Here is a 57,671-nt window from a genome sequence, read left to right on the forward strand (position 1 = left end):
CCGTGCTGAGCAGTACCGGCAGCGATGCACGCGACTGGATGAACGGGATCTTGCGGGTGCGGATCATGTGAACGATCAGCGTCTGCGAGATCAATGACTCGATGAACCAACCCGATTGGAACAGCGCTGCATGCTCGGGAGAGTTGGCGGCGAACACGAACCACATCAGCGCGAACGTCGAGATGTCGAAGATCGAACTGATCGGGCCGATGAACACCATGAACCGGCGAAGGCTCTTGGTCTCCCACTTGCGGGGCTTCGCGAGGAAGTCGTCGTCGACACGGTCCCACGGGATCGTGAGCATCGAGAGATCGTAGATCAGGTTCTGCAACAACAGAACTACGGGAATCATGGGGATGAACGGCAGCAGGGCGCTGGCGACGAGCACCGAGAAGACGTTCCCGAAGTTCGACGACGCAGTCATCTTGATGTACTTCTGGATGTTTCCGAAGGTACGACGCCCTTCGATGACTCCTTGTTCGAGTACGCCGAGGTCCTTCTCCAGCAAGATGATGTCCGCGGATTCGCGGGCGATGTCCGCCGCTGTGTCGACGGAGATGCCGACGTCCGCCGCCCGAAGTGCGGGTGCGTCGTTGACACCGTCACCGAGGAAACCAACCGTGTGGCCGACCCGGCGCAGCGATTCGACAATGCGTGCCTTCTGCATCGGATCCGTCTTCGCGAAGACGGTTGTCCGCTGCACCAACTCGTCGAGGGCGTCGTCGTTCAACGCTTCGATCTCGGCGCCGGAGACCACGGTCCCGACATCGATACCGACTTTGCCGCAGACGGTTTCGGCGACCAGTTCGTTGTCACCCGTCACTACCTTGACCACGACTCCGTGGCTCGCGAGGGCTTCGATCGCCCCGGCCGCAGATTCCTTCGGCGGGTCGAGGAAGGCCAGCAGTCCAACCAGGGTCATGCCCTCTTCGTCGGCCGTCGAGTACTCGCGGCGCTGCTCTTCGACGACTGTCTTGGTTGCCACCGCAAGCACTCGCTTACCTTGACCGTTCAGCTCCGCGACCAGACGGTCGACTCGGGCCAGCCATCCCGGTGTCAATTGGTGGGTCACCCCGTCCAGTTCCACCGATTCACAGACCGAAAGGAGCTCTTCCACTGCACCTTTGGTTACGATCAGATCGGCGTCTCCGTGGTCGACCACCACGGAGAGTCGACGGCGCTTGAAGTCGAAGGGAATCTCGTCCACCAACCCGTGGCGACGCGAGATCTCCTCGACCACTTCGGGACCGGCGGCCTCGATCACCGCGTCGTCGAGAAGACTGCGCAATCCGGTCTGATTCACGGAATTGACCGCCGCTAGCCGCAATACGTCCTCGGACTTACGTCCGGCAGTATCGAGATGCTCACCGAGAACGATGCGGTCCTCGGTGAGAGTTCCGGTCTTGTCCGTGCACAGAACGTCCATGGCACCGAAGTTCTGAATCGCGTTGATCTGCTTGACGATCACCTTCTTGCGCGACATGTGGAGCGCACCCTTGGCCAGGTTCGCCGTCACGATGAGCGGCAACATTTCCGGAGTCAACCCCACCGCGGTGGCGACGCCGAAGAGTAGTGCTTGGCTCCAGTCCTTGGTCAGTCCGTTGATAATGAACACCGCGGGAACCATGATCAGCATGAACTTGATCAGCAGGTAGCTGACACTGCGCACCCCGACGTCGAAGCTGGTTTCGGGCCGCTTGGACGCCAATTGTGCTGTCATGGCACCGAAGTAGGTCCGCTTGCCGGTGTGTACCGCGACGGCGGTGCCACTGCCCGACACGACGGAAGTACCCATGAACCCGATGTTCTCGGCTTCGAGCAGCCGATCGACGTCGATCCCCGACGACGGGTCCGCCGACTTCTCGGCCGGCATCGATTCACCGCTGAGCATGGACTGATTGACCTGTAGATCCTTGGCCCGGATGATGCGGACATCGGCCGGGATCATGTCGCCGGCGGCAAGCTGGACTACATCCCCCGGCAGTAACTGCTCGATCGGAATCTCAGCCGTGACCACGGTGTTGTTGATCTTGCGGGTGGCCGCGACGGTCGTCGTAACCATCGCCTTGAGCGCCTCGGCGGCGCGACTCGAACGGTATTCCTGCCAGAACCTCAGTGAGACACTGACAAAGATCATCAACCCGAGAGTGATGATGCCCTCGTAGGAAGGACCGTCCTCGGGGTCCGCCCAGACCACGTCGGTCCCGACCATGATCAGGGCGAGGAATACCAGGATCAGGATGAACGGGTTCTTGAAGGCTCCCGCGAACTGCACGATTGCCGGCGCCGGGCGGTCGTGGCGGACATCGTTGCGCCCGTATTGCCGACGAAGATCGTCGATCTGATCGTCACGAAGGCCGTTGGCCGTCGTGGTCAGATCCGCGAGAACGGTGCGCGTGTCCGAGGCCGAGAAGTCGACCAATTCCTGTGCGCTTTCCTTTGCCAGGACTGTTGAATGTGTTTGTTGTGCAATGTTTCTCGTGGGCCGTGGCCGCAATGCGAGAACGGAAAATGACATGACGAATCTCCTCGGCTGCCTGAACACGCCGGACCATGCCAGTGCATGAGGGCAGCAGAATGCGCTGAGCGACAATGGAAGTCGTCAGCGGTCGCGGCAACGCCGCGCAGATGAAGCCGAGGATGCAAAGAGTCAGTGACTGACGAGCAAAAGACCGGGGTGAGCATCGTCGGCAAGAACAGAAGGATGGGTCGAATATCGACTCGGCGGGTCGTCCACGATGGTCACCTCCTGAAAGTTCGGGGCGTCCGATGACGCCACACAAGTACATGCGCACAGCACACGCCAGGAGAACCGAATATCGACGTACTCTCGCCTTCGCCGGAAGAAACCGGCATCAAGCTGCGAAAACACCTCCACGTCCGAGTTTTGGCACTGCACGACGTGTCCCGATCAAGAACGGGAAGCCACTTTGGATCACCCCTTAAGCCGGGGAGATCTGTCCTAACCTTGGGCGTCTCTCGACGTCGTGAGATCAGTGGCCTGTGTTCGTGCAGAAGCCTCACCTAACGAGGTACTGCACCCAGAGGGTAGTTCTCAAATCTGTTGCCTGTCAACCGAGCAACTCAGACGGCGGACAATCCTGCCCGTGCGACGGCGCCGGCGAAGAGTGCCGTCACGGCGGCACCCATCACGCTCTGATCAACTTCTTCCGGATCCACCGAGTGCTCAAGAACGAGCCCGGATATCAAGGCCATCAACGAGATTGCAGTGGTCCGCACATCGAAGGAATCGTCCACTCCCCATTCGCGGGCACGTTCACCGATCAACTCCACGAGTTGACTGCGCAAGTGGCGACGCTCACGTAAGTACGCCTGAGCGATCTGCGGATCACGTCCGGCGAGCACTCCGAATTCGAGGACGAGCAGTGACCACCCCGGGTCGTCGACCATCCACGTGGCAATGGCCTCGCCACCTTTGCCCGCCGCGTCGGCCGGGTTCATCCCGGCGATCTCGGCAAGCACACGGCCGGCCAGTTCGAGAGACCGTTGCGCGAACAGTTCGGCGAACAGATCTTGTTTCGACTCGAAGTTGGAGTAGACAGCCCCCTTGGTGAAGCCCGCTCGGCGAGCAACTTCAGTGAGACGTGCAGCACTGAATCCGCGCTCCGCAAACTCTTCCGCCGCAGCGTCGAGCAGTCTTTGCCGCACCACGTCACGTCCGGGGCGGGTTACCGGCGTCCAGTCCGGTTGACGAGATTCAGTCACGATACCTAGAGTATTCAATACCTCGGGTATTGACAAGCTCTTTACTTTCGACAAGATCAGGACTCTTTCGTGACCACTACGCATCCGGCACACGCCGCACCAGACAACAGCTCCACCCACGACGAACACCACCACGACAATCTGCTGGTGAAATACGGCGCACCCAAGGTGATGGCCGCGCTGTTCGTCGGCGTGCTCCTGCTGCAGATGGGCTTCATCCTCAGCTACGTCGCCGCCTTCCATCAGCCGACTCCGCGAGACATCGAAATCGCGGTCATCGCCGATCAGGGCACACCCGACGGCATGGATCAGCAGATCGCCGACAAACTCAACGCCATCGACGGCAGCCCGCTCGACGCTCAGGTGGTCGACAGCACGGCGACCGCTCGCCGCATGATCAACGACCGAGAGATCCAGGGCGCGTTTGTCGTCAACCCGGCCGGGCCGGACACCCTGATCACCGCGAGCGCGGGCGGCAGCTCCATCGCGACGTCACTCGAAGCGGTGTTCACGAAGGTCGAGGCGACACAGGACCGACAGTTCGTCGTCCGCGACGAGATCCCCGTCGGAGCCCACGACAACCGCGGCCTCTCCGGCTTCTACCTCTCGGTCGGCTGGGTCGTCGGCGGCTATCTCCTTGCGGCAGCCATCGGACTGTTCATCGGTGCGCCGAAGACCCTCCGCCAGGCAAGCGCACACACGGGCGTGATCGCCATCTACTCGATCATCTCGGGAGCCCTCGGCGCCCTCATCACCTCACACGTGCTCGGAACTTTCGCGGGCCACTGGTTCCCGCTGTGGATCCTGGGAACAGCCGTGGTGTTCGGCACCGCCATGTTCACACTCGGATTGCGCGCTGCCATCGGCGTTCTGGCAGTCCCGCTGGCTATCGCCGTCTTCGTGATTCTCGGCAATCCCAGTGCGGGAGGCGCATTCGGCTCCAACGTGATTCCCTCGTTCTATGCCGCCATCGGCCGATGGATCACACCTGGCGCCGGCACCGAAGGCGTGCGGAGCATCGTCTACTTCAACAACGTCGGCGTCGGCCAGCCTGCTCTGACGCTTTTCCTGTACGCACTGATCGGTGCGGTCATGCTGTTCGGCTTTACGATCCGTCGCAACCGAAAGTCCACCGACACGACGCCGACTCCAGCTGTGGCGAACGCCGACTAGTCCTAGTCTGAACTCATGACGAGCCTCCTCCACCCCAACGCCTCGCACGTCGCCGAAACACTGATCTCGCGGGGTCACCACGGCGTCATCGTCACGCAGCCCGACGCCACGCACACCGCGGCCGAGGCAGCGGCGGCCGTCGGGGTGGAGGTAGGCGCGATCACCAAGTCACTGGTGTTCCTTCTCGACGACGATCCGGTCCTGCTGCTGGTCTCCGGCGCACATCAGGTGAATCTGAAGGCCACCGGCGAACGCCTCGAAGGCAAGCTCACGCGGGCGACGCTGGAGATGGCGAAGTCCGCGACGGGCCAGCCGATCGGTGGGGTCGCTCCGCTCGGGCATCCCACCAACCTGCCGACGTACATCGATACCGCCCTCGAGCAGTACCCCGAGTTGTGGGCAGCCGCCGGGCACCCCAACACCGTCTTTCGCACGACGTACTCCGAACTCCTCCGAATCACCGCCGGCCTCGCCGTCGACATGGACTGAAGCACTTCAGCCAACCCGGTCCGAAACCACTCAGACGTGCGTCCACCTATAGTTGGACGCACCATGTGCACTGCAACCAGGACCCCGGCCGGCAACCACTGGCGTCGACGGCACGTAGATCTGTGCCGCACCGACGCCTGTCTGTGTATGCCGAGCGCAGTCACCTCGACCACACCGCACACCTCGAGTTCCAGCCGGAGAGTTCCCGTTGTCTGACAAGCCGAATGCCGTTTCCAGCCACACCACCCCCGACGTCCCCGAAGTAGCAGCGACGCCCGAGTTGTCCACCGGCATCTGCGCCGGTGACTACCGCGCTGCGCTTCGCCGCCACCCCGCCGGTGTCACCGTCGTGACCCTCGATTCGGGTACCGGCCCGGTGGGTTTCACCGCCACCTCGTTCTCGTCCGTCTCCCTCGAGCCGCCGCTCGTCTCGTTCAACATCGCGGAGACGTCGTCGAGCATCAATGCACTCAAGGCAGCCGAGTCCTTGGTGATCCACCTTCTCGGCGAACATCAGCAGCATCTGGCCCAGCGCTTTGCGCGTAGTGCCGATCAGCGTTTTGCAGACGAGTCACTGTGGGCAGTGCTCGACACCGGGGAACCGGTGCTGCACGGCACCCCCAGCTGGATGCGCGTCAAGGTCGACCAGTTGATCCCTGTCGGCGACCACACGCTGGTCATCGGACTCGTCACGCGGGTTCACGCCGAAGAAGACGACGAATCCGCTGCCGCACCGCTGCTCTACCACGAGGGCAAGTACTACCGCCCGACTCCGTTGGGTCAATAGACAACTGTGCGCCTTTATTAACCGCCCGCGGTTAATAAAGGCGCACAGCAAGTTAGAGCGCTACGTACTTGGTATCGAGATACTCGTCGATACCCTCGGTTCCGCCTTCACGGCCGAAGCCCGATTCCTTCACGCCACCGAACGGCGCGGCAGCATCGGAGATCGCGCCGCGATTGACGCCGACCATGCCGGTGTCCAGCTTGGCCGAGACGCGCATTGCACGGTCGATGTCGCGGGTGTAGAAGTACGCCACGAGACCGTACTCGGTGTTGTTCGCAGCCGCGATCGCTTCGTCTTCGGTGTCGAAACCGACCACTGCCGCAACGGGTCCGAAGATCTCTTCCTTCAGCAGGCGCGCATCGGCGGGCACCTGGTCGAGAACCGTCGGGGTGAAGAAGAACCCGGGGCCTTCGGGTGCCGATCCACCGGTGCGAACGCGAGCACCCTTGGACACGGCGTCGTCGACGAGTCCGGTGACGGTTGCGAGCTGCTTGGTGTTGATCAGCGGTCCGATGTTGGTGTCCTCGGCGTCACCGGCGCCCACCTTCAAGGCCGCAACCTTGGCGGTGAACTTGTCGGTGAACTCCTCGCGCACCGAGTTGGCGACGTAGATGCGGTTGGCCGCGGTGCAGGCCTCGCCGCCGTTACGCATCTTCGCGAGCATTGCGCCGTCGACAGCTGCGTCGATGTCCGCGTCGTCGAAGACGATGAACGGTGCATTGCCACCGAGTTCCATCGACGTGCGGAGCAGCTTGTCAGCAGCATTGCGCACCAACAACTTTCCGACGCCAGTGGAGCCGGTGAAGGTGACCTTGCGCAGACGCGCATCTTCCATCAGCGGTCCACTGATGGAAGCCGCGTCGGACGTCGGGAGGATCGAGAGCACACCGTCGGGCAGACCGGCATCGGCGAACACCTGACCGAGGAGCTGCATGGTCAGCGGCGTGTCCTCGGCGGGCTTGACGATGATGGTGCAACCGGCAGCCAGCGCCGGTCCGATCTTGCGTGTGCCCATGGCGAGCGGGAAGTTCCACGGGGTGATCGCGAGGACCGGTCCGACGGCTTCCTTGGTGACCAGGATGCGACCGTTGCCGGCCGGAGCCTGCGTGTAACGTCCGCCGATGCGTACTGCTTCCTCGCTGAACCAGCGCAGGAATTCGCCGCCGTAGTTGACCTCACCGCGGCTCTCTGCCAACGACTTACCCATTTCCAGGGTCATCATCAGCGCGAAGTCCTCGGCGCGGGCGTGCAGCAATTCGAAGGCGGTGCGCAGAATCTCGCCGCGTACACGTGCCGGAGTGGCCGCCCAGTCTTCCTGCGCCGCAGCGGCGAGGTCGAGCGCACGGATACCGTCGGCAGCGGTGGCGTCGGCTACCTGGGCGAGTTCCTCACCCGTTGCCGGGTTGTAGACCGCAAAGGTCTTCTCGGCCGGGACGAGCTTGCCGCCGAGCCAGAGACCCTTGGGTACCGAGTCGAGAAGATCCGAGACGTTGGACATGTCAGTTCCCCTGTGCTGCAGTGCGAATAGCGGTCTCGAGGACGGTCAACGCGTCGTCGAGCAGCTCTTCGGAGATGACCAGCGGCGGGAGCAGACGGATGACGTTGCCGTAGGTACCGCAGGTGAGGATCACGACGCCGGCAGCGAGGCATTCGGCGGCGATCTTCTTGGTGATGTCGGCGTCCGGCTCCTGCCCACCGGGCTTGACCAGCTCGATGGCGAGCATCGCGCCGCGACCGCGAACGTCACCGATGACGTCGAGTTCCTTTGCCAGTGCGTTCATTCGGCCGACGACGGTCGACTCGATGGTGCGTGCGCGGCCACAGAGGTCGAGCTCACGCATCTGGTCGATGGACGCCAATGCAGCGGCGCAGGCGACGGGGTTACCGCCGTAGGTGCCACCGAGGCCGCCGGGGTGGACAGCGTCGATGAGCTCGGCGCGGCCCGTGACAGCGGCGAGCGGCATGCCGCCTGCGATGCCCTTGGCGAGCGTGACCAGGTCGGGGACGATGCCCTCGTGATCGCTGGCGAACCAGGCGCCGGTACGAGCGAAGCCTGCCTGAACCTCGTCGGCGATGAAGACGACGCCGTTCTCCTTGGCCCACGCGACGAGCGTCGGGAGGAAGCCTTCTGCGGGAACGATGAATCCACCCTCACCCTGAATGGGCTCGATGAGGATGGCGGCGGTGTTGGCAGCGCCGACCTGCTTCTCGATCATCGTGATGGCGCGCTGTGCGGCCTGCTCACCGGTGATCTTGGAGCCGTCGACATTGAGGCCCTCGCGGTACGGGTAGGACATCGGGACGCGGTAGACCTCGGGGGCGAACGGACCGAAGCCGCTCTTGTACGGCATGGACTTCGAGGTCAGTGCCATCGTGAGGTTGGTGCGGCCGTGGTACGCGTGGTCGAAGACGACGACTGCGTCGCGACCGGTTGCGTGACGGGCGATCTTGACTGCGTTCTCGACAGCTTCTGCGCCGGAGTTGAACAGCACGGAACGCTTCTCGTGGTCACCGGGGGTGAGTTCGGCGAGACGCTCGGCGACCTCGACGTAGCCCTCGTACGGAGCGACCATGAAACAGGTGTGGGTGAAGTGCGCGACCTGATCCTGAACTGCGGACACGACGGCCGGGTTGGAGGCGCCGACGCTGGTCACCGCGATACCGGCACCGAGGTCGATCAGCGAGTTGCCGTCGACGTCGACGATGACTCCGCCGTCTGCGTCGGCGACGTAGACCGGGAGGGTGGATGCGACGCCGGCGCCGACGACCTTCTTACGGCGTTCGGCGAGCGCAGCCGAGCGCGGGCCCGGGAACTCCGTGACGATGCGACGCTCCTGCGGAAGCCGGTATTCGATTGCACTCATGTGACCACCCTCTCGGTTGTGTATTGCATTCGAGTATGCGACGCGCGAAGCATCGCAAGCACTGCCGAAATGGATACCCGGAGCTCCAGGGCTACTCCATATCGGCAACGACAGCTAGCCTTGATCAGGTGACGGTTCCGATCTCGTGGCTCTTGCGCCAGAAACACCTCTCGCTGGCTCTGCTCACCGACCGAGCAGCTGCCACCCACCCCGTCACGTTTGCGCAGGCCACAGAGCTGACGGACCCCACCCCGTGGCTTTCCGGCGGCGAATTGGTGCTCACCACCGGGCTGGCACTGGTGGGCGCGGACGCCACCGACTACAGCGAGTACATCGACCGTCTGGCCGCCGCAGAAGTATCGGCTCTGGGTTTCGGGACCGGCCTTTCCCACGAGAGTGTGCCCGCAGACCTGATTGCCGCCGCCCGCAGTCGCGGGCTCCCCCTGCTGGAAGTGCCGTTCACGACCCCGTTCGCGGCGGTCACGCGCGCGGTGATGACCCGTCTGAGCCAGCAGGAATACGAATCGGTACTCCGCGCGGCAGAAGTACAGACGCGCATCACCCGCGTTGCACTGCGCGGTGGCGTGTCGGCGATCGTGCGTGAACTGGCCACGGCCACAAAAACTTCGGTGGCGTTTGTCGGTGATCGGATCACCGCGGTGCATCCGGCAAACCAGAAGTCGTTGATCACCGAGGTTCGCGCGGTCGCGGCCACCACCCGCGATCCCAACGCTCCGGCGTCGATCTCGCAGAGCACACCCGAACGGACGCTGACACTGTCCCCCGTCGGCGTCACCGACAGTTGGCACGGCTACCTCGCCATGGCGGGCGCCGGGCCCCTGAGCAATATCGACAGAGTGTTGCTCGGGCATGCGGTCTCGCTGCTCACTCTCGAACTCGCGAAACCGGTTCGACTACGGGCCGAGCGAACTCGACTCAACGCCATGGCTTTCGGGCTCTTACTCGACGGCCGAATCCCCGAAGACAGTGTGCCGTCGTACTTGGACGAGGCAAGCGACACGCACGGCAACATTCGTGTCGTCCACGTTCGCGGATCCGGACTCGGCCCAGTTCTTCGCGAACTCGACAACGCTCTCGCGCGAGCAGGCCGGCCGTTGTTCGCGCAATCCGAGGACGGTTCGCTGACCGTCCTCCTCCGCGGAACCGACACAATCGACACCGCCAAAACACTACTGGCGCAGCTCTCCCCCACCGAAGCGAAAGCCGTGCGTGCCGGAATCAGCACCCCTCACCGTCTTCTCGACGCACCCCGCGCACTCGTCCAGGCCCGCGCCGCGGCCAACCTCACGACGGCTACGGCGCGCATTCTCGAGTTCGACGCTCTGAGTGGTTCGACGATTCTGGCATCCGAGTCTGCCCGTGAGGCATTGATCGCCATGGCTGCGGACACCATCCCGGTGTTGACGGAACACGACCAGGCACACGGAACCGCACTGGCCGCGTCTTTGCGCGCCTATCTCGAGGCAAACGGCCAATGGGAGTCGGCTGCAGCCGAACTCGGTGTTCATCGGCACACCCTCCGAGGTCGCATCGCACGCATCGAGGAACTGCTGCAATGCGACCTCGGGCAGGCCAGGGTCAGAGCCGAACTGCTGCTATCGCTACTCGCCTGGGAGGGCCGCTGAACGCTCCGCGGCGTGTACCGAAGCGAAACTGGACGCACCGCGAACGAGTAGTTCGAGTTCGGCGTCGACCGTGCAGAGACGGGCGGTGTCCAGCGCTCCACTGCGGCTCACGCTCGACATCAAAGCCGTGAACCGGCGCACCGTTTGCGGATTGGCGGCGGTCCACAACTCGACGACCTCCGGAATACCTTCACCGAGCGCACCGGACACGAGGTCCGCGAAACGCGCCGTCAACCTGGCATGGACGGCAGCGCTGCCCATGACCTCCCAATGCGAGGCACCGACGGCGACGTCGACGCCGCCGAGAACATCGCCCAGATCGAGAGCGTCGGAGAGTTCCCGATAGATCGCGGCTGCGGCCGCGGCCGTCGTATTCTCCTGCAGTGCAATGTCTGCCAGGGCGAGCGCTCCGAAAGACGCCTCGATGCGCTCGCTTGCCGACAAACCGTCGGTGAGTTCCCGCACCGGGGCTGCCCACCGATCGATGTCGGCGCGCGGGTTCACGGTGAACCGGCCGGCAGCACCCGGGCGGCGCAACACCCAGCTCATTTCGGATTCCAACAACTGCTGCAAGCGATCGAGAGCCTTCAGCTGTTCGGTGGCACTGAGATCGGAGTTCAGGATTTCACGTCGAAGGTCCTCCGTTCCAAGCACTTCGCTGACTACGGCGTAGGCCAGAGCCGCTTCCGGACTGCGAACTCCGAGGTGTTCCTCGAGCCGGAACAACACGCCGGGGCCGACGCGGTTGACCAGTTCGTCGACAACCGAGGTGATGATGATGTCGCGGCCCAACCGATGTGCGCGGACTGCGTCCGGTGCGGCCTCGACGACGGAGAGCGGGAAGTACTGCGGGAGACGATCGGCGAAGATCTGATTGTCCGGGACGGTCGACGCCCCCAATTCCGCCGTCAGCACGTTCTTCGACTGCGCCACCAGCACAGCAAGTTCCGGACGGAGTAGGCCCTGCCCGGCTCGCGCCCTGACCGCCAGCGCCTTGGCGTCCGGCAATGATTCTTCGAGGCGCTTCATCGCACCCGCCGAGACCAGGTTCTCGATCAACCGTTCGTGCTGATCGAGTAGGGCGGGAGCGCGGTGCTCGGCCAGGCTGATCGCGAGGGTCTGATCTTCGCTGGCCTCGAGTACCGATGCGGCAACCTCGTCCTGGGCCGCCGCAAGTAGTTCATTGCGCGAGGTCGAGTCCAACGCCGCGAGTGCGATCTTGATGTTGACCTCACGGTCCGAGGTAGCCACGCCGGCCGCGTTGTCGATGAAGTCGGCGTTGATTCGACCACCGCCAGCGGCATATTCGATGCGGGCACGCTGGGTGAAGCCGAGGTTGCCGCCCTCACCGACCACCGTCGCACGCAACTCGTCAGCGCTGACGCGAACTGCGTCGTTGGACGGATCGGCCGCGTCGACGTTGCTTTCGGTCGACGCTTTCACGTAGGTACCGACGCCGCCGTTCCACAACAGGTCCACCGGAGCACACAGGACCGCTCGGATCAGTTCCTGCGGGGTCAAGTTCTCCTCGGTGATTCCGAGGGCCGCACGCGCCTCGAGCGGAAGGCGGATCGACTTCGCGCTCCGCGGCCAGACGCCACCGCCCGGCGACATCACGGTGCGATCGAAGTCGTCCCAGGACGAGCGCGGCACGGTGAAGAGGCGAGCGCGTTCGGCAAAGCTCGTCTCGGTGTCGGGGTTCGGGTCGATGAAGATGTGGCGGTGATCGAATGCCGCGACCAAACGGATCTTGTGCGAGAGCAACATTCCGTTGCCGAACACGTCGCCGGACATGTCACCGATGCCCGCGACGGTGAACGGATCGGTGTCGACGTCGAGGTCACGCTCGGCGAAGTGGCGTCGTACCGCTACCCAGGCGCCGCGAGCGGTGATGCCCATCGCCTTGTGGTCGTAGCCGGCCGAACCGCCGGAAGCAAAAGCGTCGCCGAGCCAGAAACCACGCTCGACGGCGATGCCGTTCGCGACGTCGGAGAACCGCGCTGTCCCCTTGTCTGCTGCCACGACGAGATAGGAGTCTTCACCGTCGTACTCGATTACTTCTGCCGGGTGTACCGCAGCGCCGTCGACGATGTTGTCCACCACGTCCAGCAGGCCGCGAATGAAGGTGCTGTAAGACTCCTGCACCTGCGCCGGAGTCGGTGACGACGTGCCCCGAACCACGAACGCGCCCTTGGCTCCCGAAGGAACGATCGGCGAATTCTTCACGCTCTGGGTCTTCATGAGACTCAGAGCCTCGGTGCGGAAGTCCTCGTATCGATCCGACCAACGCAGGCCACCACGGGCGACGGAGGAACTACGCAGATGCACGCCTTCGACATTGGGTGCGCTGACGTAGATCTCGCGGAAGGGAACGGTCTTCTGCGGAGTGGAGAGCAACTGCGAGTCGATCTTGAACGACGCGTACGGTAGCGGTTCGCCGCTCTCACCGCGCAGGTACCAGTTGGTGCGCAGAGTCGCCTGCAGGAACGAACGCACGCCGCGCAAGACGCGATCCTCGTCGAGAGTGTCTGCACCGTCGACTGATTCGTCGATAGCTGCCGTTGCGGTAGCCACAGCTGTCTCACGCACACCCGCCACGGCGGGGTCGAAACGCGCGGTGAAAAGTTCGATCGCCTGCCGTACGAAGAGTGGCTTCGCTGCCAACACTCCGACGATGTAGCTCTCGGACAAACCGATACGAGCCTGAGCGAGGAAACGGCACGCAGCGCGCAGCAACTCTGCATCGCGCCAGGTGATGTCTGCTCGTCCGATCAGACTGGAGAACGCATCCATCCGGGTCTGTCCGGCGATGACGGCTTCGAAGGCGTCCGCCATCTTCTCCAGCGCACTGCCGTCGAAGGTGCTCGGCTCGAAGGTGAAGTAATGCGCCGAACCCAGAACGGTCGGAAGCGGGCGGTGCGTCGAAACTCGGAGTCCGAGAGACTCGAAGTTCTCGCACAGATCGGAGAGGGAGGGCTCTCCGGACGGCCACAGCACCACGCAGGTCAGATCGTCACTGTTCAGGTTGTCACCCTGACGGAAGACGAGTCGCTGGCCCGCTGCTGCCAATTCGGCGACCAGTTCGAGCGCCGGGTCACCGGATCGATCACCGCCTGCCGGTCTCGATTCTGCAGCTGCGGTCTTGGTCGCCGATGATGTGCTCGCCATTGAACACCCTCCTGGAAATTATTGGATCCGAACACTTTCCAGTGTTGCGTGGATCACCGGAAAGAGGTCGTGCCCGATAGGAGTACCAACCCCCATCGGGCACGACATTTCGGCAGTTGCGGTGAGCTCAGTCGCCCAACCTGATCGGAGCAAGCTCCTCGAACACGTCGCCGGGTCCGGGATTCTCGGCAGGCGCAGCGCCGCCGAGATGGTTGACGACGCCCCATACCGCGTTGATCGCGGTCTGGATCGCGCCCTCAGCCCAGCCGGCGGTCCACGACACGTCGTCACCGGCGAGGAAGATTCCCCGATGACGCGGTTCGAGATCATTCTGCACGAAGTGGGAGAACAGGCGCTCCTGGTAGCGGTAGTGCCCCGGAAGGTTCGCCTTGAATGCGCCCATGAAGTCGCGCTCGGTTTCCCACGACAGCGTCACCGGGCTCGAGATGATGTGGCTGCGGAAGTCAACGCCGGGGTAAATCTCTTCGAGAGAGCGCAGCATGATGTTCATGCGCTCGGTGGCGTCGAGCGCCAGCAGCTTCAGCGAATCGTCCGACCAGGTGTACGACAAGCAGATCAGGCCTGGCTTGCCCTCGCCTTGATCCAGCAGGTAGGTGCCGCGACTCATACGGTCGGTCAGTGTCATCGACACCGAATCACGGCCGGTCACGGGGTCCTTGTCCTTCCAGAACGGGCGGTCGACGAGAACGAACACCTTGGTCGAACCCATGTAGTGAGTTCGCTCGATCGCAGTCCAGTGGTCGATCGGGAACAGATCGTCGTCACACCTGATGTTGTTCAGCAGCATCCAACTCTGCACTGTCACAACGGCACTCGCATACGTGCGAATGAAACCTTCGGAGTCGGTGACCGTGATGTTGCCGGGCTCGGTACGCCGGAGTTCGGTGACGCGGGGACGCGTCTCACCGTCGTTGAGCGAAGCGACCGTAGTACCGGCAGGCCAATGCGCCATGTGCGCCGGGGCGCGGTTCCACAACCGCATCGGCAGCTGCTGCGATCCACCGACGATGCCGCGGTGGTCGTCGTCGGCGGCCGTGATGACCACACGAAGGATTTCGAGGATCGAATTGGGGTAGTCGGTATCCCAACCGCCCGTACCGAATCCGACCTGTCCGAACACTTCCCGCATGTGGAAGGACTTGAAGTGCTTCGACGCGGCGAGGAATCCGTAGAACGTCTGGTCGTCGTAGCGCACCACGAGGTCGTTCCAGATCCGCTTGATTTCTGCGGTGTCGCGGTCACGAATGGCCTGCTGCAACGGAATCAGATCGGCATGCTCTTCGAGAGTGCGCTGCCAGGCCTGCGCCACCTCGGTGTAGATCGGCGGCAGATCCTCGAGAGTGTGCGCGTAGTGACTCTCGCCCTTGAGATCGATGACGGTGCTCGGCGTGACCTCGGCAAGGGGATTGGGGAACTCTTCGGTCTGCAGACCCAGTTCGTTCAGGTAGTGGAACAACGTCGTCGACGATGGTGGGAAACGCATTGCGCCCATCTCGGCGACAACCCCGGGGTGCCCGTCGAACTCGACCGACCGCATCCGGCCACCGATCTGATCAGCTTCGTAGACAATCGGTTTGAGACCGACCTTGAGCAACTCGTAGGCCGCGATCATGCCGGAGAGTCCGCCACCGATCACGGCAACTTCTGTACCCAGTGCCAGATCGGGCACCGAGCCGAGTCCCGCCGGACTGGAAACGTAGTCGTCGTACGGGAACGGAAAATCCGGCCCGAACATCGTGAGGGGCGGCTGCTTCCCGGGTTCCGAGGAACTGTCCGGAGCTACTGGGATGGTCATCTACGGTTCTCCTTGGAGACAGTCGTGACAGAAAGGTCTGGATACAGATCGAGGCGTCGATCGTCGAGATGCGTGTTGAGGGTGCGCGATTGCGAGACGGTGGCGGCGGCGATATCCGCGAAGAGCAATTCCTGGCCGAACCCGGCCCTCGCCAACTCGGCACCGTCGGGCGCGATGGCGCACGAGAGACCGCAGTAGGTCAGCTCGGTTTCGGCGCCGCAGCGATTGACGTAGGTGACAAACATCTGACTCTCGTATGCGCGGGCCGGAACCACTTGCTGCGCAATGTGTTCGTACGGAGTCATCAACCCTGTCGGCACGATGAGCCATTCGGTACCGGCGTCGGCATGGGCCCGAACCGCTTCCGGAAATTCCACGTCGTAGCAGATCAACAACCCGCAGCGGATGCCCTCGAAATCGAACCCGACCACCAGGGTCTCACCTGGCCGGAAATGTTCGCGGTCGAGCGCGCCGAACAGGTGCGTCTTGCGGTAGTGCGCAAGCGAAGTGCCGTCGCGGTCCACCACCTGCACACTGTTGTAGACATCTCCCCCGTCGAGTTCGGGGTAGCCGTAGACGACTGCGATGCCGGCACTTCGAGCAATCGCGGCGACGGAATCGAAGATGGGGCCGTCGGCCGGTTCCGCGCGTAGCGACACCAGTTCGCCGATGTCGTAGCCGGTTGCGGACATCTCCGGCGTCAGCAGGATCTTCGCACCGGATGCTGCAGCCTCGCGGGCAGCAGTGTCGATTGCAGCGAGGTTGAACTCCACCGACGCAAAGGTGTCCGGGGTGGTGAGCGGACCTTGGAACAGGCCAACTCGAACTGAATCGACATGCATGGTGCGCTCCTTCAGGAGTTCCGTGACGCCAATTTTCGACGGTGTGTGTGACGGGGACAACTACCAGCGTGACGGGTGCCGCCAATCATGTCAACTCTTGTTTCCTAAGAATCAACATTCACGGATTCGAGTCTCACGAAGACGACGCGCGGGGCCCTTCCGGCAATGCCGGATTCAAGACCCACAGAACCTTCGCCAGAACCGAGCCTTCGGCCTGAAAACTATGGTTGTGGGTCGGCGTGAATGTGAAGGAATCGCCCGCCGCAAGTACGACGTCTTCGGCATCGACGGCCTCACCGTTCGGATCCGTCCGACCGCCCTCGAACGAGACCCGCAAGCCGCCCTCGAGCACGTGCACGAAGTTCACGTCGATCGGCAGACTGTAGAACTCCCGACCACTTCCGCCGCCTGGTTCCAGCTCGCCGAGCAGCACCTGAATTCGACGCTCGTTGGTAGGCGTGAGCAGGTACTCCGTCATCTTTTCGCCACCGAAGCTGATTTGCGGCATGGCGTCGGCGCGGACTACTTCACCGGCGGACGCATTCTCGAACAGGGATCCGACAGGGATCTCGAGCACCGCGCACACCTTGATCAGGGTCGCCACCGACGCGTTGACGTGATCGCGCTCGAGTTTCGAGAGATACCCCTTGGTCACACCACAGGCCTCGGCCAGGTCGTCGAGGGTCAACCGCTTCGATTGACGTGCCGCCTTGAGCCTCGCCCCGATGCGCGGTCCGACCGGCTCGACCGCTTCCTTCGCCTTGGCCACTGAACCCACTCCTTCACGACCGCCGTGTCCCTTTCAGGAAACAGGGGTTGACAACCGAGCCTCTTGAAGAAACCATACTTGCTCAGAGAGCTACATCACTGAAGGGCGCCCGGTGTGCGCCGAATCGAGAGCAGGGACCTCTGCACATGGCTACCAACAACCCCGGATCGTTCATCGGACCCGTCGACGCCACGCGCGTCCCCCGCTACGCCGAGCCGACCACCTTTGCGCGTCTCCCGCGCCTGGACGAGGTCTCGCGCGCCGACGTGACGATCCTCGGCATCCCCTTCGATTCGGGTGTCAGCTACCGCCCCGGTGCCCGGTTCGGTCCGGGCCACATCCGCGCTGCGTCGAAGCTGCTGCGTCCGTACAACCCGGCTCTCAAGGTCTCGCCCTTCGCCAATCAGCAGGTAGCCGATTTCGGCGACATCGGCGTCAACCCCTTCGACATTCAGGAAGCTCTCACGACGGTTCAGTCCGCCGTCACCGACCTGCGCGCCGACGGTTCCTCCGTGCTCACGCTCGGCGGCGACCACACCATCGCACTGCCGATCCTGCGTTCACTGGCCCGCGATCACGGCCCGATCGCCGTCCTGCACTTCGACGCTCATCTCGACACCTGGGACACCTACTTCGGTCAGCCTTTCACCCACGGCACCCCCTTCCGCCGCGCCAGCGAAGAGGGCCTGATCGACATGGAGCGTTCGCAGCACATCGGCATCCGTGGACCGCTCTACAGCGAGAAGGACCTCGAAGACGACCGCGTCCTCGGCTTCCAGGTGATCCGCAGTGACGACTACGAGGTCGACGGTGTCGCCAGCATCGTCGAGCGCATGCGTAAGCGCCTCGACGGTGGCCCGGTGTACGTCTCCGTCGACATCGACGTACTCGATCCCGCCCACGCTCCGGGCACCGGAACACCCGAAGCGGGCGGCATGACCTCTCGCGAATTGTTGAACACACTGCGTGGGTTGGTAGGACTCAACGTGGTCGGCGCCGACATCGTCGAGGTAGCGCCGGCGTACGACCACGCCGAGATCACCGGTATCGCAGCGGCCCACGTCGCTTACGAGTTGCTGTCGGTGCTCGCACTCAATCGCTGAAGCAGCACAACGGTATCCGTCGTGTGATGCATCTCGGGGTTCGCGGGAAGATCACGTTCCCGCGACTCCGAGACCAACACCTTCCAACCATCGGTGAACAGCGACTCCACGTATTCGGGTGTATGGAGCATGGCCCGATGGTGCTCGGTCGGCGACTCGTGAGGTGAGTGGCCCACGATCAGCAAATGCCCGCCGGGCGCGACCAGATCTCCGAGAGCACGGAACAATTCCCCGCGCGCGGGTTCGAGCATGTGGAAGAACTGCGCGGACACCAGATCGAACGAGCGCCCCTGCGGATCCCACTTCGTCAGGTCGGCTTCCAGCCATTCGATGTCGACGCCTTCGCCCTCGACGTGAGCCTGGGCGCGGCCGAGCGCAACCGACGAGATGTCGGTGCCGGTGACCTTCCACCCGCGACGCGCCAACCACAAAGCGTCGGCACCTTCGCCGCAACCGACGTCGAGTGCCGTGCCCGGTTCCAGGTCGGAGGCTTCGGCAATCAACTGTGGGTTGGGATTTCCGCTCCAGCGCGCGGGGCGTTCCTCGTACAGCGAGTTCCAGAACTGTGCGTCCGCCTTGGCGTACGGATTCTCAGTGGTATCGGAGTTTTCGTGGTGATTGTGGTGTTCGTTGCTCATGCACCCAGGATGAACGACCTTCCACAACTCACGCAACCATCTTTGCTGAAACAGCAACTTCTCCATTTCGACGCCCTGCTAACGTCACGTCGTGGCCGGTGGATTTCCCGTGTTTCGTCTCTACTGCAACTCAGCAGGCCCATACGTTTTGTGTTGTGCGCATTTCCCCGAGTTCACCGGTTCGAACTCGGACGAAGAGTTCAGCGTCCAGCAGAGCTTCGACCGCGCAGTCGAGAAGATTCTGCGCGATGCATCCTTCGAACCGACTACCTTGACTTTGGTCGGCGAGCAGCAGGGCTATCCCGTCGGAGACCGACTGTTCGATACGACAATTCCGCGTACCGGAACCGTCTCGTACGCGTTCCAAGAAGCCGGACCGCCGTGGATCGTTCTCGGCCTTGATGTTTCGGCGGACGAATTCTGGTCCGAAATCGACGACGACGCAGACCTCCACGGTCTCGGCCCCACCTCCCCGTTGAGGTCAGTTCCAGCAACCGTGCTCACGGAGACCGGGTGGCCACGACGAAGTGACCTCGACTCCCCGTGAACTGAACCAGAACTCCAACCTTCGTGAAATCGAACAAAAATCCGCCTGATTTTCGTGAGGATCGACCGAGATGCCCGTCACGTCCTACGCCAAGATTTAGCGGTCACACTCGACTGCGCCCTCACGATTCACTCCCGGGCCCCGGCTCCTTCACGGAGGCACAATGAAACACCGCTCCTATTCGACGCTTGCCGCGACCGCGGGGCTCGCGCTCGTATTGTCGGCTTGCAGCTCGGGAGGCACGTCCTCGGGCTCCGGCGGCGGTGAGCCTCTGACTGACGGAACCTTCCGGTACGCGTTGCAAGGCGATCCGGGTGCACTCAACCCGATCATGTCCGGCTCTGCGGCAACCGCGGAAATTTCGAAGCTGGCGTACGACTCCCTGGTCTACCAGGATCCTGAAACCAGTGAATTCAAACCATGGTTGGCCGAGAAGTGGGAAGAAACGCCGACCTCCGCGTCCTTCACCATTCGTGAAGGCGTGACCTGTACCGACGGGTCGACGCTGACTGCGCAGACCGTCGCGAACAACATCAACTTCGTAGCCGATCCAGCCAAGGGTTCACAACAACGCGGCACCACAGTTCCCGTCGGCGCTTCGGCCACTGCCGATCTCGCCACCCGCACCATCACGGTAACCACTCCGGCGCCGACCCCGTTCCTCCTCCTCACCATCCAGTCGCCTCCCGATCATGTGCGATGCCGGTCTCGAAGATCCGACCGCCTCGAACAACAAGTCGCTGGGCTCCGGCATGTTCGAAGTCACCGAAGTCTCGGCCAATGACCACTACACGTTCGAGCGTCGTGACGGTTACAGCTGGGGGCCCGACGACACCACCTCCGACACACCGGGTGTCCCCAAGACAGTCATTGCTGTCATGGCACCCAATGTCAGCACCGCAGCAAACCAGCTGCTCTCAGGCGAACTGAGCGCATCTCCGATCGCCGGTCCGGACAAGGATCGCATCGATGCCGCCAATTTCGACTCGGTCCAGCGCCCACTTCCCGCCGGTCAGATGTACTTCAATCAGATTGCGGACAATCCGACCAGTGATCCCGCCGTTCGAAAAGCTCTCGTCCAGGCTGTCAATCTCGACGATCTCGCTGAAGTCATCACCGGCGGCCAGGGCACCCGTGCAACAAGTCTTGTCTCCGTCGAGCCCCGAGCCTGTGTGTACGACTCTGTCGCAGGCAACATTCCGGACTTCGACCTCAGCGCAGCAAAGGCAACACTGGACGCTGCAGGTTGGACCGCCGGCTCCGACGGCAAACGAAGCAAGGACGGAAAGCCGCTGACCCTCCGCCTCTTCTACGCTGCCGGCGAAGATGCGCGCAGCGCGGCAGCCGAGCTCACCCAGTCGGCATGGTCCGACCTCGGTGCGACCGTCGAGGTGACAGGAGCCGACCAGACCAAGGTTGTCGACGTCATGCTCAGTGGCAAGGACAACAACCAGTGGGACATCGCGTGGATCCAGATCAACAATTCGGTTCCCAGCGGGTTCGTCCCGTTCTTCTCCGGTCCGGCTCCGGCAGCAGGTAAGAACTTCTCTTCGATCAACAACCCCGCCTACGAAGCAGCCGTTGCCAAGGCCTCCGGTTTGACCGGCGACGCAGCATGCGCGGAGTGGGCAGACGCCGAGTCACAGATCACCAAAACGGTGTCCGCAGTCCCGTTTGCAGATACGGTCTTGAGCTTCTACTTCAACAAGGCCGGACTCGCATTCGGTAAGACCTTCATCGGTTCTGCGTTGCGCCTCTACCAGTAGGCCGGTCGACCGAACGCGGTGCGTCAACGAGATACGTCAGATCATTGTGATCTGACGTATCTTGTTGCCACACCGATCGTCTCGTTGTCGAGTTCGACGTAGGTCAGCTGAGGAATGCTGGACGCAAGTTCAGTGAAAGCCCACTTCGCAACGTTCTCGAATGACGGACTCGTCCAGAGCGTCCGTGTCGACAAACCATCCACGTTCTCCGAGTTGGTCGTCCTCGAACGAGAACGCCACTCGCATCGTCACGCGAAATCCGTCGGCAGGCATCAGCGGCGGCAAGTTCTTCGCGTCCCGCACCGGTGCCGGAAGCCCCTGCCTCACAGCGAATGTACGACGGATCTCGATACTGAACATGCGCACCAAGGTATCAATGTTCATCACAATTCTATGAGCGGACCAATCGCGCAATCGCGTCGTTCGCTTCTTTGATCTTCGCGTCCGCCTCGGGCCCACCGGCAACAGCGGCTTTGACGACGCAGTGGCCGATGTGGTCCTCGAGCAGGCCCATGGCCACCGCCTGGAGGCCTTTGGTCATCGCCGACACCTGCGTCAGGATGTCGATACAGTACTTGTCCTCGTCGACCATGCGCTGCAGGCCGCGAGCTTGACCTTCTATGCGACGCAGACGCGCCAGGTAGTCGCCCTTGGCGGTGATGTAGCCGTGCGAATCACTCGTGCAGCATGCATCGCCGGTCGCATCACTGCCTTGGGCACTGTTTGGAGCACTGCTTGGCGCACTGCCCACTTCTGTCGCTTCCGACATTCGATGTCCTCCTGTTCGTCAACGCGTGACTTCGCAACAATTCTCGTTACCGGGGCGATGTGCGGAGACTCTTCGACTTCCGTTGTCTTGCAGAGCAATCACTGCGCACATCGCCACGCATTTCGCTACGGCACGAACAGATGGATGCATGGCGATTGCCCATGCCCGTTTTCCCGTTGCTGCGAAACGCATTCGGTTTCAGTGCCCGTGGTGCGCGTGGCTCGAGTGTTCGGCCCCAGGCGTGGTCGCATTGTCGGCCGTCAGCGTGAATTCCGCCGTACGCACCACTCCGCCGTGCTTGAAGTCCAAAAACAACCGGTAATCCTCGGCGCTCGGCATGTTGGCGTAGAAGGTGATTGCCGGTCCAGCCGGCGTGACACCGTCACCGGGGTAGCCGTCCGGATGGACATGGAGATAGGCGAGGTCGGAGGCACGCAACGCGACCAGATGCCCGTATGCGGCAAGGTAGGGCTGCAAGTCCGTGACCGGGATTCCGTCACGACTGACCGAGAGCGTGAGCTTCGATGTCTGGCCGGCATGGGCCGCGCCTTCGAGGGAGACGGTATAGCCGTCGACCGTCGTGGCGGCAGCAGCAGCGGGCAACGGCCGAGGATCATAGGGTCCGGCGACGCGCACATCCGCACTGAGCGTGATTCCGTCACCACCGTCCGGAGTGAGATCAGCGAACACTCGATAGTCTCCCGCATGATCGAAATCGACTGACACATGCCAGTTTCCGTTCTCGTCCAATTCGGGATGCACGTGCTGGAATCCGGTCAGGTCCAGACCGACCACGATCAGATGCAACTGCTTGTCGTGGGTGTCCGTGTACCGGATCAAGGGAGTTCCAACCGGATCCAGGATCCGGAACTGCAAGGGGACATGGTTGCCGACGGTCGCCTCCGACGTTGCCAATTCCAGTGTGTAGCCGTTGTCGCTGAACATCTTGCCCTCCAAAGTTTGGGTCGGCAGCACTTTCGTTGCCGTCTGCGTCAGGTTCTGCACTCCTTGACATCGAACCTGTTGCAATTTGTACCATACCCCCCTAGGGTATCCAACGAACTACTCGAACACCCTGAATTCACTCGAAGGAGATCCGATGCGCATCCACGCAGAGCGCCGGCCGAATGAGTTCCAAGAGCAGCATTTCCCCGTGCACCCCAACGAAGCGCTGCGCCGATGTCACCCAGGCCCGCTTACGACACCCCTTGACCACACAAGCATCACCTATACCCCGTACAGGTAAGGAACTCAGAATGTCCACACAACCGAAATCCACCCGTAAGTGGTGGGCGTTGGCGTTGATCGCCGCCGCTCAGTTCATGGTCATCATGGACACCTCCATCATCGGCGTCGCTCTCCCCCAGATGCAGAGCGATCTCGGCTTCTCCCAAGAAGGCCTGACCTGGGTCTTCAATGCGTACGTCATCGCGTTCGGCGGGCTACTCCTCCTCGGCGGCCGCCTGTCCGACCTGTTCGGCGCCCGCAGAGTGTTCTCCGCTGGTTGGCTGATCCTGCTGATCGGTTCCGTTGTCGCCGGTGCCGCCGGTAACGTCGCCGTCGAACTTGCGGGCCGCGCAGTTCAGGGTGCCGGTGCCGCACTCATCGCGCCGTCGGCGCTCACCTTGCTGATGATGCTGTTCGGCAGCACGCAGAAAGAGATGACCAAGGCGCTGTCCATCTACGGCGCTGCCGCCCCGGCCGGCGGTACGGCCGGCGTGTTCCTCGGCGGCGTCATCACCGAATACACCAGCTGGCCTTGGGTGTTTTACCTCAACATTCCCATCGCTGTCATCGCGCTGATCGCTACTCCCCTCCTGATGCCGAACGCACCGGCACGTACCGGGTCGATCGACTTCCTCGGCGCACTCGCTGTCACCGCAGGTCTTGCTGTCGGAGTCTTCGGCATCGTCAGAGCACCTGATGTCGGATGGGGATCCGGGCAGACGTGGCTGGCGCTCGCCGTTTCGGCCGCTCTGTTGGGTGCATTCGTGTTGATCCAGTCCAAGCGTCGGGAACCTCTGGTGCGTCTGGGAATCTTCAAGGCGCCCAACCTCGGTGCCGCGAACATCGCTCAGCTCGTCCTCGGCGCTGCCTGGATACCGATGTGGTTCTTCCTGAACCTGTACCTGCAGCAAGTGCTCGGATACAGCGCCTTCCCGGCCGGTGCGGCGCTGCTGCCGATGACGATCTTCGTCATGCTCGGCATGGTCGTCGTGGCACCACGGGCCATGGCACGCTTCGGTGCAAAAGCGATGATCGTGACCGGATTGCTTGTACTGGGAATCGGTTTGGGTTGGATGTCGTTGATCCGGCCCACCGGCAACTTCTGGGTCGACGTACTGCCGGCATCGCTCGTGGCTGCGGCAGGTATGACGCTGGCGTTCATTCCCTCACTCGGTACGGCGATTTCGGCTGCGCGCCCGGAAGAGGGCGGATTGGCTTCCGGCATCGTCAACGTCAGCTACCAGGTCGGCTCGGCTGTCGGCCTCGCGGTGATGACCGCGATCGCAGCAGTGTTCGGCGCTGATCAACTCGGTGACCTGACGGAGTTGACGAACGGTTTCTCCGCCGTGTTCCTCGGAGCAGCCGCCATCGCAGTGGTTGGCGCAGCAATCACCGCGATCGTGATGCGGTCGACCAAGGTCGACGATCCTCGACCCGTTCAATCCACCGTCAATTCTTGACCAACTCCGGTGGTGGGTTCGGCCGGCTGTCACCAGCCGAACCCACCACCGGCGGAACCACTTAGGACTCGTTATGTCGCGCCTTGCTTCTCTCACGCCCACCACCGCTGTCGGTGCATCGAAAGACCTTCTCGCCGAACTCGTCAACCGTCACGGACAGGTCGGTGACATGGTCGCGGCGATGGCTCATTCGCCCGCTGTGCTGGGCGGCTATCTGCAACTCAGCCGAGCAATGAAGCGAGCGAAACTGAGCCGCAAGATCACCGAGCGAATCTCTATCGCTGTGCAGGTCCAGCAAGGTTGCGCTGTTTGCCTCGAAGCCCACGTGGCCGCCGCGCACGCCAACGGCGTCGAGGCGGACGAGATCGAGCGTGCCCGCGCGGGCACCTCGGCCGATCCCGCCATCGCGGCAATGATCGACCTCGGACTTCGCGTCTATCGGGAGCCTGCCTCGATTTCAGACGAACACATCACGGGCCTTCGAGCGCACGGCTACGGTGATCGCGAGATCGCCGACGTAGTCGGAATCGTCGCCCTCAATGTCCTGACCGGAGCTTTCAATCTTGTCGCGGGAGTGAAACCAGATGAACCGGATCGCTAAGTCCGCACCGGAACGGAACAGCCTGCGTCTGTTCTTGATTCGCGACTATCGCCTGCTCTTCAGCGCCCAGATCATCGCGCTGTTCGGCACCGGGTTGGCGACGGTTGCCCTGGGTCTACTCGCCTACGAACTCGCCGGACCGAGCGCCGGAGCCGTGCTGGCCACCGCGCTGACGATCAAGATGTCCCTGTACGTCGTGATCGCTCCACTCGCGGCGGCGTACGTAGACCGGTTGCCGAGACGGGCTTTCCTCGTTGCCCTCGATGCCATTCGCGCAGCGGTCGTGATCGCATTGCCCTTCGTCAGCGAGATTTGGCACATCTACGTGCTGGTGGGCGTTCTCCAAGCTGCGTCGGCAGCGTTCACTCCCACGTTCCAAGCGGTCATCCCTGACATCGTGACCGACGAGGCCGATTTCACCCGCGCGCTGTCGGCATCGCAGGTCGCTTACACGATGGAAAGTCTGCTCAGCCCTGTTCTTGCCGCAGTCGCTCTGTCCTTCATGACATTCAACCTGTTGTTCGTCGCCACCTCCGTGGGCTTTGCCGTCTCGGCACTGCTCGTGCTGGCCACCCGAATCCCCAACGCTCGCCGAAGTACTCACCGCAAGGCGTGGGATCGGATCGCGTCGGGGATGCGGATCTTCGTGACCACGCCGCGACTGCGCGGCATCATGGCACTCAATCTCGTGGTGGCAGCAGCCGGATCGATCGTGGTGGTCAACACCGTCAACTACGTCCGCGACGAGCTCGGTGGAACCCAATCCGACGTGGCGTGGATGCTTGCCGCGTCAGGCACCGGCACGTTGGTGACCGCGCTTCTTCTTCCACGCGTTCTCGACAGAACCGCTGAACGTACCGTGATGACAGCAGGTTCCGTTGTCCTGGTTGTCAGCGCCGGCGCGGCAGCAGCCCTCGCCGTGGCCGGTGTATTCACGTGGATGCTCACTGCCGCAGTGTGGGCGCTCGTCGGCGCCGGCATGGCCATGATCGTCACTCCGACCGGAAAAGTACTTCGGCGCTCCGTCGAACCCGCAGGCATACCGGAGGTGTTCGCAGCCCAGTTCTCCCTGTCGCACCTTGCCTGGCTTGTCACCTATCCGATCGCCGGATGGGTTGGTTCGAGCGCGGGATTTGCGGTCACCTGGAGCATCCTTGCAGCGCTTGCCGCAGTGGGAGCCGTTGCAGGATTTGCACTTTGGCCTCGGGAGACAGTTGCTGAATTGCCCGGACAGGCGACGTATGAAACCACGCGAGGCCAATGCACCTTGGCGGCAACCCAGTGCGCATGCGCTCGCACCGTCTGATGTCGACGGTCTGCCCGAACCTCGATTGGGCCTCAACGAAAGTGGTGGTGCAGCCATCGCCTGCACCACCACTTTTCGCTCAACTCACGTCGGCGTACTTCCTCGGATTTGCGTCGAATCGAGGACCACATCCCTTGCAGCAGAACCAGTACCGATTTCCTTCGAAGTCACGGAACAGGCCTTCCGCTTCGGCACGCGCCTTTTCGATCACACTGCCGGGCATGACCCGACATTCGACGAGTTCACTACTGCCAGAGTTGAGTAGGTCTTTCCCACCGGTCGGCATCGCCGTACCGACAGCGCCGACATCGCCTTTGGCGTCAGACTTCGGGGTGTTGCCACAGCCACAACTGCTCATTGGGATTCCTGTTCTTTTGCGGGACGGATGTGGCCCGCAAGCGAGCCCTATACAACCGCCAGTATACCCCCTATAGGTATATTTTACTGAGCCTGAGGGTGCGTTCAGTTGACATCTCGCCGTATAAACCGTTGCGGGATAGGGAATATACCGTCGCTGGATCCCCGCTCGTCTGCAGCATCATGACACAAGAAGCATTATACCTACTGGGGGTATACGGTAGGTCAGGCATCGGCCATCCATGTCCGCGAGGTCGTCGACGAAGAGGCGCAATGAAGAACTGGAAAGCAATCGGCAGCAGCCGATTCGCCGTAGTTGGAGCTTTGCTGTTGGTCGGCATGCTCTGGGGAAGCTCGTTCCCCCTGGTTGCTGTGGCAGCACCAACTCTCGGCGCCGTCGGCACGACGCACGGCCGCTTCATTGTTGCAGCGTTGGTTCTCGCGCTGATAACTGCTTCCAGCAGATCGACCTGGCGCGCGGTCGGTCATCGGTTTCCTGCATTCCTACTGCTGGCTGCCCTCAACGTCGCTGGGCCCCTGACACTTGTCGCAACTGCGATCGTCGGCCTCAACTCGTCGACGGCGTCGATCCTGAATGCCACGACTCCGATGTTCACCGTATTCGTCGCCGCTTTCTGGCTTCGACAAAAGATCACCTGGCGAAAACTCTCGGGGGTCGCGATCGGCATCGTCGGCGTCTCGGTGCTTGTCGGCGGAATTCCGTCAGCGATCGACAGTCGCGCAATGCTGGCCATTGGCGCATCTTTGACCGCGGCGCTGCTGTACGCAGTCGGAGGTGTCTACGCACGAAAGTCGTTCCAGGACACTCCACCCCTGCCGCTGGCCCTCGGCCAACAACTTGCCGCGGTCGCCCTCTTGGTGCCGGTGTCCGCCGTCGCTCCCCCTCCGGGGCCCATAACCGTCGGCCCACTCATCGCCGTGGTAGCCCTGGGGCTGGGGGCTACCGCCGGTGGCTACCTGGTCTACTTCTGGATAATTCGTCAGGCGGGTCCAGTCGCGGCATCGGCCGTCACTCTTCTCGTTCCGATTTCGGCATCAGCCATCGGAGTGCTGTGGTTGAACGAGCCTGTTACCTTCGCGCTCGTTGGCGGTCTTGTCATCATTCTTGCCGGAGTCGGCTTGCTCCTGGATCTTCCGCCGACGCGAGATCCATCCCGCAGGGTTGCCCCGGGGCGGGCGGCTAGCGCGGACAAACGGCCGGTCAGCGGCTGATCGGAGCAGTCCAAAGTCCGACCAGCGCATCGACGAGATCGGTCGTGAAGTCCTCCCATGACGTGACCGCGTCCGGCCCCTCTTCGGCAAGCGTGCGCTCACGTTCGGCGAACATGTGCACGATCGCATTGCGTCCGATGTCCGCGCGGGCGCGTCGAACACTCATCGGCATGTCGGCCAGACAGTCAGAGAGTCCCCGAAGCGTCTCCTGCAGGGTGGGCGAGGCCAGTACCTCGTCGTAGACGATTTTCCGCAGGACCGGGTCGGTGAGAATCTGCGCGCTGAACCGCGCATACCAGGTCGGGCCACCCATTTCGGCGTAGTGATCGGTCGACGCCCGAACCAGACACGAAATCCAGTCACGAACATTTGTGGACCCTTCGATCTCACGCAGCAGTTCGCCACGGTTCTTCTCGACCTGCTGGGAATGCTTGTTCACGATCGCGCGGACCAGATCGGTCTTGGTTCCGAAGTGATATCCGACGGCAGCATTGTTGCCCTGACCTGCCGCCTCGCTCACCTGACGGTTCGAAACCGCGAAGACTCCATGTTCTGCGAACAACTGCTCGGCGACGGCGAGAATGCGGTCTCGGGTTGCAGCAGAGCGCGCGGAATTTGCGGCGCCGCCGACATCGGCCGACGCGTCCTCAGTCCTCGTAGTCATGGACACCATCATCCTCGACCATCCGAAGCTGCTCGGCACCGGAGATATTCGTCACGATCGGAGACACAGCCTTCCGTTAAGTCAGTCAATTGATTTAACTTTAGTTCAAGCAACTGACTTAAACCATTATTCGTTCTTCCTCCGATGGAGTTACCGCAATGTCGTCAACCACTTCACCACCACCGACAACGCCGCCACAGACAACGAAGTCGCCAGCCACCACCGCAGTGGTGGCTGTTCTGGCGTTTTCCGGCATCGTCGTCTCGCTCATGCAGACGCTGGTGATCCCGATCATCCCGCATCTGCCCGAGTACCTGAACGCGCCGGCGTCCGATACCGCGTGGGCTGTGACCGCCACGCTGCTCGCAGCTGCCGTCGCCGTCCCGACCATGGGCCGCTTGGGCGACATGTTCGGCAAACGGCGTCTACTCCTGATCAGCATGGCGCTGTTGGTCACCGGTTCGGTGGTCGGAGCACTCAGTTCGAGCGTTATCCCCCTCGTTGCCGGCCGAATCCTGCAGGGCCTTGCTGCCGGCGTCATTCCGCTGGGCATCAGTGTGATGCGCGACGTGCTTCCGCCCAAGAAGCTCGCCGGCGCTGTTGCGATGATGAGCGCTTCACTGGGAGTCGGTGGCGCTCTAGGTCTTCCGATCGCGGCTTTGATCGCCGAGTACGCCGACTGGCACGTCCTGTTCTGGGCGTCAGCCGTGCTCGGCGCTCTTGCGGCCGTTCTTGTTGTCGTCCTGGTCCCCGAATCGACGGTTCGCACAGGTGGCACGTTCGACTTCGGTGGGGCAATCTCGCTCTCAGCCGCCCTCATCGCTCTACTACTGGCCATTTCCAAGGGTGGCGACTGGGGTTGGACGAGCACGCTCACGCTTTCCCTGTTCGGCGCCGCGATCCTGATATTCGGATTCTGGGCTTGGTGGGAACTACGCACCCCCAAGCCGCTGGTGGATCTACGCGTATCCATCCGCCGCCAGGTGCTCTTCACCAACCTCGCATCGATCGTGTTCGGATTCGCGATGTTCGCCGCCAGCATGGTCTTTCCCCAGGTAGTCCAGTTGCCTGAAGTCACTGGTTACGGCCTAGGCGGTTCGATGCTCACCGCAGGTCTGGTCATGGCTCCCTCCGGCATCATCATGATGCTGATCTCTCCGCTGTCCTCACGCATCACCAATTCGCACGGCCCCAAGGTGACGCTCATGCTCGGCGCCGTTGTCGTCGCAATCGGTTACGGCATCGGCATTTTCGCCATGCACTCGATTTGGGAACTGATCGTGATCGCAGTGATCATCGGCGCCGGTACCGGTATGGCTTACGGCGCGATGCCCGCTCTCATCATGGGGGCTGTTCCTCCGTCCGAGACCGGTGCAGCCAACAGCTTCAACACCCTGATGCGCTCCCTCGGTACATCATTCGCCAGCGCCATCGCGGGTGTCGTCATCGCCCAGATGACCATGTCCATCGGTGGGGCAACGCTGCCGTCGGAGAACGCTTTCCGCGTCGTCATGGCCCTCGCTGCGGGATCCGCCGTCGTCGCACTCGTCCTGGCCGGTTTCCTCCCTCGGTTCAACAGCTCCAACTCCCGCAAGGAGATTGGTAGCCAGCACACCGATACGTCCCCGACCTCCTCGAAGGAATCCGTTCCGACACACTGAGCCAGCGCGCAATACACACTGCGCTGTACACACAGCCCGGCCCCGGCGGAGTCCAACTCCGTCGGGGCCGACGCGTTTCACACATTTTGCTGTTGATACACCTGCGGACGACAGTTTCGTGACATGCTCCGTTGAGATGGGTGCTCGTTCGATACTCGGGGAAAGGATGCCGCGATCGCCGCTCCTCGTGCTGACGTAGCCCTTGCTGTCGCCGCCGCTGCCGTCCTGGGCATAGGCGTCGGTGTCCTTCTTGCCGATGTCGTCGCCGGCCTGGCTGCAGGTGCGGGTGCTGCGGTGGTATTTCGGTTTGCTCTTCGGATGATCAATACCCGAAAGTGAGCGTTTGCCGAGGGTCCTACTTCAGGACACGGATCGCCGAGCCCGGAAGGATTCCGCTCGATGGCGGATAGATCGACGTTGCCCCGTTGAAGAACATGTGAGCGGGAGTCGTGGATACCGGCAGCAGGTCGACGTCCTTGAACAATGCCCGCTCACTTTCCTCCCAGACCTTGCAGGACTCGTCACCGGGAAGAAGCGAAGCCTCAGTGGACAATTCGATGTACTTCTTGTTGTCGAGGGAAGCGAAGTTCACTCCTTCAGGCTTCGGTGGGCCGGTGAAGTACTTCGCAAAGATACTCGGCGTATCGCTCCCCAGCGTCAAACCGATGGAAACGTCCCACGACGACAGGTCGGTGGTGCTGAATGTGTTGGCGATGACAAAACTGTAGTCACCACCGGTCAGTTTCACCTTCGCGCCCAGTCCTTCCCACTGGGTTGCCACGTATTCCGCGGCGGCAGAGTTCGTATCGCGTGAGTTGTTGAAAATTACGTTGAGGGCAAGCGGTCGCCCGTCCTTCGTCAGGACGCCGTCGGCCCCCGCCTTCCAACCTGCGTCGGACAAGGTCTTCTTGGCTGCGTCGACGTCGAACTCGGGAATCGTTCCTTCAACACTGTTGTAGTCGCAGGCAAGGGGTTCCGAAACCGCGAGGGCACGTGCGCGGGTTCCTTTACCACCGGTGGTGATCTCGGTGTAGTCGTCCAGGTCTACTGCCCGCACGAGCGCCTGCCGTACAGCACGGTCCGCCGTGGGTAGAGACGCGAAATGATTGAAGATGAACTCACCGGACAACGTGGTGTAAGTCTTCGAATCCAGACCCGCGGCCAAGACTCGTTCCTCGTCCGAACCGGTCACCGCTGCGGCATTCACTCCGCCGGTGAGAACAAGATTCGCCGTCGTACTGGGATCGGTGACAATCTTGATCGTCACTGTCTTCGGCACCCCGAGAGTGTCTGAAGTGGTCTCGCCGTTCGGACTCCAGGTGTAACCGTCGCGGCGTTCCATCGTGATGTGATCGTTCGGAACAACTTCGGTGACCTTGAACAGACCCGTTCCGTTGCTACTCGAACGGATGCTGGCCGGGTCTTCGAGCGTCGCAGCGCACGGAAGCCGCAACGCGCCGACTCGAGAGAGCAGGAAGGGCGCTGGCTCGGCGGTAGTCACCGTCAGTTCGTCACCGTCCGCTGAGGCCGAAGTCGACATCGGCACAGTGGATCCGCGTAGCGGTGAAGCGTTTTCAGGATCCATGACCCAGTTGATGTCATCGGCCGCGGTCTGTGCGGTGAAGGAAGTGCCGTCGGCACAAGTGATGCCCTTCTTGAGCACGAACTTCAGCGTGTTCCCTTCTTCACTCCAGCTCTCCGCCAGATAGGGACGCACAGTGCGTGTTTGCGCGTCGATGTCGATCAACGAATCGTACGAGTACGCGTTCACGATCTGAGTCGACGTGAGGTTGGTGATCAGAGGGTGCAGATTTCCGGGATCGGCGTTGATGACAGTCGTGAAACTGCCGTCCTTTGCATACTCACCGACCGAACCTTCGGGACTGGATGCGCCGCCACACCCGGCCAGGGTGAAAACGCCAACGCTGATAACTGCTGTCGCGGAGACAGAACGGGCTTTCATACGAGCCGCCATCTACTAGGAGTTGCCATGGCGACAATCGTGCGGGACTGACGTGGTCTGTATCTCGTTGAAGTTCCCCATACAGTCGGCCGTACTCTGTTCGATTGTCACTATCGACCGGGCAAGCGCAGACGCTAAGTACGACGCTGCCGTTGACGGTGATTCGCGACGTTGATTCGGTTGCCGCACAACGCCGGCATGCAGTAGCGGCGTCGCCCTCCACGGCTTGTATCGACGAACACCCCGTTGCACGTCGGCGAGGCGCATGGGCGGAATCGTTCGTACCCCAATGTGCGCAGAGTCCCCAGCAACGAGTAGCCGATCAACAGCGCAAGTTCGCCGGTGAGATTGATTCTGCTGTCCGGTACCGCATTCCATCGATAGTCGGACCGGGCATCAGGCACGAGTCGGACGTGATGCGGGACGGTCTGCAGGAGTCGATGAGTGCGATCAACGAGCTCATCAGAAGTCGGAGCATCGAGAATCGAACGAACCCCCTCTCTGAGTTCCTTGACCTCAGCAAGTTCACCGCTGGTAAGCCGACGTCCGTTGGTGAGCGCATCCGGCGAGAGTCCATGTTCGTCCAGTAGATCGTGAAGCGCCTGAGGGGCAGCCAACGCGTCACCTGCCTCCACCCACACGCGGGGCGAGGTATTGACCAAGTCGGTCGCAAACGACGCACCGGCGACGTAATCGTCTAAAACTACTTGCATCCCTTACCTCCCTGCTTTACCGTAATTGAATAACCTAACTTTACACCTTACGGAGGCGGCGGGATGGAACACTGCGCAGACCACGGACTGCCCGAGATACTCCTCGACACCCACAACCGATTGCGCCGCGCCGGTACCGTGGCGTCGGGGACACCCGTCGTTGCAGCCGATCTCTACTGGTCGATCGGAGCGCTCGCCCAATGCCTGACCGCGATGGACGAGGTCATTTCACAACTGGGAATCAACGCCCGAAAGCAGTTGCGAGCTGGAAAGTTCGATGTCGAGAGCGGACCGTTCGAAGGAGAGCCCGACGCCGCCCTACTCACCGCAGTTCTTGCGCTCGCCAGAGCATCGAGTAGTTGCGAACCGGTTCAGGCGGCAATCGGCAACGCTCAGATCGCGGTGAGTGATCTCGTCGTCTCAAGGCCCACCAGCGCTTGACGCCCGCGCTCGCAGCCTGTCCCAATAGAGACTGTATGGTTGGTTTTCAGGCAGCCATCGAGAGCATCGACCAGCAGGAACCGGGTTATCACTGTGAGTGCAGGAACATCGACAATCTACGAGGACCGAACCGTCCGGATCGACGATCAGGGCGTCACGATCCGCCACTACTACTTTCCGTTTGTCAGCAAGTTCGTCCTGTACTCGCAGATCGAATCCGTCGACCTCGGAGTCATGTCATGGCTGAGCGGACGCCTACGAATCTGGGGAACAACAGATTTCAGCTCGTGGTACAGCCTGGATCTTTCACGCCCGTGGAAGGAGACCGCGGTGGTACTCACTCTCGCCGGCCACGGATCGCCTTCGTTCAGCCCCAAGGACGCCGATCGCGTCGAGACCGAAATCCGCAGTCGCATCGGATCACACGCCGCGAACTGACTAGCGGAACTCGGATTCGACGGTGACGATCTCACTCCAGTCGGTTCGATCGAACAACCGCGCCAGCGCAGTGAACAGAACTTCCGGGTCGACGACGCTCTCGGGTGAGTGCACACCGATCCGATCCGAAATCGTTCCGTCGGCGAGCCGGGACACCACCTGAGCAAGGCCGAGCGCCAAGGGGATTCCGGTTGCACCGGCCATGTCCGACAGCAACTCCGACACCGGTGAATCGTCGGCAATCCGGGCCACGACGCGCATCGCTCTTCCGTCGAACATTCCTGTCGCCGAGGCGAAGAACAACGGCAGGGATCCGTGGCCGGCGCGCGTGAGCATTCGAGGCGCAGCACGGATCATCCGTCCGAGCGAAGGCTTGCCCAATTCTTCGGCGGCCGAGTCGAGATCGATTCTCCCCTTGTCGATGTCGGCGCGGAGAACGTCGAGAAACGCCACGGTTTCCGGTGTGATGACCATCAGATTTGCCGAATGCCCCGCAGGATTGATGGTCCGATGAAACATCACCGGCTCCGGATGCCCGACCACGTAAGCGTTCCCCCGACGTCCGCCGGGCAGTTCGAGTGCGATGGAACGCAACGGTTCTTCGTTGACGATTCGCCCCGCACGAACCACCGGAACCTGGCCGCTGATCTGCTGCATCCAGTGAACGGCGGCTGCACTCAATGTGTCCACCGACTCGTCCTCGCCCTCGACATCAACCGGCCAGGCTGTATACAGATCGTCGACCACGTCCAATCGCGAGACTGCCATCGCGGCCAGGAGGTTACTCATCCCGGGACTTGCGCCCATGCCGACTACCGCACAGATTCCGGCTCCCCTCGCGGCACAGTCCAATTCCAGCATGTCGACGGCCGGCTCCCAGTCGTCGCAGATGTCGAGATAGTGAGTCCCGGTCCCGATCGCTGCCTGGAGAATGCCGACGCCGAAACGGAAAAACGGTCCGACCGTATTGACGACCACGTCTGCGCCGTCAAGCAATTCACGTAGCGTGCGACCGTCCGTGACGTCGATGCGGCGCGCCTCGACTTCCGCTGACGCCTGCGCCAGTTCAACTGAAAGACGCTTCGCAGCATCGATATCGCGATCCGCGACTACTACCTTGCTGATTCCCGGCAATGTTGCGGCCAGACGAACTGCTGCCGAGCCCATGGCACCGGCACCACCCAGTGCGACAACCGTGATTCCGTCAGCCATGAATTCCCTCCAAAAATGCAGTCTGATCCGCTAGATAGCCGGGAGCGAAGATCGAACGGGGAGCAAGGACGGCCACCAGAGCGGACCTCACTTCCGAGTCTTCGAGATCCTTGTCCACGATCGAATGCGTAGCGTCGGGGTACTTCTTGACCACCAATTGCCCTGGAGTGTCCAACAATTCGCGATACACCCTTTCGGTATCAGCCACGTCGACGTTGACGTCTTGTCCGCCGATGATCAAGAGCACCGGAACCTTCACGGTTTCGAGATCGGCTCGCGCATCCGAGAGGTAGTTCTTTCGGATGAAGTTCCACCGGTCTTCGGTGAGACCGTCGGCCTCGCCGGAGGCCACGAGATCGTCGAACGATGCATCACGGGCCAACTGATCCAAGTTCTTCGCACGATCGACCCGCGCTTTCTCGAACTCGTCGGCCGACGCATTTCTCTCGGAAAGTTCGGCTAGGGTATTGAATTCGCCTTGTTGGAGCCAGTTGATCGCGGGACCCACGGCAATGACGAACGCTACGTCCGGGTCGAGGTTCACCACCTTGGTCATCACCCACCCTGCCTGGCTTGCACCCCACAGACCGATCCGAGACGGATCGATATCCGAACGTCCCCGCGCCCACTCGATTGCCGCTTCCGTTTCTGCCGCGCGATCGTCCATGCTCTGGTCGAGCCAATTGCCCGGTGCCCCATTCACCCCCGGCTTGTCCCAGGAGAGTGACGCGTACCCCGCCTTTGCGAACGCCTCCCACACCGGTCGATAGAACGTCTCATGTGTTGCATCGACCGGGCCGTCTCCGTGGACGAAAACCACGAGCCCGAAGGGACCGTCACCGTGTTCGGGCAGTGCAAGGACTCCCTGGAGCGGCACCGATCCCCCGGTGATCGTCACTTTTTCCTCACGGATGTCATAGGTGTTCTGGTACAGCGTCCAGCCCACCAGAGTCGCGATCAGAACAACGACCACCGCCAGGGAAGTAACCATCCACCTGCGTAAACGAGGCTTACTCTTGCCCTCGCTCATCGATTCCGCTGCCATCTTCCCGCCCTAACGTACGAATTTGAAACGATCGTATTGCATTCGATAGTACAGTTGTGGGCGAAGATGTCGAGAAGCGAGGAAAGGACATGGCGATGACCGACAGGGACTTCGATGTACCCACGAGGATCTTGATCGAGGGACTACTGCGCACGGACGGAACTGTCGACGGGCACACCCTCTATGCCACCGCCGACGCCCTCGGCAAAACTGATCAACAGGTTCGGCTGTGCATCAAGCGGTTGGTCACCGAGGGGAAGTTCACTCAGGAAGGTCGCGGGCGGCAGGCCACGCTACGAGCAACGCCGAAAGCCCTGCGCGAGATGGAACCCGACGTCGAATTCGTTCGGCTGGCCTATCGACAAGACCGCGACACTGTGACGCCGTGGGACGGGTACTGGCACCTGGCCGGATTCGCAATTCCGGAGTCGTCACGGAAAGGGCGAGATGCGCTGCGCACCAAGGTCGTTTACCTCGGCGGCGCGCTCGTCCAGGGCGGTCTGTACGTCTCGCCGCACGCCTGGGAACCGTATATTCGCGATGCGGCCGCCGAACTCGACGTCGAACAGCACCTGTCTTCTCTCACCACTCGAGATCTGAAAGTGGGCACTCTCGAAGACCCCGTGAAGATTGCCGCGCAGTTGTGGCCACTGGACCAGATCGCTGACGGATACGAACGGCTACTCGACATAGCGACCGCACGCCTGCACAAACTGCAGAACAGTCCGGGTACCGATGCTGTCACGATGACCATCGAACTCGCGGCGGAATTCACGCGAGCCATGGAACCGGATCCGCTGTTGCCGCCGGAACTACTGCCCACCAACTGGATCGGCACGAGGGCTCGGTCGATCACTGCGCAGTGCTGGACGCTTCTGGCACAGGTGGACGGTGCCGACGAATTACCGTCGCTGTTCCACCTGTACGCAGATGCAATCGGTGACGATCAGGATGCAAGCGTGCGCTGACGGGGCGGCAGTCCGAAACGCCCGAGAACCTCGTCGACTGCGGTGGACGGTGTGACAAGTCCGCGATCCTGAAGCCACGGAATGGTGCTGTCCACCAGATGCTCGAGCGTTCGAGGCAATGCGAGAGGCAGCAACGTAACGCCGTCGGCGACCTCCGCAGCTCGGATATCGGCGATCAAACTGCCGAGACCGGAAGGCGTTCCGACGTAATGAAGCGAAACGGGAACCCGCGGCGAGGTCAACGCGCTGTCCAACTGCGCAAGCTCCTTACGAGCGGAGCGAGCCTCCGGCGCGATCAGAATCTCGAGATCGACCAGCACTGCGACGCTGTCGGGATCGCGTCCTTCTTCGGCGACGGCAGCGCGTATCCGTGCGCGTTCGAGCTGTGCCTCACGCAGATCCGCAGCGCGAATCCGAACCACATTGGTAGGGAATGAAGCCAAATCGAGAGCCTTTTCACCCTCGGTGAGGTCCACCCAGTAGTCGCCGCCGATGATGGGCAGGTTGCCGGGTGCGCCCTCAGCGGCCGGATGGTGACCGGATCCGGTCAACTCGACCGCTACGTGCAGAGAATGCGAAGCGAGTGAAGACATGTGAGACCTCCGAAAATCAGAAAAGTATGGGATGAGCGAGACGAATCGTCAGCTCGAACACATTCCTGAAGAGGTGCGGCACAGATCGACATGGCGACGGCACCACTGACCGAGAGTGATGCTCACTCTCGAAGGGGTGGCGGGAAAATCCGCTGGTGCCATGGCTGCCATGCTAGTTGTCCGTTCGAGTTTTCGGGGACCGAGCTCAGCTCAGACGCACTCGGCTGCGCCGGCATTGTCGTCTGCGGCTCCGAGGAAGGGGCGGGTCTCGGGCACAGGGTTCCACGCACCTGCCGTCTTCGCGTACTTCCAATCACGCTGATTCGAAACCAGGATGTTCACGGCGTCGACCAACCGCGTCACGTCGTCCGAGCTGCTACCGAGGCCGAGGCTGGCGCGAACTGCACCGCCGGAGAGGCCGAGGCGCGCGAGAACCGGATGTGCGCAGAAGCGACCGTCGCGAACTCCGATGCCGTGCTCGGCGGAGAGGAATGCGGCGATCTCGCCCGCTTCGAATCCGTCGACGGTGAAGGTGACGATTCCGACGGCGTCGGGAGCGTCGTTCCACAGTCGCACGAGTGAGACGCCCTCGATGGCGGACAAGCCGTCAGTGAGCTGGGCGGTGAGCGCCTTCTCATGCTCGGCGATCACGTCGAAGTCCAGGGCGTGCAGGGTTTCGCAGGCGGTCGCGATGGCTGCCGCACCGAGCACGTTGGGGGAACCCGCCTCGTGGCGTGCGGGCGCGCAAGCCCACTCGGTGGATTCGATGGTCACCTCACGCACGGCGCCGCCGCCGGCGAGGTACGGCTGAGCTTCGTCGAGCCAGTCACGGCGGCCGACGAGAACGCCGGCGCCGAAGGGCGCGTACAGCTTGTGGCCCGAGAACGCTACGTAGTCGACGCCGCATTCCTGCAGGTCGATGCGACGGTGGGGAGCCAACTGAGCAGCGTCGACGAGGATACGTGCGCCGCAACGGTGAGCGATGTCAGCCAAACGTGCAATCGGCAGGATCTCACCGGTCACGTTGGAGGCCCCGGTGATTGCGAGCAGCGCGGCAGGCTTGGTGCACAGTTCACCGATCAGACGCTCGATCGTTTCTTCGATGGTGTCTGCGGCGGTGACGATACGAGCGTCGTTCCACGGCAACAGGTTTGCGTGATGCTCGACGTCGAGGACGACGGTGCTGCCGGGGACGCACTGCGCAAGCAGGTTCAGCGAATCGGTGGTGTTCCGGGTGAAGACGACAACCTGATCGTCGGCACAGTTCACGAAACGAGCAACGGATTCACGAGCGTTCTCGTAGGTGAGCGTGGAGATCCGGGACGCGTAGCCGGCACCGCGGTGGACGCTGGCGTACGTGGGCAACAATTCGGCGATACGGTCGGTGACCTGGGCCAATGCCGGCGCGCTGGCCGCGTAGTCGAAGTTGGCGTAGGAGCATTCGCCGCCCTGAACCAATGGAACCTGCAGGTCGGCACCCGAAACCTTGGCAATCGCGGTGGTGTAGCAGGTGTCGGCACTCAATACAGCAGTCATCGAAGACAATCCTCACGTTCAAGGACTCGTTCGTCGGGAGATGGCCCCGGAAGAGTCCGCGCTTGCCGCATTCGTTTTCGAACGCAGCCGGGTCGTCACCCGGAGCACCCCACCGCGGAGGAGGGTTGCCGACCAGCAAGCCGGGGCTGAACACTGGTACTCGTGACCTGGCAACGAGGATGGCAGGAACCTCCCGCGCTTGTCAAGACGAAGCTGCGAAGACCGTCGTCACGGCGCGATCGTCCGGCAGGCGAGGTGGAGCGCAAGCCTGGTTTCCGGATCGGCCAGATCGACCGAGAGAAGGCGCTGAATTCTATCGATCCGACTCGATACCGTGTTGCGGTGCAAGCCCATTCGGGTTGCGGTGTGAGCCAGAGACGATTCTTCGTCGAGGTACGTCGACAGAGTCTCGAGCAACTCTCCATTGGAATCGCGTAGCGGTGCGAGCAATGCCGCAGCCGCAGGCTGGAAGGTGTCGGTTCGCGTCCACGCCAGCAGCAACTGCGCCAGCCCGAGGCGGTCCACGTGCAGGAATCGACCTGTTTGAGATCGGGAACCGGCGAGCCGAGCGGCATCCCCGGCCTCCGACAGGGACGAACCGATTCCAGCCGGACCGTCGTGTGCGCGTCCCACACCTACCCAGGTCTCCATCGTGGGTTCCAACCTCGCCTGAGCTGCACGGATGCACTCGGCGATCCTGGTGATCGCCTCCGGTCGCGGCTCGCCTGGCAGAGTCGTCCACGCCGCCCAGCCGTCAGCCTGTTCCACGACATTGGCGTCGATTCCCTCGGCGGCGAGAGCATCTGCAACCTCGCTGCGTCTTGCCACCAGGTCGACCTCACCGACCGCCAGGACTTTGATGCCGATGTGCCATCCGTCCAGCATCCAACCCGCGTCGAGTGCGCGCCGGAGCAGTCCGGGTGTGGCGTCTGCTGACGTGTCGATCAGTTCACCGAGCAACGCGCTACGCCGGCGCGCTTCACGCTCGTCGACCATGCGCGCAACGGCCAGTCGGTGCCCGGCAGCCAACGAGGCCACGTCGAGAACCACTGAGAGAGAAGCCTCTTCGACGCTTTGACGCACCGGGAGCAGCACCGCCAGCCAGGGCTCTCGGGCTGCGCCGGACATCACCGGGCACGCAATCAGGACCCCGCCGGAGTCCAATTCGACCGTGGTGGGCGCCCCGCGACCCGACAACATACCGGCAGCTGCTCGATCAGCGTCTGACAACAGGTCGGCGCCGGTCATCGGACGTCCGGACGTGTCCAGGAGAAAGAATGAACGCTGAAAGGTGTTCAGTAGCACCGACAGAAGATTCTCGACGCTTCCTCCGGCTCGTTGGCCCGCGTGTGTCGCCCGCAGTACTGCGTCGGCCATCACCGCCCGCGAATTCGAGAGAAGATCACGAAGATCCACGCTGAACTGCCACGGGTCGGATACTCCGAGCACCACCAGTCCGAGCCGATCGGCAAGCAACGAGAGATTCGCATCCTCCGCCGCAGCGCTGTGCACAGCGACCACCTGGCAGCCGGTCGCCGCTGTGCGCCGAAGGAGAGCGTCGAATCTCCACTCCCCGATGTCGATTCGATCGAGAATCACCAGAACTGATCCTGAACTCGCCGCACCCGACACGGCCTCGGCCGACTGTGCCGATTCCCCGGTGAGTGCTCCCACTGTCGTCACGACGGGATCACCCTCCCCGGCAAGTCGATACAGCCCGACAAAGGCCGGGTTGTTCAGCAACGCCGAAACACTCGCGCTCATCGCGCCTCCATCAGCACTGCGTCGTGGTCGATCCCGAATGCCCGCGGGCCGACAACTTTCAATCTGCCCACTTCGTCCGCCCACCACTGTGGACCGGGAAGAACCAACACGGCCACATCGTGCCCCTGGTGCACGGATTCACACGAGACGAAGGCGCCGGTCCGCACGTCGAGCAACGTCACGATGTCCGGGCACGTTGCAATCATCTCGCCGTCCAACGCGACGGTCAGGAACTCACTCTCGAATTCGACTCGTATCACCGCAGAACCGTGCTCGAGAATCACGCTGCCCCGACGATCGCCGGTGTCCGGACGACTACGACGGACCGCACGCACCCGGCCAGTCCCCATTACCAGGGCCCCGGAGCTCTCCGCGATCTCCTGCCAACTGCCCAGGGCCCCGATGTGCTGACCCAGTTCGTATGCTCGGGAGAGAGTTCCCGGAATGCACGCCTCCTGCACCGTCCGCGCATCGATCGACGCGATCGCCAGAGCGCCCCAACCGCTGGTTCTCCCGATCAACGACCGCACTGCTACCTCGGCGCCGAGCACATCCACTCCGTCGACGACGGTAATGAGGCCGCCGGGCTGGGCGAGTGTGACCGGGCACAATTCCAACCCGGCTGCGGCGAGAGAGAAGTGATCGAGCCGCGGCATCGCTCGACCCAGCAGGTCCGCGTCGACCACGGGAATTCCCAACGCCAACGCCGCCGCAATGCCGGAGAGAGCGTTGAGTCCACCGCCTTCGAAAGTCATCACTGCGGTCGGACGCTTCCCGGTCCAGCGCGTCAAAGCTGCTGCAGTATCTGCAAACTCACGCCCGGAGGGCAATTGCTCCTCCAAGGCCAGGGCCGATCCGACGATTCCCACCGGCATCACCAATGCCTCCTCCGGCAACTGGTCCGGCGCGATGACCTCCACCGAAGTAGACGTCATCAGTGGACGCAGCAATTCCACGAACAAGCGTGGATCGCCGCCCCCGCCGCAGCCCAGGACCACCGCCCCCGCTGCGATCGCGTCGAGGTCGGCCTCCCGGACCGCGTGCAGCCTGCTCACGGCTCGCTATTCTGCCAGTACAGGTTGCTCGAGTGTCTCCACCGGCAGGAACGGGCGATCGAGCCCGAAGCTAGCCGGGCCGAAGACCGCCAGTGCCTCCGGGGTTCTCATGATGGGTGGGGTCGCGATCCCGATGACCGCAACGCGCTGCCCGTACCGCAAGCCCTCGGTGGTGATGGGTTCGGCGGTATCGGCCTCGACGATGCAGATCAGGTCTGGCACGATCGCCACCATCACTCCGGATTGGACGGCGATCAGATTTTCGTTCTGGAACTGAACTTCCAGCTCTTCGTCTCCGACGCCGGCGATCCGCACCGAACCGCGAGCGAACCCCTCATCGGTTCGCCTGTCGACATCGATCACCTTGCCGTGAAAGAGAACTCGCCCGTATCCGTAGAGCGTGTCGGCGAGACTGTCGACAAGCGCCTGCACCGGGTCCACCCGCTGCTCACGTGAAAGTCTGATGGACCGGCCGATGGTCATGGCCAACGACAGAGTCCGTGGGATCGCCGTCCGCTTCACATCTGCACCCGTCATCGAGTACTGCGCGATGTGCGCCATCCCACCGAACCTCGACGTCACCCCGCGGGCGAGGCCCTCCAATCTGCTGTTGTCACTTCCGGTGTCGAAGATCGCCACCTCGTCGTGCTCGTTCGCCATGGCGAGCGGACTCGCCGAAATCCCGTACACCGAGAAGGTTTCCATCTCGAGCTGAGGAAAGGCTCGCCCCATCCCGTCGGCGTCGACAACCGGCAGGCCGCGCCGTGCGGCCACCAGCAACGGAATCATCGAATTGATTCCGCCGCACTCCATCGGCATCGTGGCATCTGCAGTTCGACCCGTGTGCTTCTCCAACGTGATCAGCGCCAGCTCGGGTTCGGTTCCGCGCGGCATCTTTTCGACCACGACGGTCGGGGCACCCATCTGCGCGACGGGAATCACCCACGCGTCGTCGTCAAGCTCCTCCGGATCGAGAATTGTGATTTCACCGGCCTCACCGAGCGCCTGCGTGACCAACATCTTGCCGACGAACGGATCTCCCCCGCCGCCGGTGCCCAACAAGGCTGCGCCCCTGGCGAGGTCGTCGAGATCCGCCGTTCGTAGTGTCCAACTCATCGTGAGCCCTCCTGACCGGTGGAGACCAAACCACTGTGCAGTGCCAAGTCACCGACTGCCTTCACTCGAATACGTGTTGCGTTGCCCGGCAGATACGGAATCGGGACCTCGTCGAACTCCACGATCTGCACCGACTCGGGCCGTGCGCCTGCGGCGACTGCCCGATCGATCGCCTCCTGGCGAGCATCGTCGGCAAAAACCTGCCGGTGCCCGTCCCGCACCGCTTCGACTCGATCTACCTCACCACTGACCTGCGCGATCGCAGCGCCGATCGCATTGGCAACATCGAAGCGCTCAGGACGAATCACCGTTCCCAGGCCCGGGAGTTCACGCTCCAGCAGTACCGATCCCCCGCCAACCGCCACAACGGGAAGTGGATCCGACGTGGTCCGCATCTGTTCCACGGCGTCGGCGACTCGGCGCGAGATCCGGTCGAGTGCCGTCGACACCAGGCCGCGGTCGAGGTGCGCCACCGCACTGCGATCTCCGACGTCGGCCAAGCCTGCCGCGACGGCTATGTCGGTGGCCGTCAACGTGTCACCGCCGAATACGAGTGCCCGTGAACCCAATTCGTATCCCACAGATTCGGGTCCGACTGTGAGTCCGTCTGCATCCACCAGCGAACCACCACCGATACCGATCGAGAAGACGTCCGGCATACGGAAATTGGTCCGTACCCCGGCGACCGTCACCTCCGTGGTGGCTTCTCGCGGGAAACCGTTGGTCAATACGCCCACGTCGGTAGTGGTACCTCCGATGTCGATCACCGCACAGCTGGCCAGACCGGACAGCACAGCGGCGCCTCGCATGGAGTTGGTCGGTCCCGAAGCGAAAGTCGCTACCGGATAACGCCTCGCGTACTCGATGTCCATCAAGGTTCCGTCGTTCTGGCTCAGGTACAGCGGCGCGACAATGCCGTGCTCGACCAAAGATCGGGCAAGACCGTCGACGATGTGATCGGCGAGCTCGCGCAGCGCAGCATTGATGATGGTCGCGTTCTCCCGCTGGAGTAGACCCACTCGACCGATCTCGTGCGAGAGCGAAATTGCGACGTCCGGGCCGAGTTCCTCACGCACGATCTCCGCGGCGGCCGCTTCGCATTCGAGATTGACCGGAGAGAACACCGAAGATATTGCGACCGAACGAGTACCGCTGCGAGCCATATCGGCGGCATGGCGGCGAATCTCGTCGGGGTCCAGCGACGAAATACGACGACCGTCGAACTCGTGCCCACCGTGAGCGAGGTAGCGCCTTCCTTGCACAGCGGAGACCAGGTCTCGCGGCCACCCCACCATCGGCGGAAGCGCCGCGGTCGCCGGAAGCCCCAATCGCAGAGCCGCTGTCGGTGCAAGTCCGCGTTGCTCGATGAGAGCGTTGAGAAAGTGCGTCGTGCCGATCATCACTGCTTGAACAGCGCTGGGAGAGAACGAGTACTGCTGCTGCAGCGCCGTCAGAGCTCCGCCGATTCCGCCGGTGATGTCCTTGCTGGTCGAGTGTTTGACATGCCCGATGACGGTGGTCCCGTGCATCAGGACCGCATCGGTGTTCGTACCACCGACGTCGATTCCGATTCGCATCGCGAACTCCCTTCTACAGTGTGTGCCGTTCTAGTGCGTGAGCGCAGATCTTCCCGAAGTCTCTTGCGGCGCTTCGGTTGCGGTGCGTCCAACTCCGCGAATCAGGCCGAGTCGACCCGCGACGACGTAGAGAACGAAGGCCGAGGCCACCGCGTTGATCGACGGCAGGCCGAAGGTGCTGTAATGACCGATCAGCGCCGAGACGATCCAGATCACCAGCGTGGCCGGTACCCAAGTGGGTGCCGAGTTCGGGAGGGTACCCGCAGCTCGACTCTCCTCCAGATCCTTGCGCCATGTCTTGACGATGAAGTATTCCGCCACCATGATCCCGGCGATCGGCGGGAATCCGACGCCCAACAGGATCAGGAAGTCGGTGAACGAGTTGAGGATTCCGGCAGCCGCGAGGACCGAACCGGTGATGCCGACAACTGCTGTGACAACTGCGCGATTGATCCGTCGACCGAACACGACGTCGATGAAGTTCACGACGCCGAGCCCCGAGCTGTACAGGTTCCAGTCGTTGATCTTGAAGGTGCCGAGAACGATGATCAGAACGCCGACCCAACCGACCGACGAGAGAATGATCGTGGCGATGTCGGAACTGCGAACGGCATGGGCAAGAAGAACACCGGTCAGCCCGATCACGTATTCGCCCAACGTTATTCCGACGAGCGTCTGCTTCACGACATCGCCTGCCGTGCGGTTGAAGCGCGTCATGTCAGGTGTGATCACTGCTCCGGCAATGAAACCGCCTGCGACGATGGTAGTTCCGGCGAGGAAGCTGAGCTCCGGCCCGGCTGGAGCAGATGTCATCAGATCTGACAGCGAGTGATTACGCAGTTCGGCGACGACGGCCCAACCGACCAGGATCAGGAACAGCGGAACGGTGATGTTGGCGATCAGTTGCATGGATCCGAACCCGCGAAGGACTATCGCGGTAATCAGGAGACCGAAGGCCAAAGCCCACGCCCACTGCGGCAGAAACGGCATGATTCCGTGCAAACCTGATGCAGAGACAGCAGATTGAATGCCGAACCAACCGATCAGGCTGACCCCGATCACCAAACCGATCACCGCGGAACCTGCGTGCCCGAATCCACACCAGCGTGCGACCACCGATGTGTTGAGCCCTTCACGAACCCCGATGATGCCGATGAAAATACAGACGACCTCGAGAATCACCGCCCCGACTGTCAATGCCCAGAAGGCATTCCAGAACGTCATACCGTAGCCGAGCGTCGCACCGAGCAAGAACTGTGCGAGTGCCGATACCTGACCGAATCGCTGTACTGCCACCGAGAACCACGAATATCGTGCTTCGCCGGGAACGCGGGTGAGCGCGTAGTCGTCACCGTCGGACACTTCACCGCCGGCGGCGGTCGTTGACGTGTTTTTCATGACGGACTCCTCGAATAGTTGGGAAGTGTTCTCGGAGAAGACGGTACGAATGTGGCAGGGGTCACGCCTATGGGCGAATTGGCGTTTCTTCGTGTTACGACAATGCATTTCGCACAGTCGTCATTTCACACAGTCGCCAAATGGCACGGGTCTAACGCAACGCGTACCCGCCGTCGGGGTACAGCGTGGAACCCGTTGTGTACGTGTTGGTGAAGAGATAGAACACCGCTTGTGCAATCTCGTCTTCGTTCCCGACGCGGCCGAGCACGTTGTTCTCGGCACTCCAGGTGAACGCGGCCTCCCGAACCTCCGCCGGGCGCTGAGCCCACAGATGCCCGTCGATGGTTCCGGGAGCGACAGTGTTGACGCGGATCGGCGACAGTTCGACCGCCAGCCCCCGCCCGAGCCCCTCGATTGCCGCGTTGGCTGCAACGTATGCCGCGGCAGCTGCGGGTGGCCGCACACTGGCAGCGCCGGACATGAGGATCACCGATGCGGTGGGTGCCAGCTTGTCGAGCGCAGCGTGCACGACGCGGTACTGCCCCCAGAACTTGGAGGTGAACGGCGACGCCGCTTCCTCGACGCTCTGTTCACGGAACGAGCCGACCTGGTAATCGGCAGCCGTCGTGAAGAGAGCGTCGACGCTGGGGATGTTGGTGAAGAACGCTTTCACCGAGTCGTCGTCGGAGGTGTCGACGGTGAACCAGTGCGCAGCCTCACCCAGCTGCGCGGCCGCTGCTTCGAGCTTGGATGCGGTTCGGCCACCGAGAACTACCTGCGCGCCGGCGTCGACGGCAAGCTGCGCCACTCGCAGCCCGATGCCTGTTCCGCCGCCGATCAGTACGACGGTCTTGCCTGAGAGAGGAGAAGGTGTCGTTGTCATGCAGCGACTGTAGGGCTCACCGAATTGTCCCGACATGTGCAGAACGCACAGATTTCACTACAGCACAGTGCTAAGTATCGAGACTTAGCTGTTAGAGGACACCGCCCCCGGGGATCTCGCTTGACGACGTTTGCTGCGTCGAAACTGCCTTCGCATGTACTCCTCCTTCGAGTTCGCCTGTAACAAAACAACTCCCACGACCGAAAATGTCGGTGAACCACAACAGCGAAGGGAAGTAACGACTATGGGATCAGCAGACGTCATGGCCTGGCTCGCCGAGGGTTACCTCGCCGGCGATCCGATTCGCTATCCGCTCTACGTCGGATCGATGTTCCTCGCGATGCCGTTCCAACTGATCGGCGTAATTCTGGGTCACCCCTTCTGAATCGTCACATCAGGCCAGGGCGGACGACGTAGAACGGCCAGAGTTGCGATCACTGCGGCCGCCAACCCGATGAACTCCCCCCATCAAAGCCGCCCTGGTGTGATCGACGGCCGGTGACCACGACGGCTCACCCTCGTGGATCGAGAACACTCCCACTGGCACCGGTATCGGGTCGCGGCGCCACCGCCGGTGTAGACGCGAAACCGTGATGATCGTCGATCCGTCGCTGGTCTGGTGCGGTTCTCCGAAGATCGTCGAGGTCCCTGATTCCCCTCGAAATCGCTCCACCGCATCACGAATCTCCATGATCTCCATCGTCGCATCGAAACCGCAGCACTGTGCGAGTATCGATCGATGGCCGAGTGGTGGAATCCGAGCAGGCGCGTCGAGCGATGGTGGCAGACGATTGGCCTCGTCCTGCTCGTAGTCGTAGTCGGTCCGAGCACCATCCATACAGTGGCCACGGAACCGACAACCGGTAATTGGGTTCGCCTGGCAATCTGGCTTTTCGCGACGGCCGGATTTGCCTACGGAACCGTCCAGGCCTGGCGAAACAGGAACAAACCTCAGTCGGTGTGGTGGGAAGGGACAACTGCCCCCACCGAAGTACCCGCCGACGACGTCCGTAGCGCACTCGCGTCGACTGACGACCGTATTCCGGCAAGCAAGGCACTACGCGAACTGCATCCGGGCTTGGGTCTGAAGGATGCGATGGATCTGATCGACGCTCAGCGGGGCGAACAGGGCCCGCATCACTGATAGTTGCGACCATCACAATCACAGTTAGGTATCGACACCTGACCGCCACGATCGGGCAAGCACACCAGGAGTTAACCACCTGACAGACAGGCTGTTTCGCCGAGTTTGACAAATGTGGTCAATCGGTGAGCGTCGACTCGACCGATTCAACTCACCGTACCAATCGAATTCGCCGTTCAGCATTCCACTCATGGCCCAATGCCACTATTACCCAACGATTTACAACCGGAACTACGGTATCCAGTGAGAACTTTCGCGACAGTGCAGCATCTTTCGTCCAGTTGAGTTGACCGAAACTTGACGTTACGTTGAATTTCAAAGCAATAGCCCGGTCTTGACCTGCGATGGTGTGAGCGAAACGCCCACCTACGCGTGACATGTGGCCGCCCTGAGGGGCGCTGTGAATGCCTGAACGTTCGAGGAGTGGAATGACTGCGGTCAAAACTGCGTGGCGTGAACTACGGAAACCCGTGTTCATCCCCGCGTCGATAGTGATCTTTGCCCTGATCGCCTTTGCCGTGATCTACGCGGGAACCGCCGCGGATGCTTTCGAAACACTCAACAACGTGATCAGCGACGGCGTCGGCTGGTGGTACATCCTCTCGGCCACCGGTTTCGTGATCTTCGCGCTGTACTGCGGAATCAGCCGCATCGGCAACATCCGATTGGGACGTGACGACGAGCAGCCCGAGTTCGGGATGCTCTCGTGGTTCGCGATGCTCTTCAGCGCCGGCATGGGCATCGGGCTCGTGTTCTACGGAGTAGCCGAACCACTTTCGCACTACGTGACCCCACCCGTCGCCGGGCAGATCGCCGGATCCACGGACGCCGCAGCCAATCAAGCCATGGAACTGACGCTGTTCCACTGGGGCTTGCATGCATGGGCGATCTACGTCGTCGTCGGCCTTGGTCTGGCGTACATGACCTACCGAAAGGGTCGCCCGCTGTCGATCCGTTGGCTGCTCGAGCCGCTCCTCGGACGGGCTCGCATCGAAGGAAAGATCGGCCACGCCATCGACGTCGTCGCCATCGTCGGCACGCTGTTCGGTGTCGCGACGTCGCTGGGCTTCGGTGTCCAGCAGATCTCGGCCGGCCTCGACTACCTCGGCTGGGTGGAGACCGACAACTGGTTGGTCATCACCATCATCGTCATCGTGACGGGCATGGCCACCTTCTCGGTCGTCTCCGGCGTCACCAAGGGCCTCAAGTGGCTCTCCAACATCAACATGATGCTCGCTGCCGCGCTGGCACTGTTCGTCCTGATTCTGGGACCGACGCTGTTCCTCATGCAGTCGTGGGTGCAGAACCTCGGCGGATACGTCCAGGCCTTGCCCGAACTGATGCTGCGCACGTCCCCGTTCGCCGAAGACGGCTGGCAGGGCGCATGGACCATCTTCTACTGGGGTTGGTGGATGAGCTGGGCACCGTTCGTCGGCATGTTCATCGCGCGCATCTCACGCGGCCGCACCATCCGCGAATTCGTCTTCGGTGTGCTGCTGGCCCCGACGCTGGTTGGTTCGTTGTGGTTCACGATCTTCGGTAACTCCGGCATTCTGCGTCAGCGCAACGAGGGCACGATGCTCGACGCATCCGGCTCAGTGGACACCAACACGTCATTGTTCACGCTTCTCGACGGACTTCCGCTCGGAACGATTTCGAGTGTTCTCGCGATCGTCGTGATCGTCTTCTTCTTCGTCACGTCCGCGGATTCCGGCTCGATCGTCATCGACATCCTTGCGACCGGTGGCAGCTTGGAGACCTCCAAGATCACGCGTGTCTACTGGACGTTCCTCTCCGGTGCCGCGGCCGCAGTTCTCCTCATCGTGGGTGGCAGTGGATCGCTCACGGCGCTGCAAACCGTTGCCATCGCCACGGCGGTACCGTTCTCGGTCATCATGGTGCTGGCATGTCTGTCGATGCTGAAGGCGTTCCGATACGAGGTCGCTTCGGCACCACGCTACCTGCGGGTTTCTACAAATGCCTCGGCATCGACCGACGTTCCGCAACCCACCGAAAAGCGGCTCCGCGATCTGAAGATCTCGTCGACCTTCGCCGGGCTGACCCCGTCACAAAGCGGAATCATGACGGATCCCTCCGACGCCCACATGCTCGTCGCGGTCCACGAAGTCCCCGCCCATGCGGTCAACATCGACCCGGATACCGGCGCCGTCGACTTCTCCGAGGAATCGAAGGTCGTCGATCCACTGGGCGGAGAGGTGTTCGACACACCCGAGTTCGCCGACTCGGCAGAAGGCCACGCGCAAGCTGCCAGTACGGACTGACCGGCACGTTCGGCATGTTGCATTAGGCATATCTGTTCACCAACTCGCAAACTTGTCATGAGACTTTCAACTCGACAGTTCGCAGGACTCTAAGTTTCGTGAGTAGAACAGGACCAACGGGTTTGCCACTCCAGTCGCAGTCGGAGACGGAACAATCTTTCGGGATTCCGTCCGTATTCCTACGGTCGGCGCATGCACCTGCGCCGCGCACGCTCATCGACATCGTGCGGGCCTCAGCCGAGGCCAACCCGGAAGCACCTGCCATCGACGACGGCGACACCACACTGTCGTACTCGGAGTTGCTCGACGAGATCGCGCTCGGTGCGCGCTGGCTCGGTGATGCCGGCGTCGGCGCAGGTGACCGCGTCGGAATCAGGATGCCGTCAGGTTCGCGTTCGCTGTACGTGGCGATCCTGTCGATCCTCGCGGCGGGCGCCGCCTACGTTCCCGTCGACGCCGACGATCCGGAAGAGCGCGCCGAGTTGGTGTTCGGCGAGGCGCAGGTAGCGGCAATCATCACCGGCGACGGAATCCAGCCGGGGACGGCGCCGAAGCGGCTCGAACATCCACCGGTTCGCGAACCCGAACCCGAGGACGACGCCTGGATCATCTTCACCTCAGGATCCACGGGCACCCCCAAGGGCGTCGCGGTCACTCACCTCAATGCCGCAGCCTTCGTCGACGCCGAGGCGCGCATGTTCCTCCAGGACGAGCCCATCGGGCCTGGTGACCGCGTCCTCGCGGGACTCTCCGTGGCATTCGACGCGTCCTGCGAGGAGATGTGGCTCGCGTGGCGCCACGGCGCCTGCCTCGTCCCGGCTCCTCGTTCGCTGGTTCGCAGCGGCATGGACCTCGGCCCGTGGCTGGTCTCGCGTGACGTCAGCATCGTCTCCACTGTGCCGACGCTTGCGTCTCTGTGGCCGGCCGAGGCCCTCGAAGCCGTTCGACTCCTGATCTTCGGCGGCGAAGCCTGCCCACCCGAACTGGCCGAACGCCTGGCCGTCGAGGGCCGCGAGGTCTGGAACACTTACGGCCCCACCGAGGCAACCGTCGTCGCCTGCGGCGCACTGATGGACGGCAAGAGCCCCGTCAGCATCGGCCTCCCCCTCGACGGCTGGGACCTTGCCGTCGTCGACGCCCAGAGCAATCCCGTCGCGGTCGGTGAGGTGGGCGAGCTGGTGATCGGCGGCGTCGGCCTCGCCCGTTACCTCGACCCCGCGAAGGACGCCGAGAAGTACGCGTCGATGCCCTCTCTCGGGTGGGAACGCGCCTACCGAAGCGGCGACCTGGTCCGGCTCGAGACCACCGGCCTGATGTTCCAGGGCCGCGCGGACGATCAGGTCAAGCTCGGCGGCAGGCGCATCGAACTCGGTGAGGTCGACAACGCCTTGCAGAACCTGCCGGGTGTGAGCGGCGCTGCCGCAGCCGTGAAGAAGACGGCAGCCGGCAACCAGCTCCTCGTCGGATACATCGCCAGCACGGATCCCGACTTCGATCTCAAGGCCGCTCATGCGCTGCTCAGCGAGCAGCTACCAGCAGCCCTCGTGCCACGTCTGGCGTTGATGGACGAACTTCCGACGCGTACGTCAGGCAAGGTCGACCGCAATGCGCTGCCGTGGCCGTTGCCCGGCGCCGGTGAAGATGCGGGGGCCGCGTTGGGCCTCGACGGCACCGCTGCCTGGGTTGCCGGCCTGTGGGGATCGATCCTGGGCGCGCAGATCACCGGACTCGACGACGACTTCTTCGAAGTGGGTGGCGGATCCCTCTCTGCGGCTCAGTTGGTGACCGCCCTGCGCGAGCGGTTCCCCGAAGTGACCGTCGCACAGCTCTACGACCATCCACGGTTGGGATCGCTCGCCGAATATCTCGACGAATTGGCACCCACCGAAACTGTGGAGCCGCGCATCGTCGCTCCGACACCCTTGAAAACTCAGCTCGCGCAGATCGCCGTCACCGTTCCCCTCACGACGCTCACCGGACTGCAGTGGGTGACGTGGCTGGCGATCGCGAACAACGTCCTCGGCTGGTTCGTCGACGTCAGCTGGGCGCCCACGGTCTCGTGGTGGTGGATCCTGTTGGCATTCATCGTGTTCATCACGCCGATCGGGCGCATGACCATCGCTGTCGTCGGAGCGCGCCTGCTCCTGCGCAAGCTGGAACCGGGCACGTATCCCCGAGGCGGTAGTGAACACCTGCGTCTGTGGATAGCGCTGCGACTCACCGAAGCCAGTGGCGCAGCCAACCTTTCGGGCGCACCGTGGATGCTCTACTACGCCCGCGCCCTCGGCGCCGACATCGGCAGCGGCGTCGATCTCCACACCCTTCCTCCCATCACCGGCATGCTCGAACTCGGTGACGGCTGCTCCGTCGAACCCGAAGTCGACCTCTCCGGCCACTGGATCGACGGCGACGTCATCCACATCGGTGAGATCAAGATCGGCGACGGCGCCTCCGTCGGTTCACGCTCGACGCTTCTGCCCGGCGCGCGTATCGGTCGGGACGCCGTCGTCGAACCCGGATCTGCGGTGTTCGGCCGAGTGAAGGCAAACCAGCAGTGGGCCGGCTCCCCCGCCACCAAGGTCGGGAAAGCGAATCATCCTTGGCCTGCCGAACATCCGAAGCGCGCGCCCGGCTGGGTGCCGGTATACGGCGTCACCTCGGTCTTCCTGGCCGGTATGCCGATCTTCGCGCTGATGGCCGGGATCGCATTGATCGGTTGGTGGATTCGCGACACCGACACGCTCGCGAGCGCAGTGCTCCAATCGCTGATCATGCTTCCCGTCGCGACCATCCTGAGTTTGCTCGTCTTCGCAGTCGTCACCCTTGTGGCCGTTCGTCTTCTCTCGATCGGGCTGACCCCCGGTTACCACCCTGTCCGCAGCCGCATCGGCTGGCAGGTGTGGGCGACCGAACGCCTGCTCGACTCGGCCAGAACCTTCCTCTTCCCGCTGTACGCGAGCCTGCTGACACCGGGATGGCTCCGCCTTCTCGGCGCCAAGATCGGCAAGAACGTCGAAGCCTCCACCGTGCTCCTCCTTCCCAAGTTCACGACGGTCGCCGACGGCGCATTCCTCGCTGACGACACCATGGTTGCGAGCTACGGCCTCGGCGGCGGCTGGATGCACATCGAACAGGCGAAGATCGGCAAGCGCGCGTTCCTCGGCAACTCCGGTATGACCGCCCCCGGTCGACGCGTCCCCAAGAACGGTCTGGTGGCGGTTCTGTCGGCTACCCCGTCCAAGGCCAAGTCCGGATCATCGTGGCTGGGTAGTCCACCGGTACGTCTGAGAAGGGCTGCCGGAGACACCGACGCCGCCCGCACGTTCAATCCGCCCATGCGCCTCAAGATCGCCCGCGGAGTGGTCGAAACCTGCCGACTGATCCCCGTCATGGTCACGTTCGGCATCGGTCTCGGTGTTCTGTTTGCACTCGAAGCACTGGTCGGCGCAGTCGGATTCTGGTTCGCGGCTCTGCTGAGCGGCGTAATTCTGCTCGTCGCCGGCGCAGTGGCGGGCGCGATTACCATCGCCGCCAAGTGGATCGTCGTCGGACGCATCGCCAAGGTCGAGCATCCGCTGTGGAGTTCGTTCGTCTGGCGAAACGAGGTAGCCGACGCCTTCGTCGAGACCGTCGCGGCGCCGTGGTTCGCTCGCGCGGCGACTGGTACGGCCGTACTGAACATCTTCTTGCGTGGACTCGGGGCCAAGATCGGTAAGGGCGTTTGGTGTGAGTCGTACTGGCTACCCGAGGCAGATCTTGTGACTTTGGGCGACGGAGCGACAGTGGAACGGGGGTGCGTCGTGCAAACTCATCTCTTCCATGATCGGATCATGTCCATGGACACCGTCACTTTGGGAGCAGGAGCAACGCTGGGACCGCACTGTGTCGCGCTACCCGCAGCCGGCATCGGCGCGGGAGCGACGGTAGGGCCTGCATCTCTGGTGATGCGAGGTGACACCGTTCCGCCCTCCACCCGCTGGCAGGGCAACCCGATTGCACCGTGGGTGGCGTCGTGAAGCCGAACCGAATGCTCGAGGAGCCGATCGATCCGTACCTGCCGCTCAACGGCAACCGCGGGTACCGCGTGTCCCGGTACGAACTGGAACTGACGTACAAGGTCTTCAGCAACCGTCTCGCCGGCAAAGCTGTCATCACCGCTGTCACCACCGAGAGCCGATCCAAGTTCAGCTTCGACCTCGCGCAGAACCTGCAGGTGTCCAAGGTGTCCGTCAACGGTGCCCGCGGCACCAAGTACGCGCACTTGAACAACAAGCTGATCCTCACGCCGTCTACCAAGATCCCCGCGGGCGGTGCCCTGTCGGTCACCATCGCGTACAGCGGCAACCCCGAGCCGATCAAGAGCCTGTGGGGCGAAGTCGGCTGGGAGGAACTCGACGAAGGAACTTTGGTCGCAAGTCAGCCCAACGGCGCGGCGTCCTGGTTCCCGTGCGACGACCATCCGATTTCCAAAGCGTCGTACCGCATCTCGATCACCACCGATTCCCCGTTCTATGCCCTCGCCAACGGCAAGCTGATCCGCAAGCAGACCCGTGCGAGTCAGACGACGTGGGTCTACGAGCAGACCGAACCGATGGCAACCTACCTGGCAACCATTCAGATCGGTCAGTACGAGCACCGACAAGTGAGCGCCGGGCCGGTACCGGTCTTCGCCGTTCACCCACCTCGGCTGCGAGCAGCGTTCGACGTCGACTTCGGGCGCCAACCCCAGATGTTGGAGGTCTTCGGAAAGCTGTTCGGACCGTACCCCTTTGCCGACTACACCGCTGTGGTCACCGACGACGAACTCGAAATCCCCATCGAAGCGCAGGGACTCTCGATCTTCGGAGCCAACCATTGCACGGGCAGGCGCGGTTCCGAACGTCTTGTCGCACACGAGCTTGCCCATCAATGGTTCGGCAACAGCCTCACTCTCGGGCAGTGGTGCGACATCTGGCTGCACGAAGGCTTTGCCTGTTACGCGGAGTGGATCTGGTCCGAGAATTCCGGTGGCCCGTCCTCGAACCAACTCGCGACCAACGCCTATCAAGGGCTCGGGCGTAAATCTCAGGACTTGATCGTCGCCAATCCCGGTCCTGCCCTGATGTTCGACGATCGAATCTACAAGCGGGGCGCCTTGACTCTGCACGCCCTGCGCGGCGTTCTCGGAGACGAGAAGTTCTTCGAACTGATCCGCCAGTGGACCACGAAGCATCGGCACAGCACGGTCAGCACCGAGCAATTCACCGATCTCGCTTCACGTTTCACCGACACCCCACTGCGCCCTCTCTGGGATGCATGGCTGAATCAACGCCCGCTACCTCGGCTTTGACGCTTTCCCCCAGCCGTAGCACCACGCCGAAACATTCCGAATGCGCCGATTAGCTTTGTCTTACCTTTACTATAGAGGTGGGCCGAGGGACGACCCCGACAACACAATTCTCAGGGCACGCTTCCTCGACAGGTAGATCGGGGGATCGATGTTTGTTGTATTCACAATATGTTTCGTGATCGGGGTCGTCGCCCTGATCGGAGCCTTTGCCGTCGGCGAGGTTGCAGATCTGGGCGGCGGCCACGCAGACGGGCTGCCATTTCTGAGCCTGACAACTTTGGCCACAGCACTTTTCGGCTTCGGCGCCGGCGGCGTAGCTGCCACTCTCGCGGACGCTCCGACGTTGGTAGCGGTGATTGCAGCACTCGCACTCGCCGCCGTTCTCGTTGTCGTCACGCGCGGCCTTCTTCTCCCCTATCTCCTTAAACAACAAGATAATTCGCACATCGGGCGCAATTCATACCACGGACTGTTGGGCACGGTCACCCTCACCATCGCAGCCGAAGGTTGGGGAGAAGTCTCGTTCGTCGACGCCGAAGGCAATCGCGTCCAGGCCAAGGCCGTCAGTGCACAGCCGATGGCGCTCACCACCGGCACCACCGTCTACATCGCCGATGTAGACGATCAATACCTTCACGTCGTCACGGTTGACGACGCGATCTAAGGACTCGATACATGCTGCCAATCATCATCATTGCGGTTGTAGTCGCAGTAATCATCTTCATCGTTCTCCCCGCGATCTACGTGAAGAACTACGTCAAGGTCCCGCCGAACGAAGTGGCGGTCTTCACCGGACGAGGCAAGCCGAAAGTCGTCCGCGGCGGAGCCCGGTTCAAGATTCCGGGAATCGAACGCGTCGACATCATGTCGCTCGAGCCGTTCAACGTCAGCATCAATCTCAAGAATGCGCTCTCCAACGACGGTGTTCCGGTCAACGTCGAGGCAGTCGGCCTGGTACGAATCGGTTCCGCCGACGAAGCGGTTCAGACAGCGGTGCAACGATTCCTGACCTCCGACCTGGACGAACTCCAACAGCAGATCAACGAAATCCTCGCCGGCAGCCTGCGCGGAATCACCGCGACCATGACGGTCGAGGATCTGAACTCCAACCGCGATTCGCTCGCACGCAGCGTGGTCGAGGAGGCAGGCGGCGACCTCGCCCGCATCGGCATGGAAGTCGATGTCATCAAGATCGCGGGAATCTCCGACTTCAACGGCTACCTCGAATCGCTCGGTCAGCGCCGCATCGCCGAGGTCAAACGTGATGCCGCGATCGGAACTGCTGAAGCAGAGCGTGATTCGCAGATCCAGTCGGCAAAGGCGCGACAGGCAGGCTCCGTCGCGCAGGCCGAGGCCGACACTGCGATCGCGAGTGCAAATCAGAAGCGCGACGTCGAACTCGCTCGCCTTCGAGCACAGACCGAAGCCGAGAACGCCGAAGCCGACCAGGCCGGACCACTCGCGCAGGCAACGGCCGAGAAGGCCGTCGGCATCGCACGTGAGCAGGCCGAGGCGGCCCGCGTCGAAGCTCGCACCGAGGTCGAGCGTCGTCGCGCCCAGCAATCGGAAGCGGCATTGCAGGCAGATGTCATTGCACCGGCC

The 57,671-nt window shown here is 62.4% G+C and carries 49 protein-coding genes, 1 pseudogene and 2 riboswitches (2 of these 52 cut by a window edge); of the genes and pseudogenes, 23 read left to right on the top strand and 27 right to left on the bottom strand.

Annotation, left to right across the window (positions count from 1 at the left end; genetic code table 11):
* Positions 1-2,518: the 5' portion of a magnesium-translocating P-type ATPase gene (gene mgtA, locus ABIE52_RS18890; RefSeq protein WP_007727051.1), read on the bottom strand. It extends 176 nt beyond the left edge of the window; the window shows 2,518 of its 2,694 coding nt (coding positions 1-2,518); its start codon is at positions 2,516-2,518; the stop codon falls past the left edge of the window.
* Positions 2,519-2,865: 347 nt separating this feature from the next.
* Positions 2,866-3,039, bottom strand: a riboswitch (M-box (ykoK) riboswitch).
* 45 nt (positions 3,040-3,084) lie between these two features.
* A complete protein-coding gene (locus tag ABIE52_RS18895) occupies positions 3,085-3,669 on the bottom strand; it encodes a TetR/AcrR family transcriptional regulator (RefSeq protein ID WP_039972784.1) in 585 nt (194 codons plus the stop codon).
* A 126-nt stretch (positions 3,670-3,795) separates the two neighbouring features.
* On the opposite strand from ABIE52_RS18895, the gene ABIE52_RS18900 reads away from it, so the two are divergent.
* The 3 genes from ABIE52_RS18900 (at position 3,796) to dszD (ending at position 6,175) form a co-directional block, all read left to right on the top strand.
* A complete protein-coding gene (locus ABIE52_RS18900) occupies positions 3,796-4,899 on the top strand; it encodes a hypothetical protein (protein WP_050655993.1) in 1,104 nt (367 codons plus the stop codon).
* A 15-nt stretch (positions 4,900-4,914) separates the two neighbouring features.
* On the top strand, positions 4,915-5,388 hold the full coding sequence (locus tag ABIE52_RS18905; protein WP_042922726.1) for a YbaK/EbsC family protein: 474 nt from the start codon (positions 4,915-4,917) through the stop codon (positions 5,386-5,388).
* 208 nt (positions 5,389-5,596) lie between these two features.
* Entirely contained in the window at positions 5,597-6,175 is a 579-nt protein-coding gene (dszD, locus tag ABIE52_RS18910) for an NADH:FMN oxidoreductase DszD (protein WP_003941189.1), read from the top strand.
* A 52-nt stretch (positions 6,176-6,227) separates the two neighbouring features.
* Here the strand turns inward: dszD and ABIE52_RS18915 are convergent, their stop codons facing one another.
* Both ABIE52_RS18915 and gabT read right to left on the bottom strand, forming a co-directional pair.
* Positions 6,228-7,673, bottom strand: a complete 1,446-nt coding sequence (locus tag ABIE52_RS18915) for an NAD-dependent succinate-semialdehyde dehydrogenase (RefSeq protein WP_192711826.1) — start codon at positions 7,671-7,673, stop codon at positions 6,228-6,230.
* 1 nt (position 7,674) lies between these two features.
* Positions 7,675-9,039, bottom strand: a complete 1,365-nt coding sequence (gene gabT, locus ABIE52_RS18920) for a 4-aminobutyrate--2-oxoglutarate transaminase (RefSeq protein ID WP_007727077.1) — start codon at positions 9,037-9,039, stop codon at positions 7,675-7,677.
* A gap of 128 nt (positions 9,040-9,167) precedes the next feature.
* Here gabT and ABIE52_RS18925 point away from each other — a divergent pair, with 128 nt between their 5' ends.
* Positions 9,168-10,685, top strand: coding sequence for a PucR family transcriptional regulator (locus ABIE52_RS18925; RefSeq protein ID WP_192711825.1), 1,518 nt, complete (start codon positions 9,168-9,170; stop codon positions 10,683-10,685).
* Here ABIE52_RS18925 and ABIE52_RS18930 read toward each other — a convergent pair.
* From ABIE52_RS18930 to ABIE52_RS18945, 4 genes are all read right to left on the bottom strand, one after another.
* The gene (locus tag ABIE52_RS18930; RefSeq protein WP_192711824.1) at positions 10,662-13,853 is read right to left on the bottom strand and encodes an NAD-glutamate dehydrogenase domain-containing protein; all 3,192 of its coding nucleotides are present in this window, start codon (positions 13,851-13,853) and stop codon (positions 10,662-10,664) included. The two genes, ABIE52_RS18925 and ABIE52_RS18930, sit on opposite strands and share 24 nt — an antisense overlap.
* 127 nt (positions 13,854-13,980) lie before the next feature.
* On the bottom strand, positions 13,981-15,669 hold the full coding sequence (locus tag ABIE52_RS18935) for a flavin monoamine oxidase family protein (protein WP_042452042.1): 1,689 nt from the start codon (positions 15,667-15,669) through the stop codon (positions 13,981-13,983).
* Positions 15,666-16,511, bottom strand: coding sequence for a carbon-nitrogen hydrolase family protein (locus ABIE52_RS18940; protein WP_070161550.1), 846 nt, complete (start codon positions 16,509-16,511; stop codon positions 15,666-15,668). The genes ABIE52_RS18935 and ABIE52_RS18940 overlap by 4 nt, the downstream gene beginning before the upstream one ends.
* A gap of 133 nt (positions 16,512-16,644) precedes the next feature.
* Entirely contained in the window at positions 16,645-17,280 is a 636-nt protein-coding gene (locus tag ABIE52_RS18945; RefSeq protein WP_007727089.1) for a helix-turn-helix domain-containing protein, read from the bottom strand.
* A 146-nt stretch (positions 17,281-17,426) separates the two neighbouring features.
* Between ABIE52_RS18945 and speB the strand changes: the two genes are divergently transcribed.
* On the top strand, positions 17,427-18,383 hold the full coding sequence (gene speB / locus ABIE52_RS18950) for an agmatinase (protein ID WP_003941134.1): 957 nt from the start codon (positions 17,427-17,429) through the stop codon (positions 18,381-18,383).
* Here speB and ABIE52_RS18955 read toward each other — a convergent pair.
* The gene (locus ABIE52_RS18955) at positions 18,347-19,021 is read right to left on the bottom strand and encodes a class I SAM-dependent methyltransferase (RefSeq protein WP_037129351.1); all 675 of its coding nucleotides are present in this window, start codon (positions 19,019-19,021) and stop codon (positions 18,347-18,349) included. The genes speB and ABIE52_RS18955 overlap by 37 nt on opposite strands.
* A 91-nt stretch (positions 19,022-19,112) precedes the next feature.
* Between ABIE52_RS18955 and ABIE52_RS18960 the strand changes: the two genes are divergently transcribed.
* The 3 genes from ABIE52_RS18960 to ABIE52_RS18970 all read left to right on the top strand — a co-directional run bounded on the left by ABIE52_RS18960 (position 19,113) and on the right by ABIE52_RS18970 (position 21,334).
* Positions 19,113-19,568: a hypothetical protein gene (locus ABIE52_RS18960; RefSeq protein ID WP_228401782.1), complete on the top strand. Its 456-nt coding sequence runs from the start codon at positions 19,113-19,115 to the stop codon at positions 19,566-19,568.
* A 163-nt stretch (positions 19,569-19,731) separates the two neighbouring features.
* On the top strand, positions 19,732-20,352 hold the full coding sequence (locus ABIE52_RS18965; RefSeq protein WP_354541517.1) for an ABC transporter substrate-binding protein: 621 nt from the start codon (positions 19,732-19,734) through the stop codon (positions 20,350-20,352).
* Positions 20,261-21,334: an ABC transporter substrate-binding protein gene (locus ABIE52_RS18970; protein ID WP_354541518.1), complete on the top strand. Its 1,074-nt coding sequence runs from the start codon at positions 20,261-20,263 to the stop codon at positions 21,332-21,334. The genes ABIE52_RS18965 and ABIE52_RS18970 overlap by 92 nt, the downstream gene beginning before the upstream one ends.
* A gap of 129 nt (positions 21,335-21,463) precedes the next feature.
* Here the strand turns inward: ABIE52_RS18970 and ABIE52_RS18975 are convergent, their stop codons facing one another.
* The 3 genes from ABIE52_RS18975 to ABIE52_RS18985 form a co-directional block, all read right to left on the bottom strand.
* Positions 21,464-21,718: a hypothetical protein gene (locus tag ABIE52_RS18975; RefSeq protein ID WP_225989420.1), complete on the bottom strand. Its 255-nt coding sequence runs from the start codon at positions 21,716-21,718 to the stop codon at positions 21,464-21,466.
* 7 nt (positions 21,719-21,725) lie between these two features.
* Positions 21,726-22,103, bottom strand: coding sequence for a metal-sensitive transcriptional regulator (locus tag ABIE52_RS18980; RefSeq protein WP_020906032.1), 378 nt, complete (start codon positions 22,101-22,103; stop codon positions 21,726-21,728).
* A 198-nt stretch (positions 22,104-22,301) separates the two neighbouring features.
* Positions 22,302-23,108: a DUF8832 domain-containing protein gene (locus tag ABIE52_RS18985; RefSeq protein ID WP_192711822.1), complete on the bottom strand. Its 807-nt coding sequence runs from the start codon at positions 23,106-23,108 to the stop codon at positions 22,302-22,304.
* Between the two features lie 251 nt (positions 23,109-23,359).
* Here ABIE52_RS18985 and ABIE52_RS18990 point away from each other — a divergent pair, with 251 nt between their 5' ends.
* From ABIE52_RS18990 to ABIE52_RS19000, 3 genes are all read left to right on the top strand, one after another.
* Complete coding sequence (locus tag ABIE52_RS18990; RefSeq protein ID WP_041814608.1) at positions 23,360-24,790, top strand: MFS transporter; 1,431 nt, start codon at positions 23,360-23,362, stop codon at positions 24,788-24,790.
* A gap of 73 nt (positions 24,791-24,863) precedes the next feature.
* Positions 24,864-25,391, top strand: a complete 528-nt coding sequence (locus tag ABIE52_RS18995) for a carboxymuconolactone decarboxylase family protein (RefSeq protein ID WP_058227976.1) — start codon at positions 24,864-24,866, stop codon at positions 25,389-25,391.
* Positions 25,375-26,697 (top strand): MFS transporter, encoded by a 1,323-nt coding sequence (locus ABIE52_RS19000; RefSeq protein ID WP_192711821.1) that lies wholly within the window; start codon positions 25,375-25,377, stop codon positions 26,695-26,697. The genes ABIE52_RS18995 and ABIE52_RS19000 overlap by 17 nt, the downstream gene beginning before the upstream one ends.
* A 79-nt stretch (positions 26,698-26,776) precedes the next feature.
* Here the strand turns inward: ABIE52_RS19000 and ABIE52_RS19005 are convergent, their stop codons facing one another.
* Entirely contained in the window at positions 26,777-27,055 is a 279-nt protein-coding gene (locus tag ABIE52_RS19005; protein ID WP_192711820.1) for a YHS domain-containing protein, read from the bottom strand.
* A gap of 272 nt (positions 27,056-27,327) precedes the next feature.
* Here ABIE52_RS19005 and ABIE52_RS19010 point away from each other — a divergent pair, with 272 nt between their 5' ends.
* Positions 27,328-28,287 (top strand): DMT family transporter, encoded by a 960-nt coding sequence (locus tag ABIE52_RS19010; RefSeq protein ID WP_192711819.1) that lies wholly within the window; start codon positions 27,328-27,330, stop codon positions 28,285-28,287.
* Here ABIE52_RS19010 and ABIE52_RS19015 read toward each other — a convergent pair.
* On the bottom strand, positions 28,277-28,951 hold the full coding sequence (locus ABIE52_RS19015; protein ID WP_047269737.1) for a TetR/AcrR family transcriptional regulator: 675 nt from the start codon (positions 28,949-28,951) through the stop codon (positions 28,277-28,279). The genes ABIE52_RS19010 and ABIE52_RS19015 overlap by 11 nt on opposite strands.
* Before the next feature lie 158 nt (positions 28,952-29,109).
* On the opposite strand from ABIE52_RS19015, the gene ABIE52_RS19020 reads away from it, so the two are divergent.
* Positions 29,110-30,612: an MFS transporter gene (locus tag ABIE52_RS19020; protein ID WP_058227979.1), complete on the top strand. Its 1,503-nt coding sequence runs from the start codon at positions 29,110-29,112 to the stop codon at positions 30,610-30,612.
* A gap of 355 nt (positions 30,613-30,967) precedes the next feature.
* Here the strand turns inward: ABIE52_RS19020 and ABIE52_RS19025 are convergent, their stop codons facing one another.
* Positions 30,968-32,575 carry an ABC transporter substrate-binding protein gene (locus ABIE52_RS19025; RefSeq protein WP_192711818.1) on the bottom strand — a complete coding sequence of 536 codons (1,608 nt, stop codon included), beginning with the start codon at positions 32,573-32,575 and terminating at the stop codon, positions 30,968-30,970.
* Positions 32,576-32,709: 134 nt separating this feature from the next.
* A complete protein-coding gene (locus ABIE52_RS19030; protein WP_192711817.1) occupies positions 32,710-33,288 on the bottom strand; it encodes a CGNR zinc finger domain-containing protein in 579 nt (192 codons plus the stop codon).
* A 63-nt stretch (positions 33,289-33,351) separates the two neighbouring features.
* On the opposite strand from ABIE52_RS19030, the gene ABIE52_RS19035 reads away from it, so the two are divergent.
* Positions 33,352-33,729, top strand: coding sequence for a hypothetical protein (locus ABIE52_RS19035; protein ID WP_192711816.1), 378 nt, complete (start codon positions 33,352-33,354; stop codon positions 33,727-33,729).
* Positions 33,730-33,822: 93 nt separating this feature from the next.
* The gene (locus tag ABIE52_RS19040; RefSeq protein WP_042450522.1) at positions 33,823-34,167 is read left to right on the top strand and encodes a hypothetical protein; all 345 of its coding nucleotides are present in this window, start codon (positions 33,823-33,825) and stop codon (positions 34,165-34,167) included.
* Here ABIE52_RS19040 and ABIE52_RS19045 read toward each other — a convergent pair whose 3' ends face one another.
* Positions 34,168-35,379 carry a saccharopine dehydrogenase family protein gene (locus ABIE52_RS19045; protein WP_192711815.1) on the bottom strand — a complete coding sequence of 404 codons (1,212 nt, stop codon included), beginning with the start codon at positions 35,377-35,379 and terminating at the stop codon, positions 34,168-34,170. It lies immediately after the preceding gene.
* Positions 35,372-36,370, bottom strand: coding sequence for an alpha/beta hydrolase family protein (locus ABIE52_RS19050; RefSeq protein ID WP_192712132.1), 999 nt, complete (start codon positions 36,368-36,370; stop codon positions 35,372-35,374). Before ABIE52_RS19050 ends, ABIE52_RS19045 begins: the two co-directional genes overlap by 8 nt.
* A 143-nt stretch (positions 36,371-36,513) precedes the next feature.
* Between ABIE52_RS19050 and ABIE52_RS19055 the strand changes: the two genes are divergently transcribed.
* Positions 36,514-37,392, top strand: a complete 879-nt coding sequence (locus ABIE52_RS19055; RefSeq protein ID WP_354541519.1) for a PaaX family transcriptional regulator C-terminal domain-containing protein — start codon at positions 36,514-36,516, stop codon at positions 37,390-37,392.
* On the opposite strand, the gene ABIE52_RS19060 is transcribed toward ABIE52_RS19055, so the two are convergent.
* From ABIE52_RS19060 to ABIE52_RS19095, 8 genes are all read right to left on the bottom strand, one after another.
* Positions 37,371-37,985 (bottom strand): LLM class oxidoreductase, encoded by a 615-nt coding sequence (locus tag ABIE52_RS19060; RefSeq protein WP_003941149.1) that lies wholly within the window; start codon positions 37,983-37,985, stop codon positions 37,371-37,373. The two genes, ABIE52_RS19055 and ABIE52_RS19060, sit on opposite strands and share 22 nt — an antisense overlap.
* Before the next feature lie 210 nt (positions 37,986-38,195).
* Positions 38,196-39,521, bottom strand: coding sequence for an aminotransferase class V-fold PLP-dependent enzyme (locus ABIE52_RS19065; RefSeq protein ID WP_192711813.1), 1,326 nt, complete (start codon positions 39,519-39,521; stop codon positions 38,196-38,198).
* 53 nt (positions 39,522-39,574) lie between these two features.
* Positions 39,575-39,689: riboswitch (SAM riboswitch) on the bottom strand.
* Between the two features lie 60 nt (positions 39,690-39,749).
* Positions 39,750-41,285: a PucR family transcriptional regulator gene (locus ABIE52_RS19070; protein WP_047269699.1), complete on the bottom strand. Its 1,536-nt coding sequence runs from the start codon at positions 41,283-41,285 to the stop codon at positions 39,750-39,752.
* On the bottom strand, positions 41,282-42,340 hold the full coding sequence (locus ABIE52_RS19075; RefSeq protein WP_007727136.1) for a DUF917 domain-containing protein: 1,059 nt from the start codon (positions 42,338-42,340) through the stop codon (positions 41,282-41,284). Before ABIE52_RS19075 ends, ABIE52_RS19070 begins: the two co-directional genes overlap by 4 nt.
* Positions 42,341-42,346: 6 nt before the next feature.
* A complete protein-coding gene (locus ABIE52_RS19080; RefSeq protein ID WP_050655919.1) occupies positions 42,347-43,456 on the bottom strand; it encodes an S-methyl thiohydantoin desulfurase family protein in 1,110 nt (369 codons plus the stop codon).
* Positions 43,453-45,033, bottom strand: coding sequence for a hydantoinase/oxoprolinase N-terminal domain-containing protein (locus ABIE52_RS19085; RefSeq protein WP_192711812.1), 1,581 nt, complete (start codon positions 45,031-45,033; stop codon positions 43,453-43,455). The genes ABIE52_RS19080 and ABIE52_RS19085 overlap by 4 nt, the downstream gene beginning before the upstream one ends.
* A gap of 30 nt (positions 45,034-45,063) precedes the next feature.
* Complete coding sequence (locus ABIE52_RS19090) at positions 45,064-46,431, bottom strand: purine-cytosine permease family protein (protein WP_192711811.1); 1,368 nt, start codon at positions 46,429-46,431, stop codon at positions 45,064-45,066.
* A gap of 151 nt (positions 46,432-46,582) precedes the next feature.
* The gene (locus tag ABIE52_RS19095; protein WP_192711810.1) at positions 46,583-47,314 is read right to left on the bottom strand and encodes an SDR family oxidoreductase; all 732 of its coding nucleotides are present in this window, start codon (positions 47,312-47,314) and stop codon (positions 46,583-46,585) included.
* A gap of 244 nt (positions 47,315-47,558) precedes the next feature.
* Here ABIE52_RS19095 and ABIE52_RS19100 point away from each other — a divergent pair, with 244 nt between their 5' ends.
* On the top strand, positions 47,559-47,699 hold the full coding sequence (locus ABIE52_RS19100) for a hypothetical protein (RefSeq protein WP_003941170.1): 141 nt from the start codon (positions 47,559-47,561) through the stop codon (positions 47,697-47,699).
* Here the strand turns inward: ABIE52_RS19100 and ABIE52_RS19105 are convergent.
* Positions 47,687-48,014, bottom strand: a pseudogene (locus ABIE52_RS19105) (hypothetical protein). The gene ABIE52_RS19100 and the pseudogene ABIE52_RS19105 overlap by 13 nt on opposite strands.
* A gap of 141 nt (positions 48,015-48,155) precedes the next feature.
* Here ABIE52_RS19105 and ABIE52_RS19110 point away from each other — a divergent pair.
* The 6 genes from ABIE52_RS19110 to ABIE52_RS19135 form a co-directional block, all read left to right on the top strand.
* Entirely contained in the window at positions 48,156-48,458 is a 303-nt protein-coding gene (locus ABIE52_RS19110; RefSeq protein WP_354541520.1) for a hypothetical protein, read from the top strand.
* A 428-nt stretch (positions 48,459-48,886) separates the two neighbouring features.
* Positions 48,887-50,740, top strand: a complete 1,854-nt coding sequence (locus tag ABIE52_RS19115; RefSeq protein WP_070161578.1) for a BCCT family transporter — start codon at positions 48,887-48,889, stop codon at positions 50,738-50,740.
* 122 nt (positions 50,741-50,862) lie between these two features.
* A complete protein-coding gene (locus tag ABIE52_RS19120) occupies positions 50,863-54,756 on the top strand; it encodes a Pls/PosA family non-ribosomal peptide synthetase (protein ID WP_003941141.1) in 3,894 nt (1,297 codons plus the stop codon).
* An 11-nt stretch (positions 54,757-54,767) separates the two neighbouring features.
* Entirely contained in the window at positions 54,768-56,069 is a 1,302-nt protein-coding gene (locus ABIE52_RS19125; protein WP_058227999.1) for a M1 family metallopeptidase, read from the top strand.
* 148 nt (positions 56,070-56,217) lie between these two features.
* Positions 56,218-56,733 (top strand): hypothetical protein, encoded by a 516-nt coding sequence (locus ABIE52_RS19130; RefSeq protein WP_063315111.1) that lies wholly within the window; start codon positions 56,218-56,220, stop codon positions 56,731-56,733.
* 11 nt (positions 56,734-56,744) lie between these two features.
* A protein-coding gene (locus ABIE52_RS19135; protein ID WP_050655914.1) for a flotillin family protein crosses the window boundary here: on the top strand, positions 56,745-57,671 show its 5' portion. The gene runs 645 nt beyond the window's last position; the window shows 927 of its 1,572 coding nt (coding positions 1-927); the start codon lies at positions 56,745-56,747; its stop codon lies off the right edge, out of view.

The sequence above is a fragment of the Rhodococcus sp. OAS809 genome, assembly GCF_040546695.1.
Classification (GTDB): domain Bacteria; phylum Actinomycetota; class Actinomycetes; order Mycobacteriales; family Mycobacteriaceae; genus Rhodococcus_F; species Rhodococcus_F qingshengii.

Bases quoted from the DNA above. Each gene is read 5' to 3' on its own strand.
- ABIE52_RS19095 (WP_192711810.1), bottom strand. From the start codon at position 47,314: ATGACAACGACACCTTCTCCTCTCTCAGGCAAGACCGTCGTACTGATC.
- ABIE52_RS18930 (WP_192711824.1), bottom strand. From the start codon at position 13,853: ATGGCGAGCACATCATCGGCGACCAAGACCGCAGCTGCAGAATCGAGA.
- ABIE52_RS18980 (WP_020906032.1), bottom strand. From the start codon at position 22,103: ATGTCGGAAGCGACAGAAGTGGGCAGTGCGCCAAGCAGTGCTCCAAAC.
- ABIE52_RS19025 (WP_192711818.1), bottom strand. From the start codon at position 32,575: ATGAAAGCCCGTTCTGTCTCCGCGACAGCAGTTATCAGCGTTGGCGTT.
- speB (WP_003941134.1), top strand. From the start codon at position 17,427: ATGGCTACCAACAACCCCGGATCGTTCATCGGACCCGTCGACGCCACG.
- ABIE52_RS18940 (WP_070161550.1), bottom strand. From the start codon at position 16,511: ATGCATGTCGATTCAGTTCGAGTTGGCCTGTTCCAAGGTCCGCTCACC.
- ABIE52_RS19005 (WP_192711820.1), bottom strand. From the start codon at position 27,055: ATGAGCAGTTGTGGCTGTGGCAACACCCCGAAGTCTGACGCCAAAGGC.
- ABIE52_RS19080 (WP_050655919.1), bottom strand. From the start codon at position 43,456: ATGAGTTGGACACTACGAACGGCGGATCTCGACGACCTCGCCAGGGGC.
- ABIE52_RS19050 (WP_192712132.1), bottom strand. From the start codon at position 36,370: ATGGTTACTTCCCTGGCGGTGGTCGTTGTTCTGATCGCGACTCTGGTG.
- ABIE52_RS18905 (WP_042922726.1), top strand. From the start codon at position 4,915: ATGACGAGCCTCCTCCACCCCAACGCCTCGCACGTCGCCGAAACACTG.
- ABIE52_RS19100 (WP_003941170.1), top strand. From the start codon at position 47,559: ATGGGATCAGCAGACGTCATGGCCTGGCTCGCCGAGGGTTACCTCGCC.
- ABIE52_RS19090 (WP_192711811.1), bottom strand. From the start codon at position 46,431: ATGAAAAACACGTCAACGACCGCCGCCGGCGGTGAAGTGTCCGACGGT.
- ABIE52_RS18915 (WP_192711826.1), bottom strand. From the start codon at position 7,673: ATGTCCAACGTCTCGGATCTTCTCGACTCGGTACCCAAGGGTCTCTGG.
- ABIE52_RS18935 (WP_042452042.1), bottom strand. From the start codon at position 15,669: ATGACCATCCCAGTAGCTCCGGACAGTTCCTCGGAACCCGGGAAGCAG.
- ABIE52_RS18955 (WP_037129351.1), bottom strand. From the start codon at position 19,021: ATGAGCAACGAACACCACAATCACCACGAAAACTCCGATACCACTGAG.
- ABIE52_RS19035 (WP_192711816.1), top strand. From the start codon at position 33,352: ATGGAACACTGCGCAGACCACGGACTGCCCGAGATACTCCTCGACACC.
- ABIE52_RS19000 (WP_192711821.1), top strand. From the start codon at position 25,375: ATGAACCGGATCGCTAAGTCCGCACCGGAACGGAACAGCCTGCGTCTG.
- ABIE52_RS18995 (WP_058227976.1), top strand. From the start codon at position 24,864: ATGTCGCGCCTTGCTTCTCTCACGCCCACCACCGCTGTCGGTGCATCG.
- ABIE52_RS19125 (WP_058227999.1), top strand. From the start codon at position 54,768: ATGCTCGAGGAGCCGATCGATCCGTACCTGCCGCTCAACGGCAACCGC.
- ABIE52_RS19030 (WP_192711817.1), bottom strand. From the start codon at position 33,288: ATGCAAGTAGTTTTAGACGATTACGTCGCCGGTGCGTCGTTTGCGACC.
- ABIE52_RS19130 (WP_063315111.1), top strand. From the start codon at position 56,218: ATGTTTGTTGTATTCACAATATGTTTCGTGATCGGGGTCGTCGCCCTG.
- ABIE52_RS18975 (WP_225989420.1), bottom strand. From the start codon at position 21,718: ATGAACATTGATACCTTGGTGCGCATGTTCAGTATCGAGATCCGTCGT.
- gabT (WP_007727077.1), bottom strand. From the start codon at position 9,039: ATGAGTGCAATCGAATACCGGCTTCCGCAGGAGCGTCGCATCGTCACG.
- ABIE52_RS19045 (WP_192711815.1), bottom strand. From the start codon at position 35,379: ATGGCTGACGGAATCACGGTTGTCGCACTGGGTGGTGCCGGTGCCATG.
- ABIE52_RS19015 (WP_047269737.1), bottom strand. From the start codon at position 28,951: ATGACTACGAGGACTGAGGACGCGTCGGCCGATGTCGGCGGCGCCGCA.
- ABIE52_RS19065 (WP_192711813.1), bottom strand. From the start codon at position 39,521: ATGACTGCTGTATTGAGTGCCGACACCTGCTACACCACCGCGATTGCC.
- ABIE52_RS19055 (WP_354541519.1), top strand. From the start codon at position 36,514: ATGGCGATGACCGACAGGGACTTCGATGTACCCACGAGGATCTTGATC.
- ABIE52_RS19070 (WP_047269699.1), bottom strand. From the start codon at position 41,285: ATGAGCGCGAGTGTTTCGGCGTTGCTGAACAACCCGGCCTTTGTCGGG.
- ABIE52_RS18990 (WP_041814608.1), top strand. From the start codon at position 23,360: ATGTCCACACAACCGAAATCCACCCGTAAGTGGTGGGCGTTGGCGTTG.
- ABIE52_RS19010 (WP_192711819.1), top strand. From the start codon at position 27,328: ATGAAGAACTGGAAAGCAATCGGCAGCAGCCGATTCGCCGTAGTTGGA.
- ABIE52_RS18965 (WP_354541517.1), top strand. From the start codon at position 19,732: ATGAAACACCGCTCCTATTCGACGCTTGCCGCGACCGCGGGGCTCGCG.
- ABIE52_RS19115 (WP_070161578.1), top strand. From the start codon at position 48,887: ATGACTGCGGTCAAAACTGCGTGGCGTGAACTACGGAAACCCGTGTTC.
- ABIE52_RS18970 (WP_354541518.1), top strand. From the start codon at position 20,261: ATGTGCGATGCCGGTCTCGAAGATCCGACCGCCTCGAACAACAAGTCG.
- ABIE52_RS19020 (WP_058227979.1), top strand. From the start codon at position 29,110: ATGTCGTCAACCACTTCACCACCACCGACAACGCCGCCACAGACAACG.
- ABIE52_RS19060 (WP_003941149.1), bottom strand. From the start codon at position 37,985: ATGTCTTCACTCGCTTCGCATTCTCTGCACGTAGCGGTCGAGTTGACC.
- ABIE52_RS19085 (WP_192711812.1), bottom strand. From the start codon at position 45,033: ATGCGAATCGGAATCGACGTCGGTGGTACGAACACCGATGCGGTCCTG.